The organism is Verrucomicrobiota bacterium JB022, assembly GCA_030673845.1.
Taxonomy (GTDB): domain Bacteria; phylum Verrucomicrobiota; class Verrucomicrobiia; order Opitutales; family Oceanipulchritudinaceae; genus WOUP01.
Genome location: JAUTCQ010000019.1, coordinates 57,672 through 115,342, shown reverse-complemented (window position 1 = coordinate 115,342; position 57,671 = coordinate 57,672). Strand labels below are relative to the sequence as shown.

Annotated in this window: 44 protein-coding genes (2 of these 44 cut by a window edge); 36 read left to right on the top strand and 8 right to left on the bottom strand. The window is 62.9% G+C overall.

The features are described 5' to 3' along the window. The 4 genes from Q7P63_15515 to Q7P63_15500 all read left to right on the top strand — a co-directional run. Positions 1-3,124, top strand: part of the annotated coding region (locus Q7P63_15515) for an amino acid adenylation domain-containing protein (protein ID MDP0501501.1) (this coding region is incomplete at its 5' end). The annotated region extends 9,732 nt beyond the left edge of the window; 3,124 of its 12,856 annotated nt are in view. Further along, positions 3,072-3,839 (top strand): 4'-phosphopantetheinyl transferase superfamily protein, encoded by a 768-nt coding sequence (locus Q7P63_15510; protein MDP0501500.1) that lies wholly within the window; start codon positions 3,072-3,074, stop codon positions 3,837-3,839. The genes Q7P63_15515 and Q7P63_15510, both read left to right, overlap by 53 nt. Further along, positions 3,836-4,798 (top strand): acyltransferase domain-containing protein, encoded by a 963-nt coding sequence (locus tag Q7P63_15505; protein ID MDP0501499.1) that lies wholly within the window; start codon positions 3,836-3,838, stop codon positions 4,796-4,798. The genes Q7P63_15510 and Q7P63_15505 overlap by 4 nt, the downstream gene beginning before the upstream one ends. Before the next feature lie 24 nt (positions 4,799-4,822). Then, positions 4,823-6,022, top strand: coding sequence for a diaminopimelate decarboxylase (locus Q7P63_15500; GenBank protein MDP0501498.1), 1,200 nt, complete (start codon positions 4,823-4,825; stop codon positions 6,020-6,022). Positions 6,023-6,078: 56 nt separating this feature from the next. Here the strand turns inward: Q7P63_15500 and Q7P63_15495 are convergent, their stop codons facing one another. Both Q7P63_15495 and Q7P63_15490 read right to left on the bottom strand, forming a co-directional pair. Further along, on the bottom strand, positions 6,079-6,258 hold the full coding sequence (locus Q7P63_15495; protein ID MDP0501497.1) for a hypothetical protein: 180 nt from the start codon (positions 6,256-6,258) through the stop codon (positions 6,079-6,081). Positions 6,259-6,296: 38 nt separating this feature from the next. After that, positions 6,297-6,836 (bottom strand): DUF697 domain-containing protein, encoded by a 540-nt coding sequence (locus Q7P63_15490; protein ID MDP0501496.1) that lies wholly within the window; start codon positions 6,834-6,836, stop codon positions 6,297-6,299. 248 nt (positions 6,837-7,084) lie between these two features. On the opposite strand from Q7P63_15490, the gene Q7P63_15485 reads away from it, so the two are divergent. The 7 genes from Q7P63_15485 to Q7P63_15455 are packed head-to-tail and all read left to right on the top strand — an operon-like array spanning position 7,085 to position 15,332. Further along, positions 7,085-8,236: a prohibitin family protein gene (locus tag Q7P63_15485; GenBank protein MDP0501495.1), complete on the top strand. Its 1,152-nt coding sequence runs from the start codon at positions 7,085-7,087 to the stop codon at positions 8,234-8,236. After that, the gene (locus Q7P63_15480; GenBank protein MDP0501494.1) at positions 8,233-9,429 is read left to right on the top strand and encodes a spermidine/putrescine ABC transporter substrate-binding protein; all 1,197 of its coding nucleotides are present in this window, start codon (positions 8,233-8,235) and stop codon (positions 9,427-9,429) included. Before Q7P63_15485 ends, Q7P63_15480 begins: the two co-directional genes overlap by 4 nt. Continuing rightward, a complete protein-coding gene (locus Q7P63_15475; GenBank protein ID MDP0501493.1) occupies positions 9,416-10,192 on the top strand; it encodes a methyltransferase in 777 nt (258 codons plus the stop codon). Before Q7P63_15480 ends, Q7P63_15475 begins: the two co-directional genes overlap by 14 nt. A 4-nt stretch (positions 10,193-10,196) precedes the next feature. Next, on the top strand, positions 10,197-10,883 hold the full coding sequence (locus Q7P63_15470; GenBank protein ID MDP0501492.1) for a class I SAM-dependent methyltransferase: 687 nt from the start codon (positions 10,197-10,199) through the stop codon (positions 10,881-10,883). Next, positions 10,880-13,387 carry a hypothetical protein gene (locus tag Q7P63_15465; protein ID MDP0501491.1) on the top strand — a complete coding sequence of 836 codons (2,508 nt, stop codon included), beginning with the start codon at positions 10,880-10,882 and terminating at the stop codon, positions 13,385-13,387. Before Q7P63_15470 ends, Q7P63_15465 begins: the two co-directional genes overlap by 4 nt. Next, entirely contained in the window at positions 13,384-14,676 is a 1,293-nt protein-coding gene (locus Q7P63_15460; protein ID MDP0501490.1) for a hypothetical protein, read from the top strand. The genes Q7P63_15465 and Q7P63_15460 overlap by 4 nt, the downstream gene beginning before the upstream one ends. After that, entirely contained in the window at positions 14,667-15,332 is a 666-nt protein-coding gene (locus Q7P63_15455) for a hypothetical protein (GenBank protein ID MDP0501489.1), read from the top strand. The genes Q7P63_15460 and Q7P63_15455 overlap by 10 nt, the downstream gene beginning before the upstream one ends. 6 nt (positions 15,333-15,338) lie before the next feature. Here the strand turns inward: Q7P63_15455 and Q7P63_15450 are convergent, their stop codons facing one another. From Q7P63_15450 to Q7P63_15430, 5 genes are all read right to left on the bottom strand, one after another. After that, positions 15,339-16,991: a cyclic peptide export ABC transporter gene (locus tag Q7P63_15450; GenBank protein MDP0501488.1), complete on the bottom strand. Its 1,653-nt coding sequence runs from the start codon at positions 16,989-16,991 to the stop codon at positions 15,339-15,341. A 638-nt stretch (positions 16,992-17,629) separates the two neighbouring features. Continuing rightward, a complete protein-coding gene (locus tag Q7P63_15445; GenBank protein MDP0501487.1) occupies positions 17,630-21,076 on the bottom strand; it encodes a caspase family protein in 3,447 nt (1,148 codons plus the stop codon). Between the two features lie 12 nt (positions 21,077-21,088). Further along, positions 21,089-24,439, bottom strand: a complete 3,351-nt coding sequence (locus Q7P63_15440; GenBank protein ID MDP0501486.1) for a caspase family protein — start codon at positions 24,437-24,439, stop codon at positions 21,089-21,091. Between the two features lie 6 nt (positions 24,440-24,445). Continuing rightward, positions 24,446-25,864 (bottom strand): DUF4384 domain-containing protein, encoded by a 1,419-nt coding sequence (locus tag Q7P63_15435; GenBank protein ID MDP0501485.1) that lies wholly within the window; start codon positions 25,862-25,864, stop codon positions 24,446-24,448. A 174-nt stretch (positions 25,865-26,038) separates the two neighbouring features. Beyond that, positions 26,039-26,737 (bottom strand): hypothetical protein, encoded by a 699-nt coding sequence (locus Q7P63_15430; protein ID MDP0501484.1) that lies wholly within the window; start codon positions 26,735-26,737, stop codon positions 26,039-26,041. Positions 26,738-26,907: 170 nt separating this feature from the next. Between Q7P63_15430 and Q7P63_15425 the strand changes: the two genes are divergently transcribed. The 18 genes from Q7P63_15425 (at position 26,908) to Q7P63_15340 (ending at position 47,979) form a co-directional block, all read left to right on the top strand. Further along, complete coding sequence (locus Q7P63_15425; GenBank protein ID MDP0501483.1) at positions 26,908-27,969, top strand: putative zinc-binding peptidase; 1,062 nt, start codon at positions 26,908-26,910, stop codon at positions 27,967-27,969. A 172-nt stretch (positions 27,970-28,141) separates the two neighbouring features. After that, positions 28,142-31,570 carry a transglutaminase family protein gene (locus Q7P63_15420; GenBank protein MDP0501482.1) on the top strand — a complete coding sequence of 1,143 codons (3,429 nt, stop codon included), beginning with the start codon at positions 28,142-28,144 and terminating at the stop codon, positions 31,568-31,570. 98 nt (positions 31,571-31,668) lie between these two features. Beyond that, entirely contained in the window at positions 31,669-34,212 is a 2,544-nt protein-coding gene (locus Q7P63_15415) for a circularly permuted type 2 ATP-grasp protein (protein MDP0501481.1), read from the top strand. A 3-nt stretch (positions 34,213-34,215) separates the two neighbouring features. After that, the gene (locus tag Q7P63_15410; protein ID MDP0501480.1) at positions 34,216-35,145 is read left to right on the top strand and encodes a transglutaminase family protein; all 930 of its coding nucleotides are present in this window, start codon (positions 34,216-34,218) and stop codon (positions 35,143-35,145) included. Between the two features lie 476 nt (positions 35,146-35,621). Beyond that, positions 35,622-36,458 carry a hypothetical protein gene (locus Q7P63_15405; protein ID MDP0501479.1) on the top strand — a complete coding sequence of 279 codons (837 nt, stop codon included), beginning with the start codon at positions 35,622-35,624 and terminating at the stop codon, positions 36,456-36,458. A gap of 58 nt (positions 36,459-36,516) precedes the next feature. Next, a complete protein-coding gene (gene urtA / locus Q7P63_15400; GenBank protein MDP0501478.1) occupies positions 36,517-37,761 on the top strand; it encodes an urea ABC transporter substrate-binding protein in 1,245 nt (414 codons plus the stop codon). A 76-nt stretch (positions 37,762-37,837) separates the two neighbouring features. Beyond that, complete coding sequence (gene urtB, locus Q7P63_15395; GenBank protein MDP0501477.1) at positions 37,838-39,541, top strand: urea ABC transporter permease subunit UrtB; 1,704 nt, start codon at positions 37,838-37,840, stop codon at positions 39,539-39,541. 12 nt (positions 39,542-39,553) lie between these two features. Continuing rightward, positions 39,554-40,711, top strand: a complete 1,158-nt coding sequence (gene urtC, locus Q7P63_15390) for an urea ABC transporter permease subunit UrtC (protein ID MDP0501476.1) — start codon at positions 39,554-39,556, stop codon at positions 40,709-40,711. Beyond that, a complete protein-coding gene (gene urtD, locus Q7P63_15385) occupies positions 40,711-41,532 on the top strand; it encodes an urea ABC transporter ATP-binding protein UrtD (protein MDP0501475.1) in 822 nt (273 codons plus the stop codon). The genes urtC and urtD overlap by 1 nt, the downstream gene beginning before the upstream one ends. Positions 41,533-41,539: 7 nt before the next feature. Beyond that, positions 41,540-42,295 (top strand): urea ABC transporter ATP-binding subunit UrtE, encoded by a 756-nt coding sequence (gene urtE / locus Q7P63_15380; protein MDP0501474.1) that lies wholly within the window; start codon positions 41,540-41,542, stop codon positions 42,293-42,295. Further along, on the top strand, positions 42,295-42,597 hold the full coding sequence (locus Q7P63_15375; GenBank protein MDP0501473.1) for an urease subunit gamma: 303 nt from the start codon (positions 42,295-42,297) through the stop codon (positions 42,595-42,597). Before urtE ends, Q7P63_15375 begins: the two co-directional genes overlap by 1 nt. Continuing rightward, on the top strand, positions 42,594-42,929 hold the full coding sequence (locus Q7P63_15370; GenBank protein MDP0501472.1) for an urease subunit beta: 336 nt from the start codon (positions 42,594-42,596) through the stop codon (positions 42,927-42,929). The genes Q7P63_15375 and Q7P63_15370 overlap by 4 nt, the downstream gene beginning before the upstream one ends. A gap of 8 nt (positions 42,930-42,937) precedes the next feature. Further along, entirely contained in the window at positions 42,938-44,671 is a 1,734-nt protein-coding gene (gene ureC / locus Q7P63_15365) for an urease subunit alpha (protein ID MDP0501471.1), read from the top strand. A gap of 9 nt (positions 44,672-44,680) precedes the next feature. Continuing rightward, positions 44,681-45,178, top strand: coding sequence for a hypothetical protein (locus tag Q7P63_15360; protein ID MDP0501470.1), 498 nt, complete (start codon positions 44,681-44,683; stop codon positions 45,176-45,178). After that, positions 45,171-45,887, top strand: a complete 717-nt coding sequence (locus tag Q7P63_15355; protein MDP0501469.1) for an urease accessory UreF family protein — start codon at positions 45,171-45,173, stop codon at positions 45,885-45,887. Before Q7P63_15360 ends, Q7P63_15355 begins: the two co-directional genes overlap by 8 nt. A 4-nt stretch (positions 45,888-45,891) precedes the next feature. Beyond that, positions 45,892-46,539, top strand: coding sequence for an urease accessory protein UreG (gene ureG / locus Q7P63_15350; protein ID MDP0501468.1), 648 nt, complete (start codon positions 45,892-45,894; stop codon positions 46,537-46,539). Further along, positions 46,536-47,381 (top strand): urease accessory protein UreD, encoded by an 846-nt coding sequence (locus tag Q7P63_15345; GenBank protein ID MDP0501467.1) that lies wholly within the window; start codon positions 46,536-46,538, stop codon positions 47,379-47,381. Before ureG ends, Q7P63_15345 begins: the two co-directional genes overlap by 4 nt. Positions 47,382-47,400: 19 nt before the next feature. Continuing rightward, positions 47,401-47,979 (top strand): HupE/UreJ family protein, encoded by a 579-nt coding sequence (locus Q7P63_15340; protein ID MDP0501466.1) that lies wholly within the window; start codon positions 47,401-47,403, stop codon positions 47,977-47,979. Here the strand turns inward: Q7P63_15340 and nikR are convergent. Beyond that, positions 47,976-48,434: a nickel-responsive transcriptional regulator NikR gene (gene nikR, locus Q7P63_15335; GenBank protein MDP0501465.1), complete on the bottom strand. Its 459-nt coding sequence runs from the start codon at positions 48,432-48,434 to the stop codon at positions 47,976-47,978. The two genes, Q7P63_15340 and nikR, sit on opposite strands and share 4 nt — an antisense overlap. A 293-nt stretch (positions 48,435-48,727) precedes the next feature. Here nikR and Q7P63_15330 point away from each other — a divergent pair, with 293 nt between their 5' ends. From Q7P63_15330 to atzF, 7 genes are all read left to right on the top strand, one after another. Continuing rightward, positions 48,728-49,726 (top strand): ABC transporter substrate-binding protein, encoded by a 999-nt coding sequence (locus Q7P63_15330; protein MDP0501464.1) that lies wholly within the window; start codon positions 48,728-48,730, stop codon positions 49,724-49,726. Between the two features lie 64 nt (positions 49,727-49,790). After that, positions 49,791-51,170 (top strand): ABC transporter permease, encoded by a 1,380-nt coding sequence (locus Q7P63_15325; GenBank protein MDP0501463.1) that lies wholly within the window; start codon positions 49,791-49,793, stop codon positions 51,168-51,170. Continuing rightward, on the top strand, positions 51,167-52,069 hold the full coding sequence (locus Q7P63_15320; protein ID MDP0501462.1) for an ABC transporter ATP-binding protein: 903 nt from the start codon (positions 51,167-51,169) through the stop codon (positions 52,067-52,069). Before Q7P63_15325 ends, Q7P63_15320 begins: the two co-directional genes overlap by 4 nt. Before the next feature lie 51 nt (positions 52,070-52,120). Beyond that, positions 52,121-52,864, top strand: a complete 744-nt coding sequence (locus Q7P63_15315; protein MDP0501461.1) for an urea carboxylase-associated family protein — start codon at positions 52,121-52,123, stop codon at positions 52,862-52,864. Between the two features lie 18 nt (positions 52,865-52,882). Further along, positions 52,883-53,530: an urea carboxylase-associated family protein gene (locus tag Q7P63_15310; protein MDP0501460.1), complete on the top strand. Its 648-nt coding sequence runs from the start codon at positions 52,883-52,885 to the stop codon at positions 53,528-53,530. A 20-nt stretch (positions 53,531-53,550) separates the two neighbouring features. Beyond that, on the top strand, positions 53,551-57,159 hold the full coding sequence (gene uca, locus Q7P63_15305; protein ID MDP0501459.1) for an urea carboxylase: 3,609 nt from the start codon (positions 53,551-53,553) through the stop codon (positions 57,157-57,159). 11 nt (positions 57,160-57,170) lie between these two features. Continuing rightward, positions 57,171-57,671, top strand: partial view of an allophanate hydrolase gene (atzF, locus tag Q7P63_15300; GenBank protein ID MDP0501458.1) — the beginning only. It continues 1,227 nt past the right edge of the window; the window shows 501 of its 1,728 coding nt (coding positions 1-501); it begins with the start codon at positions 57,171-57,173; its stop codon lies beyond the right edge, outside the window.

Below are 57,671 nucleotides of genomic sequence, written 5' to 3'. Positions count from 1 at the left end.
GTTCGAATTCTGCCGCCGCGAGCGCGTGACCCCCTATACGGTGTTGCTCGCAACCCTGGCGTTGCAGCTACGCCAGTGGACGGGCGAAGACGATTGCGTCATCGGCACTCCGGTAGCCAATCGCAGCCGTCCGGGTGTCGACTCGGTGGTGGGCTACTGCGTCAATACCTTGGCCATGCGCCAGGCACTGCGCGAAGACGACACCTTCCGCCGTCTGCTGGAGCGCGTAAGCCGCCGTAGTCTGGAAGCGTTCGAGCACCAGCGCCTGCCCTTCGACCGTGTGGTCGAGCTGGCCGGAGTGGAGCGGCGCACCGGGGTCAACCCGCTCTTCCAGATCATGCTCTCGCTGGAGAACAACCCGAAGAGCGCCCTGTATTTTGGTGAGGCGGAAGTCCAGCGCTTCGACTTCCCCTACCAGGATTGCAAGTTCGACCTCACGTTTGAATTCTCTCAGGTAGGCCAAACGCTGGAAGGCTGGCTCGAATACGACGCGTCTCTCTACGACCTAGAAACCGTCCAGCGCATCGCCAACGGGTTTGAAGCTCTGCTCGCCTGCCTGCTGAAAGGGCCGGATACGCCGTTGCGAGAAATCCCCGCCGTATCGGTAGCGGAGGTGCAAGCGCTGCAGCAACTGGGCTTGCCACCCGCTCCGATCCCACCGGGCAGTCCGCTTTTCCTGCAGCGCTGGGGCGACCGGGTGCAGCAAGCGCCGCATGCCGTGGCCGTGCATGAAGGCGATCGCCGTTGGACTTACGAAGAAATCGACCGCCGTTCCTCCAGCCTTGCCGCCGCGCTTGGCCGCCAGCCCGCGCCGTTTGTCGGAGTGCTGCTCGAGCGCTCGACCGAGCTGGTGGTAGCCATCCTCGCGATCTGGAAGGCCGGGCGAGCTTACCTGCCACTCAGCCGCGAGCTTCCGGCGGCTCGCCTGCAACAGATCGTGGCGGATGCGGGCCTGCAAACGGTGATCGGCGACAGCGCCGACCCCCTGCCCGAGGCCCTCGCCACCTGCACACGGGTAAAGGTGGATGCAGTGGGCACGCCGCATGGCTTCACGCCTGCGGTAGTCAAAGCCAGCGACCCGGCCTACATGATTTACACCTCCGGCAGTACTGGGCGCCCCAAGGGCGTGGTGGTGACTCACGGTAACGTGGCCGCTCTCTGCGTCGCCATGCCGATGGCCTACGAGCTGGGCGCGCGCGACCGCGTGCTGCAATTCGCCTCTCCGCTCTTTGATGTATCCGTCGAGGAGCTTTTCCCGACCCTCGCAACTGGCGGCACCGTGGTGCCGTTCCCGGCTGGCGGGCCGCTGGAAGCACGCGAATTCGAGCTTTGGCTGGCCCAGGCGCAGCCCACCGTCCTGAATCTGCCGACCGCGTTCTGGCAACACTGGGTGCGCTCCAGTGCTGCTGCGGGTTGGATGCCCGAGTCGGTGCGTCTGCTCATCGTGGGAGGCGAGGCTCCCAGCCCGGAGGTCTACGCCCTTTGGAGGCAACGCCATCCCCGGGTCCGCTGGCTCAACGGCTACGGCCCCACCGAAACGACGGTGACGACCACGGTGTTTGAGCCCGGGGCGGATGCTCCTTCCGGCGGCATGCCGATCGGGCGCCCACTGGCCCACACGCAAGCCTTGGTCATGGATCCCGGCGGAAATCTGCTGCCGCGCGGCGCCACCGGTGAGCTGTGGCTCGGCGGCCCGGCCGTCGCTCAAGGCTATTGGCAGCGCCCAGAGCTGACGGCGAACGCTTTCGTCCACCACCCGTTGACTCCAGACCGCCTTTACCGCACGGGAGACCGCGTCCGCTGGAATGCCGCCGGTCAACTGGAATTTCACGGGCGCATCGACGGTCAGGTAAAGGTGCGCGGCTTCCGCATCGAGCTGGGCGAAGTCGAAGCCTGCCTGCACCAGCATCCTGCCGTGCTCAGCGCGGCGGTAGCCGTCAAAGGGCAAGGAGAGGGCGCGTTCCTCGCCGCTTACGCCGTGTTGCGCCCCGAGGAAGAGGCAGAGCCCGAAGAACTGCGTGCCTACCTGATCGAGCGCCTGCCGCCTGCCGCCGTGCCGGCTCGCGTGCTGCTGCTGCCTGCGCTGCCGCTCAACGCCAGTGGCAAGATCGACCGCCGTGCCTTGCCTGAGCCCGTCGTCGAAGCATCCAAAGCCTCAACGCCGGAGCCTACGCCCGCCGAAACCAAAGTACTGGCAGTGTGGCGCGAAGTGTTGCATCAACCCGCACTGGGCGTCACCGACGACTTTTTCGCGAGCGGCGGCCAGTCCCTGCTTGCGGTGCGTCTGGTGGCCCGCCTCCGGGAGGCTGCCGGGCTGGAGCTGAGCGTGGGAGAGCTGATTGCACACGGCAATGTGCGCCGTCTGGTCGCAGCAAAGTCGACGACTTCTGCCTCCGTCCGCCACCGCCATCTCCATACCCTGCAATCGGAGGGTGATGGCTCGCCCCTTTACATGTTGCCCGGTGGCGACGGCGAATGTGCCAGCCTGCTTGCCCTCGCGCACGGCCTCGGTCGAGACCGTCCCTTCCATGCGTTCGAAACGCCGGGGCTGCGGGGCGAGTGTCCGCCGCACCGCACGATAGAAGCGATGGCGAGGGCTCTGCTGCGTCTGATCCCCGACCCGAAGCGCGGCTGGTGGCTCGGCGGCTGGTCGATGGGCGGTGTTGTAGCCTTCGAGATGGTGCGCCAGTGCGAGCACCTGGGCTTGCCGCTGCCGCAGGGCCTGGTGGTGCTCGACAGCTTTTTCGCCAGCGAGATCCGCCATGTCGATCCTCATTGGACGGGCGACGAGGCGAAGGTGGGCGAAAACGGCCACACGCAGCCCTTCCAGCTGTTCGAGCCCAACGAGGAGGCGCTGGTATCCTATGCCCCCACCGGCGCGATCCATGTGCCGGTTTACTTCTTTGAGCCGCAGCAAGACTTCGCAGCCTCGTTGCGTGCCGCCTCCCGTCGCCGCTGGCGCAGCCTGGCCCAAGGCAGCTTCGAGACATTCTCCGTACCCGGCAACCACTTCTCCATGCTGCAGCACGCCGTGATGGCACCGCTGGCCGAGCACTTGCGCGCAATCTTCCATGGCCAACCTTCCACTGCCTACCGTGCGTCTCCCCTCCCACTCGACGATTGACCTCGGCCTCCAGCGCGAGGGGCAAGCTGTCGCGGCGGTATGGTCGAGCGCAAGCGACGATCTGTCGACGCTCGAAGCGACGGCCGCGGATTGGCTGCACCCGGCGGAATTGGCGCGCCTGTCCGAGTTACGCTTCACGGCCCGGAGGCGCAGCTTCCTGCTCGGGCGTCGAGCCGCGCAGCAGGCCTTGCAACACCTGCTCGGGCTGCCGGAGGGCGAGCGACTGGAGATCCGTTCCGGCGTGTTTGGCTTTCCCGTCGTAGCCTCGACGGACGCTCGCCGACCGCAAGTCAGCCTATCGCACACGGGCGAAGTCGCGGTCGCGGTCGCGTTTTTTGAAGATCACCCGCTGGGCATCGACATCGAGGCGATCTCGGTCGACCGCATGGAAACGGTCCTGCGTCACGCCAGCGCCCACGAGCGGGCGTTGCTGGAGGCGCTCGACTGCGCGCCCGAAGTCGCCACCACCGTGCTCTGGACCTGTAAGGAGAGCCTCAGCAAGATCCTTCGCACCGGCCTGATGACGCCGCTGGAGGTCTACGAGCTCGACAACCTGACGGCACATGGCGAGGGATGTTGGACGGCCTCGTTTCGTAACTTCGCCCAATACCGGGCCGAGGCTGGCATCGCCGGATATGCCGTGCAGGCGCTCGCGCTTCCCCGGCGAACGATGCTTGGCAGGGCCGATGTCTTTCGCCACGTTGCCACCGCATGACTTCTCCGCGCATCACGTTCCTGCTTTCCGGGCAGGGTTCGCAGCACTTTCAAATGGGGCGCGAGCTGTATGAACGCCACCCCGTGTTCAACTACTGGATGCGCGAGGGCGATCGCCTGCTGCGAGAGCGCGAAGGGTACGGCTTTCTGGAGACGCTCTACGATGCGGGCCGTAAAAAGAGCGACCCCTTCGACGACCTGGCGCTGACCAGCCCGGCCCTCTACACGACCGAGTATGCGCTGGCCCAGACGCTGGCGCATCACGGCATCGTGCCGCAGCGGCTGATCGGCTTTAGCCTGGGCGAATTTGCGGCCCTGGCGATTGCACGCGCGGTGACTTTCGAGCAGGGTCTGCGGGCCGTATCTCACCAGCCCGCGCTCTTTGCCGACTGTCCGCCGGGGCGCATGATCGGTATTCTGGCCGGTGCCGACTCGGTCGCCGCCAGCATCACGGCACCCTACGAGGTGGTGGCAGTCAACGGCCCACAGCACTGCGTGATCGCGACCGCAGTCGAGCATGTTCCGGAAGTCGTTCGCGGCCTTGAAGGTGCCCGGTTGTTACACCAGGTGCTGCCGGTGCCGCTGGCCTTTCACTCCCGCTGGATCGACCCGGCGCGCCGGGCTTTCGCCGAGCGCTTTGCCGGTCTGCAGATCGCGCTCCCGCAGGTAGAAGTCTGGGGCGGGCGCAACGTAGCCTGGCAGGAAGGGGAGGGCGCCGCCCAACTCTGGGATGCCGTCCGCGCACCGATGGACTTGCCTGCCGCAGTCGCGCGCGCCGAAGCCGCCGGCCCTTCACTCTTTATCGACATCGGCCCCTCCGGCACGATGGCAGGCCTCGTGCGCAAGCTGCTGAACCCTTCCAGCCTCTCGCAGGCACACCCGATTTTCAGCCCCTTTGGCAACGAAGAGAAGGCGCTCCAACGTCTGCTGCAGTTGATCCATACCGCAAGCCCAGTCTGACGCTCAATGTCGCAACATGCATCCATGGCAGAGCTTTTTTGGTGGCAGCGGCGAGACCTTGCCTTTGGTCACGAAGGCCTGGCTTTGGCCGGCCAACCCCTCGCCGAACTGGCCGAGCAGGAGGGCACGCCGCTTTACGTTTATTCCCTCGCGCGCATCCGCGAAAAGGTGCGGCAGCTCCAGCAGGCGCTGAGCACGGTCGACGCCGCCCGCCGGCTCTACTATGCCATGAAAAGCAACCGTCATCCGTCGATCCTTCGCCTGCTGGCCGAAGAGACGACGGTGGGCATCGATGCTTGCTCGCCGGGCGAAGTGCGCCGCGCGCTGGAGTGCGGATTTGTGCCCGAGCGGATCTCCTTCACCGGCTATGCTGTGTCGCGCTCCGACTGGCGGCAGCTACTCGCTTATCCCGGTCTGCGGATCAACTGCGACGGGTTGAGTGCGCTGCGCGAGGTGGGCCGGCAGGCACCGGGGCGACGGTTGGGCCTGCGGCTCGACCCGGCCCTCGGGGTGGGTTATCGCGGCAATCGGCTGGTCGAATACAGTGGCACGGCCCCGGCCAAGTTTGGGATCCGCGCCGACGATTTACCGAAAGCGCGGGAGATTGCCGAAGAGCACGGACTGGTCGTCGAAGGGCTGCACTGCCACGCCGGTTGCGGCTACCTCGGTCCTCAACTGGAGCAGTGGAGCACCGTGCTCGCCTGCGTCGCGAGCTGTGCGGCAGCATTCCCCGCGCTGCGTTACGTCAATCTGGGCGGCGGGCTGGGCACCCCGCGCCAACAGGGCGACGAAAGGCTCGATCTTGCCGTATGGGCCGAGGTGGTGCAGCGACATTTCGGCGGGCGGGGGCTGGAAATCTGCTTCGAGCCGGGCGACTTCCTCGTGAAAGACGCCGGGGTGCTGATCCTCGAAGTGGCGAGCATTGACCACAAGGCCGGCGTTACCTTTGTGGGGCTCAACGGCGGCTTCAACCTCCACCCCGAGCCCGCTTATTACGACCTGCCGCTGCCTGCCGTGCCCGTGGCACCTCGGGAGGGCGCATGGCGGGCGGTGACGCTGACCGGCAATATCAACGAAGCCCTCGACGTGTGGGCGCGCGACCTGCCCATGCCTCCGCTGGAGATTGGCGACCGCGTGGCCCTGCTGCATGCAGGGGGTTACGGGGCCGCGATGAGCTCACAACACTGCTTGCGGGGCGAGTTCAGCGAATACGTTTTGCCATAAAAAAGCTCCCGTCGCCATGAGGCCAGGGGAGCCGGAAAAAGTATTTGCCGCAGAAACTAGGCCGCTTGAGCCGGGCGGGTGTCTTGCGCGAGCAAAACGATGAGCCCGATGAACGGCGTGAGGATCAACGACACGAAAAAGTTACCCCAGAAGCCGAACTTCTTCTCCTTGCCCAAGTAAGCGAGCACGAGGCAGAAGATGACGTAGGGAGCGATGCTGACGAGTGAAGCGGTCATGATCTTGTAAGCTTTTTAGGGTGACGGACAGAAATGGCTTAGGCGACGGCTTGCTTGCCGCGCTCGTAGAACTTGTTGAAGGTGCTCTTGGCCTTCGAGAGGTCGATATTGAGCAGGTTGCCGCCGTTGGCGAAGTGCTCGGCGAAAACGCGACCAACGCCGTAGGTGATGCCAGCTGCGGCGGCAGGACCGGCCGTTAGCGAAAGCAGTTGCCCCACGCCGGGGATCACCTTGAAGCCGCTGGCAAGGAAGCGTTGCAGCAACGGGAAGATGCCGAGCGCACCCACCACGGAGCCGAGGGCGATTTCAGCCGTCTTTTCGTTGTGATCCACACCGTAGGCCTTGCACAGCTCCACCAGCATTTTCACCTGCACGCCAGAGATCACGGCGAGGTCGACGAGGGGGAGGGGAATCACGCCGCCGCCAGCCGCAAAGGCTGTGTAACGGTTGATGATCGCTTCGGCGTGGACATCGGGCGAAACCTTGACGGCGGGCGCGGTTTCGACGGCGTCCGGCGCGGACGCTTCGGGAGCGCTTTGGGTGGGCTCTTCAGCGGAGGAACGACTCTTTTCGGCCATGGTACAGAAATGGGCGTGGTGAAAAACGACAGTGGTGGAGACGTTGCGAGAAACGCTCCATAAAAATCTGCGCAAGTGGCCCATTTTGCAACAGGTAATTCCTTTTCGAAGCAACTATTTCATGTTCGTTACACCAGCGCCATGAGGGATCTTCGAATCACGAATGAAAGGGGCCCCTCGGCTCTTGACGCCGCCCCAACTACCACCACTATCGGTGAAGCCTCTGCTGATACTCTCACCTGTTGCCAATGAACCTGCAAAAAATCCGGGCGAACCTGCGCCAGAACTGGAAGGAGATGGGCCCGAAGATCAAGGTAACGCTGTCCATCTTCCTGTTCGTCTTCGTCTTTCTCGTCATCATTTTTTCCGACCGCATCTTCATCAATATCTACCCGGGTGAGGCCGGGGTCTTGTGGCGCCGGTTCGACGGGGTGAAGCATCAGGCAGGCACCGACATGCAGCAGGTCTACGGCGAAGGGTTTCATATCATTTGGCCGTGGGACAAGATGTACGTCTACAACGTGCGCATCCAGCAGGTGATCCACCACTTCGTCGCGCTCAGTAATGACGGCCTGGCCATCGATTTTGACCTCTCGATCCGTTATCGGCCAAGGGTGGAAGAGCTGCCTTTGCTGCACCGCGAGATCGGCCCGAATTACGTCGAAAAAATTGTACAGCCCGAGGTCCAGTCCGAAGTGCGTTCCATCGTAGGCAAGTTTACGCCCGACGAGATCTACACTTCGCAAGGCTTTATCATCGAGACCATCCTGCAAGGCACCTTGCTTGCGCTCTACGACCGCTATGTGGTTCTGGACGACTTGCTGATCAAGGAAGTCCGCCTGCCCGAGCGCGTGCGCGAAGCGATCGAAAACAAGCTGCGGGCCGAGCAGATGGCACTGGAATGGGACTACCGCATCGTCCGCGAGATCAAGGAAGCCCAGCGCAAGGAAATCGAAGGGGTCGGGGTCCAGCGCTTCCAGGAAGAAGCTATGTCCGACGTCGCCCGCTTCAACGACTACCTGCGCTATCGGGGGATCGACGCGACGGTGCAGCTTGCCACCTCCAACAATGCCAAGGTGGTGGTGGTCGGCAACCGCGACGGTCTCCCCTTGATCCTGAACATGGCCGACAGTGGGCAACTAAACCCGGCCAAGCCCACCGACCAGTATTCGGCGCCTCCCAGCGTGTCCGAGACCGATCTTTCGCAAGACGACCCGGAGCAGACCCGTATCAACCGCGAAAAGCAACCGACGGAGCAGGCGATGCCCAAGGTCGCCGTGCCGGCCGCGCCCAGCTTCGATGAAGCCGAGACGCTTTACCCGCGCGTGATGCGCAATGCGGAAAACCCACTCGCGCCCATGCCCGAGCAACAGGATTCGAAGCGAGACCCCTCCAAATGAATCGGCCCGCCCACGCGTTTGCCTGGCTCGGCTGGCGGGGTATCTGGGCGTGCTTTGCCTTGATCCTCTTCGGCTGCGGCCCGGTCTACTCACCCGAAGAGCTGAACCGCGCCGGCCAGTGGACCCACCTGAAGCTGGAAAAGCGGACCTTCCCGCCCGGCACGGTGGTGCGTGCGCTCGTCTGGGGCCGCTACTTCGACGAAGAGGTGATCCAGCGCTTCGAAGACTTCTACCAGATCGACGTGCAGCTCGATACCGTTATGACTAACGACGAGATGCTGAAAATCCTGGAAGAGAAGCCCGGCTATTACGACCTCGCGATGCCGACCGGCTACATGGTCGAGACGATGCGCGCCCGGCGACTTTTGACGACGCTGAACCCCGACCTGCTTCCCAATGCCGTCGGGATCCCGCCCACCTGGCGCGAGTTGCCCTTCGACCCCCGCGCCCAGCTCAGCCTCCCTTACTATTATGGTGCACTCGGCTTCGGCTTCGACATCGCCTATGTCGACGGCCTGCCCACCAGCGCCAGTATCGTGCTCAGCGAAAAGAATGCACGCCTGTTCGAAGGCATGGCCGCCTTGCCCGACGACGCCCGTTTTGCCTTGGGCGCGACTTTGGTTTACCTCGGTTATTCAGCCAACTCCACGAATCGCGACGAGATTCGCGAGGCGGCAGACCTGCTGAAAGAGTTCCGTCGCCAAGGCAATATCTTCGAGAGCGACTACATCGTAGACACCATGCTGGAAGGCAAAGCTTCCCTCGCCCTTATGTGGAGCGGAGACGCCACCCTCGCCGCCAGCCAGATGAGCAACATCCGCTTCCTCTTGCCCGATGAGCAGGTCATTACCTTTTTTGACTGCTTTGTGATCCCGGCTACGTCGCAGCAACCCGAGCTGGCGCACTTCTTTCTCAACTATCTGCTGGAGCCCACCGTCGCGGGCCAGATGAGCAACTACTCGCACTACATGGTGACGAACCTCGCGGCGCGGCCTTACGTCAAGCGCACCATCCTCAACGGCCCGGCAGCGCTCATGCCGCCTCCGCAGCGCACGGTCATGATCGAGTCGGTGGGAGAAATGGAAGCGTTTTATGAAGAGGTCTTCGCCGAAGTGAAGGCCGTGGAGCCTGTCTCCCGCCCGGCATCTTATCCGCCTTACCTGCCTCGAGCCTTGAAGTATGGAAGGAACTGACGACCTGCGGACGCTGTTGCACGGTTTGAAAGGCGAAGTGCTGCTCGCGCTTGCGGCCGAGGGCTCTGCCGAACGCTTTGCCCGCATGTTGGCCGAATTCCGCGCCGGGACTCCTGCCGCCTACCTGGCGGGCTTTTTCTACTTCATGGGCGAGTTCTTCACGATCGACGCACGCGCCTATATCACCGACGGCGAGGCCGAGCACCTGGTGCGGGCCGTCATCGCCGAAGCCCAGGCCTTTACCGCCGACACGGGGCGCGCTCCTCGCATCCTTGAAATCGGCACTGGCGCCGGCACGCTGGCCCTGACGGTAAAAAAGGCCTTGCCGGGGAGCATCGTCTACGGCTCCGACGTCGACCCCGATGCGCTCGATGTGGCGGTCGAAAACGCCAACCTGCAACGCTGCGAACTGAAGCTGCTCGAAGGCAGTCTGCTCGACCCTTGGCCTGAAGCCGAGCCGCCCGACATCGTCTTTGCCGACCCGCCCTGGGGCACCCGCGAAGACCTTTACGACGACGAGCGCGACGCCGCCTTCTACGACCGGATGCCCGAGCTCTCCGCTTACCCGGCGGAGGGCCGCACGGCGTTGCACGAGGCCATCGTGGCCGACTACGCCGCGCGGGGCTGGACCTGCCGCCTGCTGATGAACTTTGGTGTCATCGACGTCGAGACGGTCAAAAAAGTGGTCGCTCCGCTGCAGGCGTCCCTGATTCATCCGATACCCGGTATAACGGTAGCGATCTGCCGTGGCCCTCGATCCTGATCCCATGCAGCGCCTGAACGAGCAGAACAAAGCGGCCTGGAATGGCCTCTACGCCGCTCGGCCCGAGCTTGTCTGGGGGCGAGATCCGCTGCCCTTTCTCGCCAACTGGCACGAGCGTTTTCTGCCCTTTGCCGGCCGCACCGGAGAGATTCTCGACGCGGCGACCGGGGAAGGGCGCAACCTGCCATTCGCGCTGAGCCTTGGCGCGCCCGTCTGCGCCAGCGATGCCTCTGCGGCTGCACTGGCCAAGATCCCGCCCACGGTACGAGAACAGGTCCATACCGTGCAGGCCGATCTTGGTGAGCTGCCGTTCGAGGACGGACGCTTCAGCCTCATATTGCTGCTCGATACGCTGGAGACGCTGCCGGCACCCCATGAGGTCTTGCGCGAACTGCGCCGTGTGCTGCGCCCCGATGGTGCTCTGTTCGTTAACCTGCCCGACCCGGGAGAGAGCATTGCCGGCGTAGAGATGGAGGACCTGCCGGAGGGTAAAGGCTTGCTCTATCAACACCGTTACTATTTTCGTTTCTTCTCCTCCCCGGAAGCGCGCACCCTGTTGGGAGAATGTGGTTTAACCGTGCTGGCGGAAGGGGAAGAGCGCTGGCAGGAGGCGCCGCACCCCGGTTTCCGTGATGCCCCCCATTCGCACTTCAGCCACGTCTTTCTTTGCCGGCCCGCTGGCTCGTCATGACTTTGAGCAACGCGCAGGGTGGGGTGGCGACGCGGCTCTGGCTCTTCGGCCTGCTGGCGGGCCTGCTTTCGTTTGGATTTGCACTGGGGCTCAGCGCGAGCGACGGCCTCTTCCTCTCGCAACTCGGTGCGGACAAGCTCCCGCTGATCTACCTGCTCACGCCCTTTCTCATGGCGGGCTACATCTCGCTCTTTTCGTGGATTCAGGTCCGCGTCTCGATCGAGGGCACGATGAAGATCGTCGGCGGTATCCTCGTGGTGGGCGGTTGCCTCGGCGCGCTCGCCATTTGGCTCGAAAGCCGGGGCGTCATCGGCGAATGGCTCTACTACGTGCTCAAGCTCTACGTCGCGGTCTGGTGGATTGGCCTCTACACGCTCATCTGGAACTTCGTGGAAGCCTACTTCGAGGTGTCGGAGGGCAAGCGGCACTTCGGCGTCATCGCAGCGGCCAGCGCGGGGGGCACCATCCTGGGCGGGGCGACGGCATCGTTTTTCGCCGGTCAACTGCCGGTGTGGGGCTTCTTTCTCGGCTGGGCAGTGGCGGGCGCAGCTACCTGGCCTGTGATCCGGCAGATCGAGCGCCGTTGCCAGAACCTCGATGCCCTGCGCGAAGAAGACCGCGAGGATGAGCCGAGCCTCGTAGCCGTGCTGCGCGAGACTTTTGCCAACCTCCGTCGCTCGCCCTACGCCCTGTGGGTGGCGCTGCTCTACTTTTCGCTGCCGCTGCTCAACACCCTTTCCGAATATCTCGCCTACGAGCAGTTGGAGAGTCTCGCGACGGAATCCGGTCTCGTTTCTCTCTTTGGGCGCCTTTACGCTATCGCTTTCGGGGTCAACCTCGTCATTTCCCTCTTTCTGTTCCGGCCCCTCGTGCAGCGCTTCGGCACGCGCGGTCTCGTGCTGGTCCAGCCTGCCGCCTATTTCTTCGTCTTTGTCTGGTTCTCGGTCGATTACGGGCTGCCGGTCGCCTTTGCCGGCTTTTACGCCTACCAGACGCTGCTCGTCTCGATCGACAACAACAACGCCAACATCCTCTTTGCCGCACTGCCCCTGCGCAGTAAGCGCCAGATCCGCACCTTCATCGAAGGGCTGGGTGAGCCGGTGGCGATTGCCGTGGTGGGGGCCGTCCTCTTCTTCTGGGGCGAGCTGTCGTTGCACGTGTGGATTTACACCGGCTTGGGGCTGACGCTGTGGCTCTTTTTCGTGGCAACTCGGGTGCGCGGGCTCTATCAGAGCGGAGTCGCCGCCAACCTGCGCGCGTCGCAGCTCGACTTCTCGGCCGTGGTCGGGCAGGGGCAGCAAAAGCTCGGAGTGGCGGACCCCGTCGCGCTGGCCGGCGGTGCCATGCCGGTGAAGCTCGACGAAGAGGCGCTGCGCCCGCTGGCCCGTCGCTTCCTCGCTGGCAACACCAGCGCGGCGGAGGAGCAAACGCTACTCGCCAATACCATGCCCGGCATGCGCACGCTGGCTCTGGAGGTGGCGCACCACTTCGCTCATTTCACACTCCGCCGCCGAACGGTGGGCCTCGAAGTGATCCGCCGGGCGGAGGAACCAGGCGCGTTGCCGGTCCTGTTCCGCCAGACCCGCTACCTCCCACGCGAGACTGATCTGCAGGTGAGGACTCTGGCGCGGGAAATGGGCACGGTCGCCACGCCCATCCTGCTGGCAGCCTACCGCGACATCGCGCAACCTCGCCCGGTACGCTCTGCCGCGCTGCATGCGCTGGAAGAGACCGCTTTTTCTCAAATTGAGCAGGCTTGGCCGGAGGTGGTCGACGGCGCGCTCGCGCGCAGCACTGCCGGGCTCGCTTTTGCCCGCTCGTTCCTGCCGGGAGACGCCTGGCCCGAACAGCTCCTGCGCCGCGCCGCCGTAGAGAACTGGCGCCGCGCCACCGAGTGGTCGCTCGAAAACCTCGCCGCTGTGGGGCTGACGCCGCCTTATGCCGCGCTGTATCACGGCTTGAATGCCGAGGACTCAAAGACCCGGGCCGACGCCTTCGAGAGCGTGCTGGAGGGGCTGGATCGCCAGACCGCCAATCGCCTGAAGCCCTTGCTCGAAGCTTACTTGCAGCCCGACCGCTCGACCCAACAAGAACCGGTGCCGACGCCGCCCTTGCAAGAGCTGGTGGCGTCGAACAACGATCCGCAACTTGTGCGCTGGGCTCGACTGGTTTTGCATCAGCGCGGAGAAGCCACCCTCCTGCCCGAGGAAGTGGCGCAGGATGCCGCTGACCTGCACGCGGTTGACGGCACACACCCACCAAGCACCGGGCGGATTCTCGTTGCCTTGCTGCGCACGCCCATCTGGCAGGCGCTGACGCTCGACGAGCTTACCTTTGCCCGCAGCCTGGCCACTTGGAATGCCAGTAACGAGGACAGCACCGCCTTGACCGTAAACGTCCGCGCCGGGTGGACCTTGCAGTGGTCGCCTGAAGCCATGCGGGCGCTGGCAGAGATCTTTCCTGCCTTTGCGCTGGCCTGCACACGAGAAAGGAGCCTGCCGTGAGGCACATCCCGATCCGCCTCCAGCTCTTCCTGGGCGCAGGCTGCATGTTGATTTCGCTGGGTGCCGCCGGGGCCTTGGCCAAGCTGGTGTATCACCATGTGCACGGCACCATCGAGTCGTCTTTTGCCGAGCGCCTCCTGATTGCCGGCAGTATTACCGAAGCCGCTCTGGACCCCCAGTTGCATCAGGCCGTGACGGTAGAGGTAACGCAAAAAGGTGAAATCGCCCCTGAGAGCCCGCTAGCAGTCGACTACAGCCATGCCGTGAAGCTCTTTCGCGAGTTGCAGAGCCGCATGGATGCTACCTACCTCTACACCTTCGAGCTGCGGGAAGGGGAAGAGATCGTTTATCTGTTCGACGGGTCGGTGGGCGAGAATTTCAGCCCCGCAGGCACCGTCGACGAACTGCCCGAAGGTATGCGGGCTCTCCTGCGAGAGGGTCTGCCCGACCCCGTGATGGCGCAAGCCCGGGAGTGGGAGCAGTGGGGGCTGATCAAAACGGCTTTTTTCCCTTTCCCCCAAGAGACTGCACCGGAGGGATTTGCCTTTGTGGGCGCCGACATGACGATGGACCGTATCGAGCAGGAGGCGAGCGCTGCCGCCGTTGCCTCGCTGGCCGGGGCTAGCTTGAGCATCCTGGGTGCCGTGCTGCTCTCGCTGTTTGTGGCCCGTTGGCTGACCGCGCCGTTGCAGCCACTGCGGAGCTTCGCGCTCGGCATTGCCGGAGGCCAACTGGAAATGGCTCCGCCTGTACTGCGCATTCGCGAATTTCGCGCCCTCGCGCAACGTGTCGACGCCATTCGGGAGCGACTGCAGGCCTTGCGTCGCGATCAGCAGCTGACCGTGGACCCAGCACCGCAGCCTGCCGCGGTTCTTTTGCCCACGGAGGAAAGCCCGCCACCCGCCATGCCGCCGTCGACAGGCGCTACGGGCCGCTTGTACCATGCTCTCCGCTCCCAAGCCCCATGGTGTCGGCTGACCGAGCGCCAGCGGCTGATCTTGTTGGGGCTGGCCGAGGAAACGGCACTGGAGGCCGGGGCGATCCTCTTGCGAGAGGGCCTTTTGCCGCGCGCCGTCTTTCTCGTGTTGGACGATCAAGGTCGCCTGAGCGCGCTGGGCTGGCAGGAAGCAACGCTCAATCGCCCGTCGAAAACCGACACCAGGCTGCTGGCTTCAGCCCTCGAAACATTCCAGATCCGGCGGAGCGACTGGCAACTTTATGTGGCCTTGGCGGGCGGTCTGATTGCCGACCTGGCTTTGCGCAGGGAGGAGGCGACGCCATGCGACTGAGGCGCTACATCTCATTTGCGCTCGTGCCCGTGCTGGGCCTGTTTGCGCTCTCGCTGGTGGTGACGCTGCTGTTGTTCGAGCGCCCGCAAGCGGCAGCAAACCGCGCGGCGGCGGTCGAGACGGCAGCCGAAGGCATCGAGGTGGTGCTGGCCCAGGGCGCGGCAGTAGAGCGCTTCCCGCGTGTCTACCAAAACCTCCATGATACGGTGCCCGAGCTGTATGTGGCCTTTGACTCGGCGACGCAGGCTCGGTTGGGTGCTTTGCCGGAAGCACTGGCATTGCCGGCCAACCTCGCTGCGGGCTCACAGGTCGTGGGCGATTGGCAACTGGAAGTGCGCGACCTGCCGGGCGGGCGTCTGTATGTGGCCGGTCCGGCTCCGGCAACGGTTTATCGTGAGGCTGCCTTCTGGCTGCGCACCTTGGGATGGGCCAGCGCGTTCGTTCTAACCGGATTCATCGTGGCTTGGGCACTTGAGCGCCTGATCGTGCGCGAATTACGCAAGGCGGAGGCGGGACTGGAAGGGCAGAATCTCACGGAAGTCCACCTCGTCGAATTTCAGGAGCTGGGCGAAAGCCTCGGCACGCTGGCAAAGGTGGTGGAGGCCGAAGAGCGGGTGGCCGCGCGGGCCGACGCCGAACGCCAGTGGCGTGCATAGCGCCAACTAGCCCTGCCGCTCCGGAACCTGCTCGCTCGCGATGTTACCGTATTCCATCGTGATGATGCGGTCGGCCACTCCGAAGTAACGGTCGTCATGCGAGATCACCACGATGGTTTTGCCGGAGGCACGCAGCTCGGGCAGGATCTTTTTGTAAAAGCGGTCGCGGAAAGGCGGGTCTTGGTCGGCCGCCCATTCGTCGAAGAGGTAAATCGGGCGATCTTCCGCCACGGCAGCCGCCAGTGCCACGCGTTTGCGCTGGCCGGTCGAGAGGTCGATGGTGGTAAAGGAATCGCCCACGACCGTCGTTTTGTCGGCAATCTCCAGCTCCGCCAACACGTCGCGCACATGCTGCCGGGCCGTTTCGTCGAGCCCATATAGGCGACGGAAGAGGTGGAAATCGGACAGTACGGCAGCAAAGTGCGAGCGGTAGTGCGGCAGGTCTTCGCGGCGGACCAGCTTGCTGTCGAGGTAGATGTGGCCAGCGTTGGGGTGGCGCAAACCTGCCAGCACGCTCAGGAGGGTCGTCTTTCCCGAGCCGTTGCCGCCCACGAGGAAGAGGATTTCGCCCTGCTTCAGCGTCAGGTTAAGCGGGCCGACGGAAAAGCTCGACTGCTCGGCGGCCTGATTGCCGTAGTGGTAATAGACGTCCCGCAGCTCGATCTGGTTCCACGTTTTGGAGGCGGGCTTGGGCTTTTGCTGGGCCATGCTCTCGTCCATCTTGCTGTCGAGCAGCTCCTCTATGTGCTGCAGCTCTCGGATGGCGACGTTGGCGTGCGCGAGGGGTACCATCGAGGCGATAATTTCCGCGATCGGCCCGGTCAGAAACAGCGTGGCAGAAATAATCTGCATCAGCACAATGGGCGACGTGCCGGAAACCTTCGGCACGATAAATACGACGGAGGCGATCAGCACGAGGAAGAACGCCTGCGCGGCAATGATCACGTTGGCGTATGCCCGTTGTGCGCGGTTATTGGCCTCCAGCACTTGCTCGGTGGTTTGCCGCATGTCGTCCTGGATGAGGCCGTCCGCCTTCCGCCGGTCCAGCTTGACTTCCTTGAAGCCGGAAAGCAGCTGGCTGAGCTGATCGACAAAGATATTCTCCGTCTGGCGCGCACGCACCAGTTCGCTCTGGGCGGCACCGCGGATCGAGCCGAACACGTAGTAGCCGAACACGCTGACCGCTGTGATGATGATGACGCTCGGCAACGAAATGAAGGCCAGGTAGACGATGGTGCAGCCGACCATGAGCAGCGAGGCGCAGGCGGAGGTAACGGCCACGGAGGCTTCGGAAAGCTTGGCCGTGTCGGTGCCGCAGGCGTTGTAGATGCGGGAACGGCCCACCTGCTCGAAGTTCTCCAGCTCGGTGTGGTGCAGCTTGTCGATGATGCGGAGGCGGATCTGCTGCGAAAGCTTCTCCGCGCTGGCCGCCACACGATACATAAAAAAGCGTTTGGCCGCCACAAATACGACGAGCGCGAAGAGGAAGAGAAACAGCATCTTCGTCGTCGACCACTCGAAGAACAGGGCGACAGCCGCCTCATTCACGATCATCATCACCGCCGCCTGGGCGATGCCAGCCGCCGTCGCCATCGACAGGCTCAAAGTCGTCAGAGCAGGCGACTCCTTACGGAGATACTTGAAATAGGTGAGATCCATGAGACAGCGCCACGTTTTATTGGGTAAACAGCCCGAATTGGCAAGCGAAAGCTGGAGCCGCCAGTCAAGACAAGAACGCCCTCAAGATCAGAGACTTCTGTAGGGAGAAACAGATGCGTATCCTCCTGAAATCGCTCGCCCCCAATCGGCTGAAAACGATCTCTGTAAAACGCAACCTTCTAAGCTTTCTGCTTCAATTCAAGGCTTGCCTCACGGTAACCGCAGAAATCCAACGATTCGCCTGCTCGAAGACGCTCTTTTCTTGATCTAACCATCCCGATTCTGCGGAAAAGTCTACTTCTACTTGCATTACTCCACTCTGGAAGGAGAGCAGCTTTATTCCGTCGTCCGTCGTTACGAACTCGATCCCCAAGGCGGTGGCTTGGCGACCAGCAGACTGAGATCACGAACTACCGGGCCAAAGGAACTTACCTGCATGGCTACTTCGGCCCTCATGGCGTCTACGCGCTGGCCAAAAATGACGGACGCGCCCATCGCCTTCGTAGAAGCCCCCTTGAGGGCCGATCCGCTCGTATCGGCCCTCGACAGTAAAGCGCGACGCCTGGTTTACGTAACGGAAGACGCCGGTGCCGAAGAGCCGCCACACCTGCTTTCCGAGACTGGCATTTTCGATAACTTTAACGCACCACGGCCAGCGGGAAGTCTTGCCCGTAGCCGTAGGTGACGGGGTATTGCGGCTCGCCTTTTTTCTCGGCCGTAACCTCCGGCACCTGCGCTTCCAGATACGCCTTCAATTCGTTGACCGACACCAGTCGGTCGCCCGAGTCGGCGGCACCGTCGAGCGCCTGGAGCAGGGTATAGGTAAAGGCACCGTGCCCCAGCTCATCAAACTCGGCGGCAAACTGTTCGCTGCCGGTTGCGGTGAGCCAGTGCGTGCCCGTGCTGCGCGCCAGTTGGGCAATGGCCTTTTCCTCGACCGCCCCCCGCTGGGCCACCGTTTTGAGCGCACCGGCAGACTGGCAGGCGTCGAGGATGAAAAGCTGCTTCTGCGCGGCAATATCGCGCGAAAACTCCAGCAGGCTATCGCTCGACACCCCGAGCTGTCGCAGCAAGCGGTCTTCGCCGTAGAGCTGTGTGATCTCGTAGGGCGCGAGGTAAAACTTCGGCTCGGTCTCGTCCGACATCACGCCGTGGCCAGCGTAGTAGAAGATGAAAACGTCGCCCGGGTTGGCCTCGCTGCGGATCGTCTCCAGCGTCGTGAGGATGTTTTCGCGCGTAGCCTCGGCATCGTAGAGCGTATAGACATTCGTCTGGCTGAAGACCGCTTCGCTTCTGCGCAAGGCCGCCGCGACGGCCTCGGCGTCGGCGCGGGCGTAGTTGAGGTTGTAAGCCGGGTTGCGGTAGGCGTTGATGCCGACCACCATCAGGTGTAGCGACAATCCTCCCTGCGACTCCGGTGCGGCAGCTTCGGAGTAGACGATCAGCTCGTCGGGCATGGACTCGGTGCCTTGCTCGTTGATCGCCACTGCGCGGAAACGGTTTTTACCCGGAGTGAGCGCAAAAGTATGCGTAGCCGATTTGGTGAAGGTCTCGCTTATAGGCGCATCCTCATCGTCTTCGACAAACAGGCCGCGCGTGCCACCCGTCACCAGCTTGCCGTTGTGGTAGAGGCGTAAGTCAGCAATAGGCGAGCCTTCGCAAGTTGCCTCCAACTGGAGCGTCACCTCTGGCGTCGGCAGTTCAAAGGTCTCGTATTCGTCTTCCACGCTGAGGCCCCGGGTCGCAGGCCCGGCCACGCTCAAGGTCAACTTGGGCGCGTAACGCAAGTCGGAGACGGGGATCGTGGGGCGCGGCGTCAGCCCCTTGACCAGCGAGCCGAGCAGGCGTGGGCGGTAAAACTCCTCGAAGTAGGCGGCAAGCGGCGTAATCTGCTCCCCCTGCCGAAACATCAACTGATCGTGCAGCGAGTTTTCGGAGCTGAAAAGCCCGGTGGCCGGGTGCCTCACCAGCCATTTTTGCGGCGACTCGAAAAGCTGGATCTCTGCGATCACGGCCTGCTCCTTTAAGTCGATCAGCCGTAGCAATTCCTCGGTCGCCGAATCCGCGATCAGAAAGCGATCGGAGCCAATGAAGCTTATCTTGCGGGGCGTCGCCGGGAGCGTAACGGTGCTGACTTGCTTGCCGTCCGCCAGGCTGGTTACTTTGAGCTGAAAAGCACTGGCATTGCCGTAATGGCCACCGCGCCCCACCGCCAAAGTGCCCGCCGCATTATAGGCGAGGAACTGGCCCACATCCATGCGCCGTGCTGGCTCGCCGGTGGAGGTAAACAGACAGTTTGCGGCTCCCACGGCGTTGTTTCCGTTCACGTAGAGCTGGGAACCATCGGGGCTGAAGCGCAAATGGTCGAAATAGGCCCACTCGCTCGTCTCCGTCTTGCTCCAGCGCAGCTCTCCGGTCGCGACCGTCCGGCACTCCAGCACGTCAACGGCTCTGCCTTCGCGGATGGTCTGGTAAGCGTAAGCGAAAATCTCCCCATCGGGAGAAAGCGCGACGATCTGCTCCCGCTTCAGGCTGAAGTTGGTCGTCACCGCCAAAGGAGCCCGGGCGAGCCGCTGCCCGTTTTCGAGATCAAACACCGTGACCTCTGTCTCGTGGTGTAATGCGATGCGACGTCCGTCACGTGAGAGCGAGAAAAAGCGCGTCTTCGGGGCCATCGCCTGAGCGAGCGTATCGACCTCCAGCTTGCCGGCCTCTGTGGTCGGGGTGGCCAAGGTCGCCCTCCACGCGCCGACCAGCTTCCACTCGCGCGCAGCCGGATCGTAATAAGCCTGGGCCGGTCCGATCCGCGTGTCGGGCTCAGCTAAGGGCTCGCTCGTGATGCCCGCCTCGGTGAAGCTGACGCGACGAAAGGCATTGCCCCGGCGCACCACCAGTTCGAACTCGTCCGGGCGGGTGTAAAAAGCCTCCGGAGTATAGGTCGGCTCGGTCCACTGCCCACGGAATACCTCCGCCTGCGGGTCGAACAGCTCCAGATACGTGGCGCTGACGTCACGGGTGCCTGGGATGACGCTCGACTGCGCCAGCAGCGGACGTGCCCCACCGTTGGGTTGACGGTATTGCAGGGCCGCATTTGTCCATCGGTCCGGCAGGTGCACCGCTTGGGTCAGTTGCCCGCCTTTCAGATCGTAAGTCCAGAATGTATCTCCAGCCGTCAGGACGAGAGGGTCGTCTGGATGCGTTGGGAGCAGCGTCTGCACGCCGTAGCGGTAGGGCACGGCAAAAAGCGGCGCCGGCGTCAACGTCGCCAGATCGAGCGTGCCGAAACGATTCTGCTCGCCCTCCACCGCACGGGTCAGCAACCGCCCATCCGGCAGCAGGCCTTGCACGGCAGTCGAACCGGGTAGATTCTGGATCACCTTGCCCGTCGCCAGCTCAAAGACGATCGCGGGATCCTGTGATTGCGGAAAAGTAACGGTTCCGATTTTTCCTGCGGCATCGACCGAAAGGCTCTTGCCTTCGCTGCTCGCAAAGGGCTGGTCGAAGGTGATCACCTGGGTATGCGTTTCTTGGCCGGTGGCGATATCCAGCCGGCCCAAGGTGAGGCTCCGGCGGTCGGAGTCATAACTCGTCCAGTACAATGTCTGAGTGGCCGCAACAAAGCGGTAGCCAAAGGGCCGGAACCGGCGAAACTGCGCGCTGGGCTTGGAAAAATCGAGGTCGTCGAAGACGAAGACGTTTTGCGTGGTGCAGACCAATACCTGCCGCGGCTTGTCCGTAAACCAGGCGGCGACGATGTCCTGCGCATAGCGGGGGTGCGTGCCGGCGGTCGGCTGCTCGTAAGTGGCGATAGGTGCGCGGTGGGCGACATCCCAGATCTTCAGCGTGCGCTCGTCGGTGCTCAGCAGATAGCGACCGTCTGCCGATTGATCCAGTGCGCGAATCGCGTGACGATGCAGCGATGGCGTCAGCAAGACTGGAGGCGGAGGTGGTTCGGCCTCTGTTGCGGGCGTCAGCGAAGGATCCAGAGAGGGATCCTGGATAAACTGCTCATACTGCGCGTTCAGGGATGCCGTGCAGAGGCTGGCCCCCAGCACAAGACGCATGAGTCGGTCGAGGTTTCGCATGAGGCGCGGCGATTAGGGGAGAAGGGCAACGGGGAAATCCTGACCATAGCCGTAGCTGGCCGGGTATTGCGGCGCTCCCTTGTAGCGCTGAGTGACTTCCGGCAGCTCGGCTTCGAGGTAGGCCTTCAGCTCGTTGACCGTGACGCGGCGATCCCCCGCATCGGCTTCGCCGCCCAGTCCCTGGATCAGGGTGTGCGTGAACGCGCCGTGCCCGAGGTCGGCAAATTCGGTCGCAAACTGCGAGGCCGAGGAGGCTGCGATCCAGTGCGTGCCCGTCGCCCTCGCAAGCTGGGCCAGTGCTTTCTCCTGCGAAGCGCCACGCTGGGCAAAGGCCTGCAGGGCACCGCCCGAGTTACAGGCGTCGAGGATGAAGAGCTGCTTTTGCGCCCGGATGGAGGCCGAAAGCTGCTGGAGCTGATGGGCGGCGATACCGTTCTCCGTCAGGCTTTGGCTTTCGCCGTAGATGCGCGTGACGTCGTGCGGGATCAGGTAAAACTGCTGGTTGGCCTGAGACATCACGCCGTGGCCCGCAAAGTAGAAAATGAATACGTCTTGCGGTTGCGCCGCCGCCTTGACGCGCTCGAACGCGGCCAGGATACCGTCGTGTGTCGCCTCGGCGTCGCTGAGTTGGTGCGTCTCGATCTGTTCGAACAGGTCGCGGTTGGCCGACTCCAACAGCGTGCGGATACCTTGGGCGTCGGCCACGGCAAAGTTGAGGTTGTATTCGCGGTTGCGGTATTCATTGACGCCCACCACGAGCAGGTGGAGGTGCGGAGCGCGACGCTCGGCCAGTTTTTGCTCCAGCAGGGCCTGGGGCGGGTTGAGCACCAGCGTTTCGGAGGTCGCACTGACGCCCGCTTCGTCGATCGCCGTCACGTAAAAGCGGTTTTCCTCCAACAGCAGCTCTACTTCGATGCGGCCTTTGCTGGCGGCGAACTCAGACCGGCTCAAGCTCTGCACCAGCTTGTCGTTTTGGTAGACGCGCAGCTCGGTCAGCGGATGCTGTCGGGCCTCGACGTTGACAAACAGCCGGTGTTGCAAGGCCGAAACCCAGCGCGAATTGAAGTCCGTAATCCGCGGCGGCTGGATGTAGGCGGGCAAAGGCTCGTCTTCGCCCACCGCGTCGGCGCCCAAGGCCGTGACGAGCAAATCGGGTTGGTAGGCACGCTCAAACAGGCTCTTGAGCGGGGTCGGGCGAGTGCCGCGCAAGAGGTAACCCGTATCGCGGATGGCGGCCGAGGCATCGAAGTAGCCAGCCGGGCTCTCCGCCAGATAGGAGCCCGACGGACCGTAGAACTGCATCTGCAGGGCCACACGCAGCCCGGTGCTTTCGGGCTCGACGAACACCAGCGCCCCGGTGTCCAGCACCGCCACGATGTGACGTCCATCTCCGTAACGGTGCAGTTGGGAGATCTTGCTCTCCAGCTCCTGCTGCCGAGCTGTAGGGGTTGCAGTTGAAAGATCGATTTCCACCAAGGTGCTCCCCCTCGCCAGATAGACCTTCAATTTTGCGGAATCGAAAAAGAACGGGCCTGATTCACCTTCGGCAGGCTTCAGCCCCGCGATGGGGGTCGTAACGATCTCACCACTTTCGGTCGAGACGGTTGCCAGCTCACCCGCCTGCAAGTCGATCAAGCGCACCTCTGCGGCGGGGTAGTCGATCAGTTGGTAATGAGGGTGGGGCAGCGCGACCGAGAGCAGTGGCTGCGGATAATCTTCCGTCGTGGGGAAAGGCAGCAGCTCCAGCGTCGCCGTGCGCTGCTCCACGTCGTAATCGTCCCAAGTCACCGACCAGATGAGGCGCGCAAGCCCTTGTTCATCGGCCGCAAACAGATATTCCGGCATCGTTCCATCGACGACGCCTCCCAGGCTGTGAATGATCGGCGCTTCACCCAAGCGATGCAGGGTGGTGTCGCGGTTGTTGAGGGCGATGATCCACTGGCCCGAGGGCGAAATGACCGGCGGGCTGACATAAATCGGATCGGTGGTGATTTGAGGAGGCGATTCATAGACCAGCGACTGCGAGCTGGGGAAATCGCTTGCTGACAACTGCTCCAAAGGCGGGTCGAACAGCCCGTGAAAGAGGACTTGCTCGCCATCTGCCGTGAACTGCGCTTCCCATGCCGCCGGGCCGCGGGCTTGATGTTTCAGGCCGGATGAGGTCGTGCGAAACAGGTGCACACCTTCTTCCTCGTCGAACGCAAAAAACTCTGGGCGGGTAGGGTGAAAGGCGAAGTTCTCAAAGCCATAGGGCGCACTCCCGCCAGCGTCGTAGCTAGCAACGGTCTTGCCTTGCGGGTCGAGCCGTAGCAGCCGGTAAGGCTCGCCGTATCGGCTGTATTCGCCGACCACGTCGCCGCGGATGGTGGTAGCATAAAAATACGACTCCGGCAGCTCGGCCCGCTCACGCTCGGGCCAGGCATCACGATCGGGGATCGCCACGTTGCGCAAGGTTTTCAGCGTGCCGCTTTCCAGATAGTCGCGGTATAACTGAGTGGCACCGTTTTCCTGCGCTTCGCGGTAGGCGATCACCTGCCCTGGCTCGTGCAGGTGGAACTCCACGCCTGGCACCTTCAGCTCGCGCACGATCTTGCCGCTGTAGGGGTCGATCAACGTGTAGGCGTAGTCGGGGTTGGCGCTCCACTCCAGCACTTCGCGGCGGTCGTTGGTCCAGCGCAACGAACTATCGAGCAAGCGCTGGGTATCCCCCTCCGCCAGCGTCGAAAGCACCTTGGTATTTCCCGTCTGCAGGTCCAGCTCGACAAAGCGCTGCACGCCCCAACTCCGGGAGTCCCACTGGTTCGTCGGCTCATCTGCGTCGCGTAGCACCAGCACCATGCGGTCGGGCTGGCGAGCGGGCAGCGTCTGGACGTGCTCGATCCAGCGCATTTTGGCGGGCTCTAGCACGGCCAGTTGCTGGGGGTCGCCCTTGCCGCTGGCGTCGACGGCATGCAAGACCAGGCGCTCGGTTTCCCATTGGCCCGGCTCACTGCTCATCGTCACGATTCGTTGACCATCATCGCTCAGGAAGAGGCCAGAGATGGTCGGGATCGTGGCAATATGCTTCACTTCCCCTGTTTCCAGCTCCAGCGCAAACAGACCCTTGTCGCTTTCGGTAAAATACAGCCGTTTGCCATCGGCCGAAAACAGTTGGGCGGAAGCATCGGGGCTGGAGATGACATAGCTCGGCCGCAAGGTCTGGCTGTCGTGCAAGGTAAAGCCGGTGTCGTTGGAGGCGACCACGTATCGTTGGTCTGGGTCGGCACGCAGGAGGTCGAGCGAGGAGGCCAGCCAGCTGGCATCGACGCCGGAAACTGACAGACCGATCAGCGAGAGGGAGGCGAGACGGGAAAGCGAAAGCATGAGAGACTAATCGTGTTGAATTTCGACCATCAGCGGGACGACGCTGCCGCGGGTCTTCTGGGTAACGGTGAAGCCGATCTGGTCGGGGTCGAACTGGATATATTGCTCGGGCACGATGCGTGAACCGAGTGCCTGGGCCACCTTGAGCGAGAGGGTGCCCGAATTGGCTTCCATCGCCGCCTTGAGCGCTTCGACGTCGAGCGGCTCTTCCGAGTAGAGCATTAGCAGATAGTCGGTGCCGGGCTGCCGGTCCATCCGCACCACTTTGCGCTCGGAGGGGAAGGCAATCGTGCTATTCGGCCCGATATGCGGCGACATGTTGTCCTGAAACGGCAGGATGGTCGTAATCTCGCCCGTCAGATCGGTTGCGAAGGCATAGAGGTAGCAGTCGGTATTGGTGGTGATGTAAAAACGGAAGCGCGTGCCCGAAGCATAGGAGCGCGCCATGCGGTAGCCGACGTAGCGCGTCTGGTTGCTGCGATCTTCCGGCGGCACCACCTTGATGGCCGCCATGGGCGTGCCGTCGCGCTCTTCAAACGCAACCTTGCCCTGCAGCAGCGGAGGCAGCTCGGGCGTCTTGCCATCGGGCCCCGGCCTCGGGGTAGGGCGGGCAGGGCGCTTGCCGTAGGCCTGCAACGCCATGATGCAGTTGCGGTTGAAATCTTCGTAAGGGATCCAGACGAAGCCTTTGTCACCCCAGCGCGTGCCCCAGCTATTCATGACCCGCATCGAGCCGCCTGCGCGGGCATCGTCGTAGCCCACCACCACCATGGCGTGGAGCCCGTGTTGTCCTGTGGGGCCTCGGTCGCTCTCCTGCTCTTTCCACACCGCGCCAGACTGGTAAAAGCTCTGGTGCACCTTGAAGCCGATTACGACCGGGCTGCCCTCCGAGAGCGACTTCTTGACCGACAGGGTTTTGATCGGATCGGTATCGGCCAGGTCGGTGCCGTAGAGGATTTGATAATCGAGAATCGGGTAGGCGGTCGCTTCCAGCATCGCGTCTGTCCCAATGGCCGAACCGCAGAGGTAGGGCACGGTAGCCAGGGTTGGGATGCCCACCGAGCGCAGCAGCTCCAGTGCCGCCACCGGGCTAGAGCCCTGCATGCAGTCCAGATCGCTCTCGTCCTTGATCTTCTCGTAGACGAACGTCGGCGAGAATATATGGCGATCTAGCTGGGCGCGCGACGTCTGTTGTTGCTCGATCCCGTAAAGGATCGTGCGCAAGTGGTAGCCTACCGCAAACGCCGTGCAGGTGGAGTAGCGGCCTTGGTCTCCGGGGGTCGGACAATACTTCTCCAGGTTCGCCGCAACCGGCAGGTTGGCGTAAGTATCTGCCGTCACCGGCGCTTTGTAAGGCACCGCCCGGTAGGCCTGAACGTCGAAGATCAGGCCCGTGCCCTTTTGGGGCTCGTCTTGCGCCGACAAGGTTAAACCAAGGCCTAGCCCGACGGCGGCCAACAAAAACAGAGACTTACAGGGAGACATGATACGAGTGAGATTGCCTACGAACGAGATAAGCACAATTCACCGCATCGAACAGCGCAAAGTAACCCCCGAGCCTAACTTCACGAATTTCTTAAGCTTGCGCGAGGCTAACGATCATGGGGTCGCCTGATTCGGGGCCTGCAAAGTCGTGCGTTCCAGATCTTCAGGTGAGAGGATCGGTTTGCCGATTTTTTCCTGATAGCCCTTCGCCTTGCGGGCCGAATCCAGATTCACCTCGGGGTAGATTTCCTGAGCATGCGCGAGATCCTCTTCAAACGCGTCTTCCACGATGAAATACCCACTGTCGAGGACGACAGTACCCAGCATATTCTCGGCGTAGGTATGCTTGGCATTGAAGCGGCCGATATAAGTGACTTCTCCGGGCTTGACTTCGAACGGCATCGAAAACTCCAGCGAACGGTGCGTTATGCTGGTGTTGTAATACTGCTCGTAGAAGCCATATTCATACAGCTCATATTCTCCGGCCGGTAGCGCCAGCAGATAAACGTGGCCCAGCCCATCGGGAAAGTCGTTTTTGCTCTTGTACATGCCCCCAGGGCTGAAGCGCAGCGTGCCTTCGTGCTTACCTCCCACTGGGCGGTAATGCAGGGAATAGGCGGAAAATGTCTTCGCGGTTATCCCCAGCATTCCTTCCGGTCGCTTTTCCTCCACCGTCAGCACCGCAAGCACATAGCCGTGGGTTGCGCCCAGTTGGGTAGCTTTTCCCCGCTGCACCGCATTGGGATTTTGATGCGGGTTGCAACTCGTGAGACAGGCCAGGATAATGATGGGCAGGATAAACAGCAGCTTCATGACCTTCAAAGCAGTGACTAGGGTAAATTCGTTAGTCAAGCGCGGAGCAGGGCAGGGTACACGTCACCTGCAGGGCCAAATCATCGCTCTGCCATTGTGCGGCAGGGGGATTTGGGCGATAGGTAGCCGAGTGCCGCTGCGGCGGTGCTGGTGCAACGTTGTCTCTCTTTATGAAGCTCTTTTTTTGTCAGCAGTGCGGCAATGCCGTGTATTTCGAGAATACGTCGTGCGTGCGTTGTGGTGCGCACCTGGGTTTTGTGCCGGAGATCGCCAAGCTGGTAAACTTTGAGGTGGCCAGCGAAACCTCGTGGCGACGAATGGGCGACCGCCGCGAATTTCGCCCCTGTGCCAATCGCGACCACCATTTGAGCTGCAACTGGATGGTGCCGGCGGAGAGCGAAAGCGAATTCTGCCTCTCATGCAGCCTCAGCCGCACAATCCCCAACCTCGACGACGAGCGGCGGATCGAGCTGTGGGTAGACATCGAGCGGGCCAAGCGCCGGCTGATCTACTCGCTGCTGCGCTTTGGGCTGATCGGCGAAAACGGGCACCCGCTTCCCCAGCCGCAGTTCGACCTGCTCTCGCCCGAAGTGCAAAAAGACCCGGTGATGACGGGGCACGCCAACGGGCTGATCACTCTGAACATCGAGGAGGCCGACCCCGCCCACCGCGAAAAGGTACGCTCGGAGCTGGACGAGCCGTATCGCACGCTCTTGGGGCACTTTCGGCATGAGTCGGCCCACTTTTATTGGGAAGCGTTTTTCGGCGCAGGGCAGGGGGTCGAGGAATTTCGCCGTGTCTTTGGCGATGAGCGGGAAGATTACCAGAAGGCTCTTGAGGCCCACTATGCCCAAGGTCCGCAGCCGGGCTGGGAGCAGCAGTTTGTAACCGCCTACGCCGCTTCCCACCCCTGGGAAGACTGGGCCGAGACCTGGGCCCACTACTTCCACATCGTGGATCTGCTGGAGACCGCCTTGCACTTTGGGATCAACCTGCGCCCAGACTTGCGCGGCCAACTGGAAGCCGATGCCAGCGCGGCCAGCTTCGACCCGTATACGGCAGACGACTTCCCCACCATCGTGGATCGCTGGTTGCCCATCACGCTGGCACTGAATAGCCTGAACCGCAGCATTGGCCAGCCCGACGCCTATCCCTTCGTCCTGTCCTCCGCCGTGACGGAAAAGCTGGCCTATATCCACCGCCTGGTGCGGGAGCGAGGCGTGGTATCCTGAGACCGATGCAGGAAAGCGAAGCGGTGGTATAAGCTGTTCTTGCCTCAGGCCCCAACGGGTTATATGACTTCGTGCAACAAAGGAAGAGATCCCCGTATTTTGGGACTGGTTCCTGCTGCAGCCGTTTCGATTCTCCCCAACTAGGGGTAACCCGTTATTTCCCGAAGTATCCATGGCCATTCACGCCAGTCTGTACCACTGCACCCATTACAAGTATGAACGCCCGGTGACGCTTTACCCGCAGGTCATCCGCCTGCGCCCGGCACCTCACTGCCGCACGCCGATCGTCAGCTACTCGCTGAAGGCGTCGCCGGAGGGCTACTTCATCAACTGGCAGCAAGACCCGCACGGCAACTACCTGGCCCGGATCGTCTACCCCGAGAAAATCACCGAGTTCAAGGTGGAGGTCGACGTGGTGGCCGAGATGACGGTGGTCAACCCCTTCGATTTCTTCCTGGAAGACTACGCCGAGCAGTTTCCCTTCGCCTACAAGAGCAACGCCTTGCGCGATCTCGAGCCCTTCATGGATACCAGCGAATCGGAGGGCCCGCTGTTCGAGGAATATTTTAAACAGTTCGTGGGCATTGAGAAACAGACGGTCCACTTTCTGGTCGATTTAAACCAGCGGATCCAGCAAGACATCGGTTACATCGTCCGGATGGAGCCGGGGGTCCAGACACCGGAGGAAACGCTGCAAAAACGTACCGGCTCCTGTCGCGACAGTGCATGGCTGCTCGTGCACGTCCTGCGCCGCCTCGGCTTGGCCGCCCGCTTCGCCAGCGGTTACCTGATCCAGCTCACACCCGATATCAAGAGTATCGACGGCCCGTCTGGAACGGAGAACGATTTTACCGACTTGCACGCCTGGGCGGAAGTGTTCCTGCCCGGCGCCGGTTGGGTGGGGCTCGACCCGACCAGCGGCTTGCTCGCCGGCGAAGGCCACATCCCGCTGGCCTGCTCACCACATCCCATCGGCGCAGCCCCCATCACCGGCGGCGTGGAGCCCAACAAGACCGAGTTTGACTTTGCGATGGAGGTCAAGCGGGTGCGCGAAGCCCCGCGGGTCACATACCCTTACGACGATGCCGCCTGGCAACGCCTCAACGCTTTGGGCAACGAGGTCGACCGGCGGCTGCAGGCGGGCGACGTCCGCCTGACGATGGGAGGCGAGCCCACCTTCGTCTCAATCGACGATCCAGACGGCCCGGAATGGAACGTGGCCGCAGTAGGGCCGGGCAAGCGTCGCCTGAGCGAGGTGCTGCTGCGCAAGATGCGGGCGACCTACGGCAAAGGCGGCTTTACCCACTACGGCCAAGGTAAATGGTATCCGGGCGAATCCCTGCCGCGCTGGGCACTCACCTGCTACTGGCGCCGCGACGGCGAATCCATCTGGGGCGACCCGCGCTGGCTCGCGTCCATCGACCAGGACTACGGCTTCAAGGCCGCCGATGCGGAGCGTTTTTCCCGTGAGCTGTGCGCCACGATGGGCATCACGGCCGAGTATGTAGAAGCGGCCTACGAAGACATCTGGTATTACCTCTGGAAAGAGCAGAAGCTGCCGGTCAACGTCGACCCGCTGGAGTCGAAATTATCCGACCCCGAAGAGCGCGCTCGCCTGGGCCGCGTCTTCGAATCCGGGCTCGACAACCCGCGCGGCTATATCCTGCCGCTGCAACAGATGTGGCAGGCTCGGGCCAGCGGCCTGCGTTGGCGCACCGGCCCTTGGTGCTCGCGCCAGCAAAACATCTACCTGCTGCCCGGCGATTCGCCCATCGGCCTGCGCCTGCCGATCGATGGACTGCCGTGGGTCAGTGCGGCCAATTACCCTTACATCATCCATCCCGACCCCACTTCGCCAGTTGCTCCGCTGCCGCCGCACCAAGCCTTTCTGCGGCAGTTCGAAGAGCGTGCGCGGGCGCTGCTCCAGTCGTCGCGACGCGGCGAATCGACTGGCGAATTCGGCCCCCGGAGCCAACCCGGCTCCAGCATCGGCGGACCGGAAGACACGCTGGCCCAACCGGAGGCCGGTGGTCGTGGCCGCGTGCGCTCCAAGCGAACTGCCATGCCGCAGCAGGAGGCCTCGGAGGCCGTCCGCACAGCCCTGTGCATCGAAGCCCGCAACGGCCAGCTCTTTGTCTTCTTCCCGCCCGTTTCGAGCACCGACGCCTATCTGGAGCTGCTCTCGGCGGTAGAAGCGACAGCAGCCCGGCTGGAAATGCCCGTCTTTATCGAAGGCGAGCGCCCGCCGCCCGACCCGCGCCTCGAATCCTTCAGCATCACGCCCGACCCGGGGGTAATCGAAGTCAACATCCACCCGTCGCAGTCGTGGAGCGAACTGGTCTCGCGCACCGAAACGCTGTACCAGCTAGCCCGCGAATCGCGCTTGGGCACGGAGAAGTTCATGCTCGACGGCCGCCACTGCGGCACCGGCGGGGGCAATCACATCGTGCTTGGGGCCGCTACGCCCCTGGAAAGCCCGTTCCTGCGCCGCCCGGATCTGCTCCGCAGCATGCTGGCTTATTGGCACCAGCACCCATCGCTTTCCTACATGTTCTCGGGGCTCTTCGTGGGGCCGACGAGCCAGAGCCCGCGCGTAGACGAGGCCCGCAACGACTCGCTCTACGAGCTGGAGCTTGCTTTCCGCGAAGTCGACAAGATCGGCGAAGCCCCGCCGTCGTGGCTGGTCGACCGTATCTTCCGCAACCTGCTGATCGACGTTACGGGCAATACCCACCGAGCCGAATTCTGCATCGACAAGCTCTACAACCCCGACCGTTCGAGCGGTCGCCTAGGTTTGCTGGAGCTGCGCAGCTTCGAGATGCCGCCTCATGCCCGTATGAGCCTGGCACAGCAGCTTTTATTGCGCGCGCTGGTCGCGTGGTTCTGGGAGCGCCCCTACAACCCGCAGCGTCTCTCGCGCTGGGGCACGCAGCTGCATGACCGCTGGATGCTGCCGCACTTTGTGTGGGAAGACTTCAAGGAAGTCCTTACCGATCTGGGCCGCGCGGGCCTGCCGTTCGAGCAACTGTGGTTCCAGTCGCACCGTGAGTTCCGCTTCCCCGGCTACGGCCACATCACCTTTGGCGAAACCGAGCTCGAGCTGCGCCAGGCCCTGGAGCCGTGGCACGTGATGGGCGAAGAAGGCTTTGCGGGCGGCACCGTGCGCTTCGTCGATTCGTCGGTCGAACGCCTGCAGGTGCGCGTGACCCACTTCAATGCCGACCGCTACATCGTGGCCTGCAACGGTCGCAAATGCCCGCTGGTGCCGACCAAGGTCGAGGGCGAATTCGTGGCTGGCGTCCGCTACCGTGCCTGGCAGCCGCCGTCTGGCCTGCACCCCACTCAGCCGGTCGACACTCCGCTGGTCTTCGACATCATCGACACCTGGTCCCAACGGTCGATGGCTGGCTGCACCTACCACGTCGGTCACCCGGGCGGGCGTAACTACGATCACTTCCCGATCAACAGCTATGAGGCCGAAGGGCGCCGCCGCGCACGCTTCGAGCCGATCGGCCATACGCCGGGTCAACTCAACCGCCTGCCGGAAGACGAGATCAACCCCGACTTCCCGTTGACGCTCGACCTCCGCCGCAACCGCTAGATCCGCCGACATGCTTGCCCTGAACCGCGTCCGATACGATGGCGCGGTTTGGGTTTGCCGTCTGTAATTTCGGACCTAGAAGATCCGATATATCCTCTATGACCCCTCCTAATCGTGATTCCGGCATCATGGCTCCGCCAGCCGGGCTCAGTTCCGTTTTTGGCAGCTACCACAAACCCTCCGGCCACTACGATGAATTGCTGGATGCGAAGGGCGATGTCCGCGCCAACTGGAAAATAGCGGCGGCGGAGGTCGAAGCGCTCGGAGTCGAAGGATTTCGCCAGCGCGCCGACCAGGTGCGCCGCATCGTGCAGGAAAACGGGGTCACTTACAGCGGTTACAGCGACGACGGCGCCGCCCGCCCATGGGTAATGGATCCGCTACCGATGATTCTGAGTTATCAGGAGTGGCGGGAACTTGACCATGGCCTGCGGCAGCGCGTGACGCTTCTCAACCGCATCCTGGAAGATGTGTATGGAGAGCAGCACTTGCTCAAAGACCGCGTCTTGCCGCCTTCGCTGATTCTGGGCAATCCCCACTTTCTGCGGCCGCTCCACGGCTTTCGTCCGCCGGGCGGGACCTTCGTGCACCTGTATGCCGCCGACCTCGCGCGCTCGCCCGACGGGCGCTGGTGGGTGCTTTCGGACCGCCTCGATACGCCCTCGGGCATTGGCTACGCACTGGAAAACCGGTTTGTGACCCAACGCGCTTTGTCGGACATTTTCCGTGCGGTCGACCCGTTGCGCCTGCGCCCGTTTTTCCAGAGCATGCTCGAATCGTTCGAGCTGCTCGTGCAACGGCGCACCGAGCACCCGATGATCGTGCTGCTTTCTCCGGGGCCGGGGCACGAAGCCTATTTCGAACACGCCTTCTTTGCTCGCAATCTCGGCTATCCGCTGGTGGAGGGTGCCGACCTCACCACCCGCGACCAAAAGGTGTTTCTCAAGACGGTGGGCGGCCTCAAGCAGGTCGACGTGATCATCCGCTCCGTGCAGTCACCCTTGGCCGACCCTCTGGAGCTGGATTCGGAAAGCCTGCTGGGGGTGCCGGGGCTGGTCCAAGCTGCTCGCGCGGGCAACGTGGCAATCGCCAACAGCCTGGGCAGCGGCATTGCGGAATCTCCGGCATTGGCGGCGTTCCTGCCCCAGCTCTGTACGCACCTGCTGGGCGAAAGCCTGAGTCTGCCGTCCGCGCGCACTTGGTGGTGCGGCGATGAGCCGTCGCTGGCCTATGTGATGGAACACCTCGACCAGCTCGTCATCAAGCCGGTGATTCGTCGAAAGGTCGGCGAGGCCCAATATGGAGGCAACCTCGACGTAGTCGCGTTGGACAAGCTGCGCCGCCAGATACTGGCCAAGCCGGGCGACTTCTGCGCGCAGGAAATGGTAGCGCGGGCGACGGTGCCGGCCTTGAACCCGCTGGGAGAAACGGTGCCGCGCCACTTCCTCATGCGGGTCTTCCTGGTCGCGACGGAGCATGGCTACGAGATGATGCCCGGGGGGCTGAGTCGGCTCACCGGCGTGTCCGACCACCACAGCCTGGCTATCGCGGAAGGTGGCACCAGCAAAGACACCTGGGTGCTCTCGCATCCGGAGCTGCCGACGCGCGACCACCCTCTGCCGCACACCGGCCCCGTGCGTATCCGCCGCTCGACTGCCGAGCTGACCAGTCGCGATGCGGACAACCTTTTCTGGCTGGGCCGCTATCTGGAGCGGGGTGACTTTCTGGCGCGCCTCTTGCGCTTGATCTTCAACGAACTGCGCGAGAGTACCGGGCAAACCGCCAACACGGCCTTGTTGCCCTTCGTCCGCACCGTCTTGAGCGATGAGCTGGATGAGCCGGAAATCGACTGGCTGGAGCTGGAGCGTCGCGTGACGGACCTCGTCTGGAGCCAGCAGGCGCCGGGCAACCTCAGTTCTTGCTTGCTGAGCCTCGGGCGCGCGTCCTTTGCCATCCGCGAGCGGCTATCGCTCGATGCCACCGCCCTGATTTCCCAGCTAGAGCGTTTTGCGGCTCCGCGGCGCTCCAGCAGTGCCAGCTCTCGCCTCGACCCGGCCGAGCGGCTGAACGACATCCTGATGGTTCTCGCCGGCCTGGCGGGGACCATTTCCGAAAACATGACGCGCGCGCTCGACTGGCACTTCCTTGAAATGGGACGCCGCCTGGAGCGTTCGCAAAATGTGATCGAGCTGCTGCAGCAGGTCTTTTCCAAGCCCGGGCCGTATTCCGAACCGCTCTTGGCCAACCTGCTCGTGGCGGCCGACAGCCGCTACACCTACGCCAGCCGCTACCTCACGAATCTCCAGCCGGAGGCCGTGGTCGACTTGATCCTGCTCGACCCAAGCAACCCGCGTTCGGTGGCGTTTCAGGCCCAAGCGGTCACGCAGCACCTTGAGCACTTGCCGGTCCTCGAAACCGAAGAGCCGCAGACCGAGCGCCGACGGCTGGCCCGCCGCGTCGCGGCCGAGCTGGACCTCGCCAACGTGCGCGAACTCTTGCAACCGGCCCGCCTGACCGGAATCCCGCGTCTCCACCGCATGCTGAGGACGCTCAGTGAACAGCTGCTCGACCTTGCGGACGGTCTGGCGCAGCACTATTTTGCTCACGCGGACGGTAACGACCTGTCCTCACGGCTCGATTAACGCATGGCCCTTTATCGCATACGCCATACGACCACCTATGAATACGGCGGCGCTGTGACCTCGTCGCACCAGGTGGCGCGAGTCGAGCCGCTGCAAGGGTGGGGGCAGGTGCTCCATCGCTTCGACTTCCGCGTGAGCCCGGAGCCGCGCGACCTCATCCGGCGTCTGGATTATTTCCAGAATCCGGTCCGGTTCTTCAGCGTGTTCGAGCCGCACCCGCGGTTGGAGGTGGAGGCCGTCAGCCTTGTTTCGGTCCAGCGCCGCACGCCCGTGATGTCGAAGCTGACCCCGACTTGCGGAGAAGTCCGGGCGGAGATGCGGGCCCCCAGCAGCGCTGATGCACTCGCGGCGGCCGACTTTACCTACGAATCTCCCCGCATCCCGCTGTTAAAGGATGCGCGGGACTTTGCCCAGAGCACGCTGGCGGACGACCGCCCGGTGCTGGAGGCTACGCTGGCTTTGGCGCAAAAGATCTTCCGCACCTTCAAGTTCATGCCGGGCGTCACCAACGCCTACTCGCCGATCAGCGATTTCATCAAAGCGCGCAAGGGCGTGTGTCAGGACTTCGCGCACTTCATGATCGCCTGCCTGCGGGCCTGCGGCTTGCCGGCGGCCTACGTCAGCGGCTACATTCGCACCATCCCGCCGCCGGGCAAGGAGCGCCTGGTAGGGGCCGACGCCTCACACGCCTGGGTGTCGATCTATGTGCCGCAACTGGGCTGGGTGGATGTCGACCCGACCAACAACGTAGCGGTGAAGGAAGACCATATCGTGGTCGCCCGGGGGCGTGATTATGCAGACGTGTCGCTCTTGCGCGGCACCATTCTTGGCGGCGGCCCGCAACTGATCCGCGTCGCCGTGACGGTGGAGCCGCTCGAAGACACGCCGGCCGCCGAAGCACGATCCGTTGCCGGTGGCCGCGCTCGGCGGTAGAAACACTGTTCCGAAAGGGTGCATCAGGGTATGCTGAACGTCAGCACGAGCAACGTGCGCTAAAGGCTGCACCACATTACCTGCCTTTCAAAGGGTGGCGCGGATGCGTGCCACCCTTTTTGTATCTTTCTTCTCAAAGAGGGCTCCTCAGGACGTTATGTTTTTATCTTCTAAAACTGAGAGTGTGATAAAAATCGACCATATCTTCATACGATCCTCTTGTAAAAATCGTTCATAGCGCTGCTTAATATGATCATAAGCGTTGGGATTCGTATGAAAATACCGCATGAACTGATTCTTATATCATATTGAAATTAATGCAGTTAAGAATCATTAGCGTTAGCTCTACAGTAGGAAATTGAGTGAGAATTTTCACACATTTGTCACTGATGCCATTAGGAATGCCACCGGTGGCATATGCGGTGCTCAAAGGGTAGGCGTAAGTGCTCAAGCTTACCTTAATCAGACCCAAACCCATGATTCGACCCTACTTCACTCGTACGTGCGGCGCCCTTTTGCTTCTCGGCGCGGCTGCACTGCCTGCTTCTGTCTCGGCGCAAGCCACCGTTTCCGGCTCGCTGTCGTTCGATTACAATACTCACTTCATCTCCTATGGTGCCGACGTGTGGGGCACCGGGGACGACCTCGACGAGCCGACCTTCAACCCGTCCGTGGGCGTGACCCTAGACTTCGGCAACGGTTTTGGTGTCTACACCGGCGCTTGGATGGACGTTAACAATAAGGCCCCCAGCGACATCGGCGGCACCCTGCAAGAACTCGACGTCTGGGTGGGTGGCTACGCTACCTTCGGCATCGTCACCCTCGACGCGGCTGTGCAACAGTGGATCTACGGCGGGGATGTGGAAGAAATCTTCGACTTCGCCGTTAGTCTCGATACGACCGACATGATCGGCTTCAACCTCTCGCCCACGGTGAAGATGCACCACCGTTTCGAGGGCAATGGCGACCAGATCACCGGCACGATCCTCGACTTCAGCGTCGGCTACGACCTCGAGATCAACGAATCGTTCTCGCTGAGCTTCCCGGTCGCCGTGGGTTGGGTGCTCGATGAAGGCTATTACACCGCCACCGACGATTCGACCGACCCCGCCACCACCATCGAGGGCGACTCCGGCATCGGCTACTATATGGCCGGCATCGGCTTCAGCTATGCGCTTCCCTTTGGCGAAGCTGCCGGCTCCTGGGACCTCCATGGCGGGGTGAACTACTACTACACACCGGACGACGTGATCCCGGGCAACCCGGAAGAAGGGTTCGTCACGGCCAGCCTCGGGGTCGGCCTCAGCTGGTAATTCAACTCTACTCAACGGAACCCCTCACTCTATGATCAAGTTTTCTCATCTCTCTCGCATGGGCCGCTCAGCGCTGGCGCTGGGCGCGTCCCTCCTGGGCTTGACCTCACTCGCCCAGGCCCAGGAAACAGTCAAGGTTGGCGTGCTGCATTCGCTTAGCGGCACGATGGCGATCAGCGAAACGTCCCTCCGCGACGTGTTGCTGTTCGCATTCGACGAAATCAACGCTCAAGGCGGCGTGCTCGGGAAGAAGATCGAGCCCGTCGTCGTCGATGGGGCTTCGGACTGGCCGCTCTTTGCCGAAAAGGCCAAGCAGCTGCTGGTGCAAGACGATGTCGCGGTGGTCTTCGGATGCTGGACCTCCGTCAGCCGCAAGTCCGTCCTGCCCGTCTTCGAGCAGGAAAAGGGGCTGCTCTTCTACCCCGTGCAGTATGAGGGCGAAGAAATGTCGCCCAACATCTTCTATACGGCCGAAGCGGTGAACCAGCAGGCAATTCCGGCGGTCGACTTCCTCCTCGAAGAAGGGCGCAAGAAGTTCTACCTGATCGGCACCGACTACGTTTACCCGCAAACCACCAACCTCGTGCTGCTCGAATACCTGCGCAGCAAGGGCGTGGAAGTGGAAAACATCGGTGGCGGCCTCCGTCGCGACGGCAGCGGTAACGTGATCTCGGCCGGCACCTACACGCCGTTCGGTCACACCGACTACCAGCAGATCGTGGCCGACATTAAGAAGTTTGCCGCCTCGGGTGACGCCTGCGTGATCAACACGATCAACGGCGATTCCAATGTGGCGTTCTTCAAGGAATTCGCCGCCTCCGGCCTCACCGCCGACGACTGCCCCGTGGTTTCGTTCTCCCTCTCCGAAGACGAGTTCCGCTCCCTCCCGGCAGCCGATCTCGCGGGTCACCTCGGCTCCTGGACCTATTTCATGAGCCTCGACACGCCGGAGAACAAGAAGTTCGTCGCCAACTTCCAAAAGTGGCTCAAGACCGCCAAGGTCGAAGGCCTGGAGCGCGACAACCGCGTGACCTGCTCCCCGATGGTGCTTTCCTACAACGGTGTCTACCTCTGGAAGGCCGCCGTGGAAAAGGCTGGCACGTTCGACGTGGAGAAGGTCGTAGCCGAGCTCGAGAAGGGCATCTCCTTCGACGGCCCGGGCGGTGAAGTCACCACCCAGAAGAATCACCACCTCACGAAGGACGTCTACATCGGCGAAACGCTGCCCAACGGCCAGTTCCGCGTGATCGAATCCTACGAAGATGTGGTCGGCGAGCCCTTCCTCAAGGGCACGTTCCAATAGTTGCCGCTCCCGGCGCATTTACTGGGCGGACGGCGTTAACCCGCCGTCCGCCTTTCCCCTTTTTTCGACGATCGCCATGCATCCTCCCACTCTCTCGCATATCTGTCGCCTCCTGCTCTTGCCGCTGCTCTTTTGCCTGCCTTCCCTCCTCACGGCGCAAGACGAAGAGGAGGCCGTGCCCTCCCGCACGCTCTTCATGGAAGCGCTGACGGCTGAGCCCGACCGCGCCAACGAAATCCTGCAAGAGCTGGCCGCGCGCGGTGCCACCGAAGTCCGCCCGCTGCTGGAAGCATGGCGCGCCGGTGGTGTCTACGCCTATCAGGGTGAGCCCGACACGCAGCCCGTCTACGTGACGCTTGAAACGACGGCCGAGCAGGAACCTACCGGAAAAACCTATCTGCGCAGTGCCGCGACCGGCGACTTCATCGAAAACGCCGAAGGCGATGCGATCGTGGTGGAGAAAAGCAGCCTTGAGCCCATGTTCCCTTCGCGCCGCCTGCGCCGCAACCTGCTGCAAGTGGTCGATGTGATCGCCCTCGGCTCACCGCAGGCCCATGAGCGCGCATCAGCCGCCATCGCGCTTGGTCTCAAAGGTGAGAGCGACTACCTCAAGGCCCTCGAAGAGCGCCGCGCGGTCGAGGAAAACGGCGCGGTACAGGAAGCGCTAGACGAGGGCATTGCGCTCTCGCAACTCGCCCTGGCCGAACGCGAGATCAAGCTGCAGGCGGTTCAGCGACTCGATGAGCTGAATTCTATCCCGGCGCTTGACCGTATCCGCGCGCTGCAACGAGAAGCCACCGCCGAAGGCTCCGACTGGAGCGCGGACGATATCGCGGTGCTCAACAAAGCCATTGCCAGCATCGAAGGCTACCTCAAGTGGGTCGACTTTTTTGGCACCGCCTTCCGCGGCCTTTCCGCCGGTGCCGTCTTGCTCGTCGTCGCCCTCGGCCTCGCCATCACCTTCGGCCTGATGGGCGTCATCAACATGGCCCACGGGGAGATGATCGCGCTCGGCGCTTACACCGTCTATTTCGTCCAGATCGGCATCATCGCTGTCTTCGGCCCGACGGGTAAGGAGTGGTATTTCCTCGCCGCTATTCCGACCGCTTTTGTGGTGAGCGCCTTTGCTGGCCTGCTGCTGGAGCGGGGCGTCATCCAGTTTCTCTACAAGCGCCCGCTGGAAAGCCTGCTGGCGACCTGGGGCGTGTCCTGGATCCTCCAGCAGTCGTTCAAGCTGATCTTCGGCGCACAAAACAAGAACGTCGAAAGCCCCACCTGGCTCTTGGGCAACATGACGTTCTTCGACATCAGCTTCGGCTACAACCGCCTATTCATTATCCTCTTTGCCATCCTGATCCTGGTCGGCACCTGGCTCCTGCTCACAAAGACGCCCCTCGGTCTGTGCATCCGCGCGGTGATGCAAAACCCGCAGATGGCCGCCAGCATGGGCATCAGCACCTCGCGCACTCGCATGGCCACCTTTGCCTTCGGTTCGGGCCTGGCAGGCCTCGCCGGCGCGTTCCTTTCGCAGATTGGCAGTGTCGGCTCCGGCCTGGGGCAGACGTACATCGTCGACAGCTTCATGGTCGTCGTGGCCGGCGGGGTGGGGAACCTGCTCGGCACGCTCTACACCGCGCTCGGCATCGGCGTGGTCGACAACACGCTGCAGCCCTTCCTCGGGCCTGTCATGGGCAAGATTTGTGTCCTCTTCGCCATCATCCTCTTCCTGCAATGGAAGCCAGGCGGCCTTTTCCCGGCCCGCTCCCGTGCTCTCGATTAAAGCTTTGCCGCCATGTCACTTTCACAACCCATCACTCGAGACAAGAACCTCTGGGCCATCGGCATCTTCGTGCTGATCGGTGCCGTCGCGCTGCCGCTGCTCAACTCAGCCGGTGTCGTCGCCGACTTCCAGCTCAACACCTGGGGCAAGTATCTCTGCTACGCCACGCTGGCGGTGAGCGTGAACCTGCTTTGGGGTTATACGGGCCTGCTCAGCCTCGGCCAGGCCCTCTTTTTCGCCCTCGGGGGCTACGCCTTCGGCATGTATCTCATGCTCATGATCGGCGAAGACCCCAATTACCACACGCGCCTGCCGGACTTCATGGACTTCATGGGGATGCAGGAGCTGCCGTGGCACTGGAAGCCCTTTGAAAACGCTGGCTTTGCCGTCCTGGCCGTGATCCTCGTGCCCGCGATTGTGGCGCTGATCTTCGGCTTCCTGGCCTTCCGGGCGCGCATCAAGGGCGTCTACTTCTCCATCATCACGCAGACACTGACTTACGCCGCCGCACTGCTCTTCTTCCGCAACGAATTCACCTTCGGCGGTAACAACGGCTTTACGGACTTCAAGGAGATGTTCGGCCTGAGCCTCTACACCTCAGGCACCCAGCGCGGGCTGTTCATCGCCAGCGCACTCTACCTGGCGGCGTGTCTATTCTTCAACTGGTGGCTCACGCGCACGAAGTTCGGCAAGATCCAGCAGGCGATCCGCGACAGCGAAAACCGCGTGCGTTTTTCCGGCTACGACACGCTGAACTACAAGATGCTGATCTTTACCGCTGCCGCCGTGATCGGCGGGGTGGGCGGCGCGCTCTACGTGCCGCAGGTCGGCATCATCAACCCGAACGAGATGATGCCCGCCAAATCGCTCGAAGCAGTCGTCTGGGTGGCTGTGGGAGGTCGCGGACGCCTCTGGGGCCCCGTCATCGGCGCGATTCTGGTCAACGCGATCAAGAGCTGGGCGACGGTGCAGTTCCCGAACTACTGGCTGATCATGCTGGGCGCGCTGTTCCTCTTCGTCGTGCTCTTCATGCCGGCCGGTATCGCGGGCATCCCCTCGCAGTTCAAGCACTGGCGCAAGAAGATGGCCTCGCGTCGCGAGATGCCAGCCGAGCCCGTAAAGGCAGCCGAACCGGTCGCTGAAGTCGAAACCGCCAAAAGCTCCACCTGATGAAAAATTTGCACCCTTCCCAGCCGCGACCCGAGCCTCAACGCCCGCGCGAGTGGATCCTGACAATTGAAAACCTGAACAAGGCCTTCGACGGCTTTCAGGTGATCCGCGACCTAAACCTCTATCTCGACAAGGGCGAGCTGCGGACGATCATCGGCCCCAACGGTGCAGGCAAAAGTACTCTGCTCGACATGATCACGGGTCGCACGGTGCCTGATTCGGGGACGATCGAGTTCGGGCCTGATCACCGCTACAACCTTACGCGACTGCCCGAACACAAGATCAACCGGCTCGGCATCGCCCGCAAGTTCCAGTCGCCCAGCGTCTACCGCGAGCAGAGCGTCTACGACAACCTGCTGCTCTCCCTGCCGCGCGCCCACGGCGTGTTCGAAGCACTCTTTTACCGCGAGAGCAAGGAAGACAGCGAGCGCATCCATGAGGTGCTCAAGACGATCCGCCTCGAAGATCGCAAGCACGAGCTGGCGGGCAGTCTTTCCCACGGCCAAAAGCAGTGGCTGGAGATCGGCATGCTGCTCGCGCAAGACCCGAAGCTGCTCCTCGTCGACGAACCTGCCGCCGGCATGACCGACGAAGAGACTGAGCGCACCGGCGAGCTGCTGCTCTCACTGGAGGGCAAGCACAGCATCATCGTGATCGAGCACGACATGGATTTTGTGCGCCAGATCGCCCGCAAGGTCACCGTGCTGCACCAAGGCTCCGTGCTCTGCGAAGGGCCGGTCGACAAGGTGCAGAGCGACCCAAAAGTGATCGAAGTCTATTTGGGCCGCAAAGCCGGTCGCCCCGAACCCGTCGCCAACTAAGCCTGCCATGACTGCCACGATACTTCCCGAACCCGCCGTTACCACCGACACCGCTCCGCGCGAAACCGTCCTTACGGTCAAGGGCCTTTGCGCCAGCTACGACCACTCACGGATCCTGCGCAGCGTAGACCTTCAGGTTAACCGGGGCGAGATCCTCTGCCTGATGGGCCGCAACGGCGTCGGCAAAACGACGACCCTCAAGTCCATCATGGGGCTGATCGACACCGATGAAGGCGAGATCAGCCTGCAAGGCAAAAACCTGAAGGGCCTGCCGCCGGAAAAGCGCGCGCGCCTCGGCATCGGCTTTGTGCCCCAAGGGCGCGACATCTTTTCCAGCCTCACCGTTCGCGAAAACCTGCAGGTATCGGTCGTCGTTTACGGGCGCAAGGCCAAGGAGCAGATGGACCGTGTGCTGACACTCTTCCCGGTGCTCAAGGAAATGCTGCACCGCAAGGGTGGAGTGCTTTCCGGCGGCCAGCAGCAGCAGCTCGCCATCGCCCGCGCCCTGCTTACCGACCCGAAGCTGCTCATCCTCGACGAGCCGACGGAGGGTATTCAGCCGAACATTATCGACTTGATCGAAGACACCCTAAAGCTGTTGCGCAAGGAGGGGAAGATGGGCATCCTGCTGGTCGAACAGAGCCTCGACTTTGCCCAGGCGGTCGGCGATCGTTTTTCGATCATGACCCGGGGCAGCGTCGTGGCCAGTGGCGCCATGAGCGACCTCAGCCAGGAGCACATCGAACAACATTTGACCGTCTAATGCACCTTACCCCGCGCGAAAGAGAAAAGCTGCTGATCGTAGTCGCGGCCGACCTGGCCCGCCGCCGCCAGCAGCGAGGCCTGAAGCTCAACTACCCCGAAGCCGCCGCTATCCTCACTTACGAGCTGTTGGAGGGCATCCGCGACGGCAAGAGCATCTCCGAGTTGATGGACTACGGCCGCACCATCCTGAAGCGCGACGACGTGATGGAAGGCGTGCCCGAAATGCTCTCCGAAGTGCAAGTCGAAGGCACCTTCCCCGACGGCACCAAACTCGTCACTGTGCACTACCCGATCGCATGAAACCCGGAGAAATCATTACCCCCGCCGGCGCTCCGCCGCTCGAAGCCAACGTTGGCCTGCCCACGATCCAGGTTGTCGTGACCAATGTGGGCGACCGCCCGATCCAGGTCGGCAGCCACTTCCACTTTGCGGAGGTCAATACGAGCCTCGAATTCGACCGCGAAGCCGCCACCGGCTACCGCCTCAACATCCCTGCGGGCACCGCCGTCCGTTTCGAGCCGGGCGATGAGCGCGAGGTGGAACTGGTCGCACTGGCCGGTCGCCGCGAAGTCCACGGGCTCAATGGCCGCATCAACGGCAAGCTGCCGCCCCTCCCGAAACCCCAAGCCTGAGAGCCCCGATGCCTTTACACCTTTCACGTCAACAGTATGCCGAAATGTTCGGCCCGACCGTGGGCGACCGCGTGCGCCTGGCCGATACGGAGCTTTTTGTCGAAGTCGAGCGCGACCTGATCGCGGAAAACGGCGGCTACGGCAACGAAGTCAAGTTCGGCGGCGGCAAGGTCATCCGCGACGGCATGGGCCAGTCGCCGACGCACCTCGCGCACGACTGCCTTGACCTCGTGCTGACCAACGCCTTGCTGCTCGATCCGATCCACGGCATCGTGAAGTGCGACATCGGGATCAAGGATGGCCGTATCGCCGCCATCGGGCACGCGGGCAACCCCCTGATTCAGGACGGCATCACGCCGGGCATGATCGTGGGGGCGTCCACCGAAGTCATCGCTGCAGAAGGCAGCATCGTCACGGCGGGCGGCATCGACTCGCACATCCACTATATCTGTCCGCAGCAAATTGACGAAGCCCTTGCCAGCGGCGTCACCACCATGATGGGCGGCGGCACGGGCCCCGCCACGGGCACCAACGCCACCACCTGCACGCCCGGCGCTTGGAACATCCACCGCATGCTGCAGGCGGCAGACGCCTTCCCGATGAATCTCGGGTTCATGGGCAAGGGCAACAGCTCTAACGGTAACGCCTTGCGCGAGCAAATCGTGGCTGGCGCGATGGGCCTGAAGCTGCACGAAGACTGGGGCACCACACCGGTGGCCATCGACACCTGCCTCTCTGTCGCGGACGAGATGGACGTGCAGGTCGCCATCCATACCGACACGCTCAACGAGAGCGGCTTTGTCGAAACGACGCTGGAAGCTTTCAAGGGCCGCGTAATCCATACCTTCCACAGCGAAGGTGCAGGCGGTGGGCACGCGCCGGACATCCTCAAGGTCTGCGGCGCGCCCAACGTGTTGCCGTCGTCGACCAATCCTACGCGCCCCTTTACCGTCAATACGATCGACGAGCACCTCGACATGCTCATGGTCTGTCACCACCTCGATTCGAGCATCCCGGAAGATGTGGCCTTTGCCGAAAGCCGCATCCGCCCGCAGACGATTGCCGCCGAGGACATCCTGCACGACCGGGGCGCCATCTCGATCATGTCGAGCGACAGCCAGGCCATGGGACGGGTGGGGGAAGTCGTCATCCGTACTTGGCAAACGGCGGACAAGATGAAGCGCCAGTTTGGCCCGATGACGGATGAGGCACACCCTGCTGCCGATAACTTTCGCGTGCTGCGCTACCTCGCCAAATACACGATCAACCCGGCCATTGCCTGCGGCTTTGCGCACGAGGTGGGTTCGGTCGAAGTCGGCAAGCTGGCCGACCTGGTGCTCTTCAAACCCGCGTTCTTCGGCGTAAAGCCTGAGCTGGTGCTGAAGGGCGGCATGATCGCGCTCGCCAACATGGGCGACCCGAACGCCTCGATCCCGACGCCGCAGCCGACCTTCTACCGCCCGATGTTCGGCTCCTTTGGCGGCGCGCGCACGGCCACCAGCGTCACGTTTGTCAGCCAGGCCGCGCTCGACGCCAAGGTGCCGGAGCAGCTGGGCCTGCGCAAACGTTGTGTGGCGGTCAAAAGCTGTCGCGAGCTGTCGAAAAAAGACATGGTGCTCAACGACTACCTGCCGGATATCTCGGTCGACCCGGAGACCTACGAGGTGCGGGCCGATGGCGAGCTGCTGACTTGTGAGCCCGCAACGGTTTTACCGATGGCGCAACGCTACTTCCTCTTCTAGGCTGGCGGCATGAATCTGGTAAAAGCAGCACTTCCCGCCTCCGCCGCTAGCGGGGTTACCCAATGGACTGATCTCGTGGCCGACCGTCGCGACCTCGCCCGCCGTCGCTGGCGCGCAAAGGCCGCCGACGGCACCGACTTCGGCTTCGACCTCACGCAACCGCTCTCGCACGGCGACTGCATCCACGTCGCAGGCGACAAAGGCTACCGCATCGAGCAGGCACCGGAAACGGTAGTGGTGATCCCGTATTGCTCGCCCGAAGAGGCCGGTCGCATCGGCTGGATGATCGGCAACCTGCACTTTCTGGCCGAATTCGCCCCCGATGGCATGGTCGTAGAGGATGACCTTGCGATCATGCAGCTGATCGAGCGCGAGGGCATCGAGTTCCGTCGCGACGAGCGCCGTTACGCGCCACCGATCACCGGGATGGGGCACCATCATCACCACGATCACGAGCACGAGGAGCACGGCCACCATCATCATCACCACCCGCACGGACATGGTTGAAGACCGGTTCCCGCGTCAGCCAACGCGCGACCCGCTCGACTGGCTGCCCTTCCTGCTGCAGACGACCGACCCGACTTTCCCGACGGGCGGCTATGCGCACAGCTATGGGCTCGAAGGCGCGGTCGAGCTGGGTTTGGTGCACGACGTGGCGACGCTCGAAACCTTTCTCCAAGACGAGGTGCTGGCCGCGCTGGAAGGGCTCGAGCTGCCATTTCTCCGTTTCGCCTACGAGGCGCAAGACGTAGACGAATTCCTGGCGCTGGATGCCCTTTACGACGCCTCGGTGCTGCCCGCCGAAGCGCGGCAAGCCAGTCGCCAGCTTGGGCAGCGTCGTCTGGCCATTTTAGCGCGTATCTACGACGACAAACGGCTGCAAAGCCTGCAGGCGCAGGTCCAGAGCCAACAGACGCCCGGGCATCAGGTAATCGTCAACGGCCTGCAGGCGCAGGTTGGGGGTATGCCGCTGTCGGCAGCCCTGACGGCGCACGCCTATCAGACCCTCACCACCGTGCTCCAGGCCTCGATGAAGCTGATCCGCATCGGGCAGGAAGGCTGTCAAAAGCTGCTCACCCCGCTCTTGCAAGAGCTGCCGCAGGTGGTCGAGACTTCGTGCCAGATCGACCGCGACGACGCCGGAGTGACCGTGCCCACGCTCGACCTCGCCTCTTGCCGCCACGCCACCGCCTTTTCCCGACTCTTCATTTCCTGATCGTATGATTCAAGCGAACCCCGAAGCATCCCAACCGCGCCCCGTCCGCATCGGCGTCGGCGGCCCCGTCGGCTCCGGCAAGACGATGTTGCTGCTGCGCCTCTGCCAGGCCCTACGCGAAAAGTATGACGTGGCGGTGGTCACGAACGACATTTACACCAAGGAAGACGCCGAATTTCTCGTGCGTCAGGAGGCGCTGCCGGCCGACCGCGTGGTCGGGGTCGAGACGGGCGGCTGCCCGCACACGGCCGTACGCGACGACACGAGCATGAACGACGCGGCAATTGCCGACCTCTGCCAACGCTTCCCCCAGCTGCAGGTAATCCTCGTGGAAAGCGGTGGAGACAACCTCTCGGCCACCTTCTCACCGGAGTTGGTCGACGCCTTCATTTACGTGATCGACGTGGCCGAGGGCGACAAGATCCCGCGCAAGGGCGGGCCGGCCATCCGCTTCTCCGACCTGCTCATCATCAACAAGATCGAACTCGCGCCCTATGTGGGTGCCGATCTTGGCGTGATGGACCGCGACGCCAAGGCCCAGCGCGGCCAGCGCCCGTTTATCTTTTGCGACCTGAAGAGTCAGAAGGGCCTGCCAGAGGTTCTGGCGTGGCTTGAGGAACAATGCTTCTTTCCGCTCCACCAGTCCGTGTGACGCCTGAGCCTCCCTCGCGAGGCCGGACGCTGCAGGGCGGCCTCTGGGCCGAAGTCGCGCCGCACGAAGGCGTGGCCCGGCTGCAGCGTTGTCGACACGCCGCCCCTGCGCACGTCAGCAAACCGAGCTGGCAGGGCGGACACCTTTTGCTGCAGGTCAATTGCCCTTCGACCGGCCTCTTTGGCGGCGATAGCCTGACGCTAGACGTGAAGGTGCGCGAGGGTGCCGCCATGACGCTGACGTCGCAGGCGGCAATGCGCATCCACCCGATGCATGCGCACGACCAGGCGGAAGCGATTAACCGTTTCGACGTATGCGGCGCGGATTCGTGGTTGGAATACTGGCCGGAGGCGACCGTGCTACAGGCCGAAGCGAATTTTCAACAACATACGCAACTCGATTGCCGCGACGGCGGCGAAGCGCTCGTGCTGGACGTGGTCTGGCCGGGGCGACTGCGACGAGGGGAGGCCTTCCGCTTCGGGCGCTACCATACGCAGCTCGATGTGCAACTGGACGAGTCCCTGGCCCTGCGCGAACGTGGTCGCTTCGACCGGGGCAGCCGGGCACGGGCCGCATGGCAGCGCGCGCTGACACCCGCCGTGCAGTGCACCGTCGTATTGGTCACCCGCCGCGATGTCTCGAAATGTGCGGAAGCTCTGCACGCCTGGGATCTGCCGCCCGAATGCCTGCTTGGGGCCACGGCGCTACCCGCGGGAGGGCTTGCGGTGCGCGTCCTCAGTCGTAACCTCCGAGAGTTGCCTCGCCTGCTGCAGCGCCTGCGCTCTTTTGCTTATGAAACCGCCGAACGGCCGGAGCCATCCCTCCGGCGCCTGCTCGCTTAACCACTTCCCTGACACCACCATGACCCTCCGTAATACGCTCTCTCGTTCCAGCCTTGCCGTGGCAGCCCTCACGCTGCCCGTGATCGCCTACGCTCACCCCGGCCACTCCCACGGTCTGCACGGCTTCGAAGCCGGTTTCATGCACCCCGTAATGGGGCTCGACCACCTGCTCGGGCTGCTCGCGCTTGGCCTCGTCTCGGCCCGTTTCCGGGGAGCACAGGCCGCAACCTATGGCGGGGTGATCGCGGCTTCGCTGGCGGTGGGCCTGCTGGTGGGGCGCCTCGTAGGCGGTTTCAGCGGTCTGGAGTATGCCTTGAGCGCCAGCCTCGCGCTCGTGGCGGTGCCGCTGCTCTGGCAACGTGCAGGCAATCTGGCCGCTGCTTCGGCAATCGCGGCAGTCGTGGCCGGCGTCCATGCGATGGCCCATGGTATCGAGTTGCACGGCACAGTGGCGCTGCTCGGCTTTGTGCTCAGCAGCGTGGCAATCGTGGCCGCCGGGCATGGCGTCGGGCGTGTGCTGGCTCGCCAGCCCTTGGCTCAAGCCGTCTTTGGCTGCATCGTAGCCGCTTTCGGTGTCTGGTCGCTGCTCGGGGCTTAGCCCTGCTGGCGGCGCGCGTGGATGGGCGGCAGCAGCTTGGAAGTAACCGTCAAGTTAACCGAGCTGACGCCGCGCGTCCCGACCAATTCGTCCACAATCTCCTGCAGGCGGTAAATCGGGCCCTGGACGGTCCAGACTTCCATCACGTGCGCGTTCTCCAGCAGCACATGTTGTGAGCTGATGACCTCGTCCACGTGCTCGCGCTGGATCTTGACCAGCTTTTGCATCAGGCCGCGACGGGCTTCGTCGTAGACGAGTGTGATCATGCCCGCCATCACCTCCGAGGGGTCGTCCTGGTAATAGCTCAACAACCCCGTCTGAATCATGTCGGCGATAGCTTGCGAGCGGTTATGGAACCCGCGGCGCTCCATCATTTCGTCGAGTGACTGCAGGAGGGAATTGGGCAGCGATATGCTGATGCGGCTGACGTTCTGGGCAAGGGATTCTTGGGACATCTCTTCCGTAGAGTCGCGCAAAACGCGCAAACTGGCAAGTCCCAGACATGCGCTTTTGCGTTCGCAAGTCTACTGTGCGCGGCTGCTTGGAAAGCGACATCCGGTGCACAATGTTATGCAATCTCGGAGCAAGGGCAGGGGGTGGCATAGGTCCTGCAAGTATTAAAAAACGTCCAAAACGTAATATTTTGAACAGCCACCCATCAGCTCGATTGTGCAAAAATGCACAGTTGGGCAGATTTGGTCCAGTTCAAAACGTTTGGGCGCTTCATACCAACCTCCCCCGTCCTGAGATGAATACCACTTCCTCCATTTCCCGATGGTTCCGCCGAGCCGGCCTGGCCTGCGCCGCTCTGTTTCTCTGCACGCTGCTTTCCGCCAAGGACGCGCTGAAAATCGCCTATAGTGATTGGCCGGGCTGGGTCGCCTGGGAAATTGGCATCAAGAAGGGCTGGTTCCAGGAAGAGGGCGTCGATGTCCAGTTCCTCTGGTTCGACTACGTGGCCTCGATGGACGCCTATGTGGCGGGCCAGGTGGACGCCGTTTGCATGACCAATGGCGACGCTCTCGTAACGGGCGCGACCGGCAAGCCCTCCGTGGGGATTATCCTGAACGACTTTTCCAATGGCAACGACATGATCGTGGCCGCCCCCGGCATCAAGTCCGTCAAAGACCTCAAGGGCAAGAAGATCGGCCTGGAAGAAGGCTTCGTGGAGCACTTGCTTTTCCTCACCGCGCTGAAGAAGCACGGCCTGAACCCCTCCGACGTGACGATCGTCAACACGCCCACCAACGAGACGCCGCAAGTGCTCGCCTCGGGCGCGGTGGACGCCGTTGCCGCGTGGCAGCCCAACTCGGGCCAGGCGCTGAAGACGGTAGCCGGCTCGACGCCCGTCTTCACCTCGGCCGATGCCCCGGGCATCATTTACGACCTGCTCTACGTTTCGCCCGAGAGCCTGGAGTCGCGCCGCGCGGACTGGGTGAAGGTCGCCAAGGTGTGGTACCGCATCGTGGACTACCTCAAGGACGAGCAGAACTTCGACGAAGCGCTCGAAATCCTCGCCAGTCGCGTTTCGGTGAAGCCGCAGGAATACGAGCCCTTCTTCGAAGGCACCTACATCCTCTCCTACGAGGAATCGCTGGAGCGATGGAAGGACGCCTCTGGCCTCGGCTCCGTCTATGGCTCGACGAAGGTCGTCGACGCCTTCAATCGCACGGTGGGCGTCTACGAGCAAAGCCAGGATGTTTCCAAGTATCTCGACCCGAGCCTTACGAAAGAGCTCAAGCAGTAGCGACTACGCCCGGGCCGCAGCTTGATCGCGCGCTGCGGCCCCTTGCTTCCCAACCTACCGACCGGTGAAATCCGCTTCCCGAAAAAATCTCGATACCGTCTCGTGGCTCGCCATCCGCAAGCCGTTGAACGGCCAGCGGCGTCTATTGCTCACAATTTGCTCGTTTGTGCTGCCGCTGGCTCTGTGGTGCTTCGTCAGCTATCTGCCTTTCATCTGGCACCCGGATGTGCGCCTTACGATTGCAGCCGACCGCGAGGGCGTCACGACCGTCTACACCGCGGGAGATCATGTCAGCCGTGAGTATTTTGACGAATACGCCAATGCCGTCCGCGCCGAAAACGCCAGCGCACAGAGCGGCGAGGGTGGGGCACGCAGTGGCTTTGCCGCCCGGCGCAACAACGTCAAGATCCTGCGCGCGCTCGCGCCCTTGGCGGTCGACCACGGTTGGCTGACGGAAGAGCAGTTAACTGACGACGAAGCCGTGGCAGGCATCTGGCAGGGCATCGCCGATGGGCGTCTGGTGACCGATTCCCCGGCTCTCACGCCAGAAAACCGCGAGATTGTGCGGCAAAACTGGCAAACGCTTCAGGCCTACTGGGCGCAGGATGCCGAGCACCGCATGCCCTCCGACCCGCTTTTGAAGCTCATCCCGCAAGGCCGGCTCAGCAATCCCGTATACCTCCCGGAACCGCATCAAGTGCTGATCGCGGGTTGGAAGGACTGGACGGCAGAACCGGAGGAGGGTCGCCCTTCGCTGCCGGAACGCTACAAGCACTCGCTCTACATCGTCTTCTCCGGCTTTCTGCTGGCGGCACTGGTGGGCGTGCCGATTGGCATTCTCAGCGGCACCTTCGACTTTTGCGCCCGCTTGTTCGAGCCGTTTATCGACTTCTTCCGCTACATGCCGGCCCCTGCTTTCAGCACGCTGCTGGTGGCGATCTTTATGGCCCACGATGCGCCCAAGATCGCGCTCGTTTTTGTCGGTACCTTCTTCCAGCTCGTGCTCGTGGTCGCCAACACCACGCGCCAGCTCGACTACTCGCTCCTGGAGGCCGCGCAAACCCTCGGGGCCAAACGCTGGGACTTGCTGCGCAGGGTCATCCTACCCGGCATCACACCCGACCTCTACAACGACTTGCGCATCCTGCTCGGCTGGGCCTGGACGTGGCTCGTCATCGCCGAGCTCATCGGGGTCAAAAGTGGACTCACGGAGGTGATCGAAACCCAGGGCCGCTGGCGCAACTTCGACAGCGTCTTCCCGATCATCATCCTGATCGGCCTGACCGGCTTCTTTACCGACCAGATTCTTTCCGCCCTGCGCCCGGTTCTCTTCCCTTGGACGCCCGACGCGATTACCCGCAAGCGCGGCCCCATCGTGCGCTTCTTCAGCTGGCTGCTCGACCGCGACGTCTACGTTTCACCCCGCACCTCTTCCGAAGCATGAGCGACCATCTCGACCTTCCCGACTACCGCGAACAAAGCCCGGAAGTGGCCGCCCGTTTTGCCGCGCTCAAGCAGCGACCGGTCAAGCTGGAGGTGCGCGGCCTGCACAAGCGCTACCACTCCGCCGAGGGTGAACGCAGCGTGCTGCAAGACATCAGCTTCAACGTCCACCGGCGCGAATTCATTTCGATCATCGGCCCCTCGGGCTGCGGCAAATCCACCCTCATCCGCATCCTCGCCGGGCTGGAGACGATCTCCGGCGGCGAAGTCCTGCTCGAAGGCAAGGCCGTGACCGGTCCGAGTCGCGAACGAGGCATGGTCTTCCAGGGCTACACGCTCTTCCCGTGGCTTACGGTGAAAAAGAACGTGATGTTTGGCCTCGAAGTCAGCGGTCGCTCCGGGCCAAGCATCGAAAGCGAGGCGATGGACTGGATCAACCTCGTCGGCCTCTCGCGCTTTGCCAACGCCTACCCGAGCCAGCTCTCCGGTGGCATGAAGCAGCGCGTGGCGATCGCCCGGGCGCTCGCGAACCAGCCGCAAATCCTCTTTATGGACGAGCCTTTCGGCGCTCTCGATGCCCAGACGCGCTGCCAGATGCAGGCCTACCTGCTTCAGATCTGGAAGAACGTCGACGTCACGATCCTGTTCGTCACGCACGATCTGGAAGAGGCGATCTACCTCTCCGACCGCATCCTCGTGCTCAAGGCCAATCCGGGCGAGATCCAGGAGTTCATCGAGGTGCCGGTGCCGCGTCCGCGCGATGTCGAGCAGTTTATCAGCCCGACTTTCCTGGCGACCAAGAACCGGCTGGAGCACCTGATCCACCCGACCCAATACGCCGGGCAGACTCCGACCCTGCCCATCACCAAGCTGACTGCAGCGGGCGACGAAGTAGAATAGGCTCGCTTTTTTGGCCTCAATCGTATTACGAATTTAAAAAATAATCATACCATGACTCAACTTCCCCCCATTCCTGAAGGAGACCTGCTACACCGGGAGACGATCCGCGGTGGCGGCATGTGGTCCAAAGTGATCGGGCGCGGCAAGACCCTGCGTCTGACCGACCTCGAAGGCGGCGCCAATGTCGGCCTCCTGCTCTACAATGCGCTGGAGCGGCACGAGCGCTACAACATGCCCGATACGCTGAAGGGGCAGCACATCTTTTACCTCACCGCGCCTTATTGCCTCCACTCCGACATGGGCCGCCTGTTGTGCTCGATCACGGGCGACTCCTCCGGCTGGCACGACACCGTCTGCGGCTGCTCCGACGCTAAGCTGGTCCGCCAGAAGTATGGCGAGAAGACCTATGAGGAGGCCCGCAACGACTTTCACCGCAATGGGCGCGAGTGCTTCCTGATCGAGCTGGCCAAGTGGGGCCTCAGCGAAAAGGACCTCGTGCCCAATCTGAACCTCTTCAGCAAAGTGATCTCAGACGAAGAAGGGGCGCTCAGCTTTGATCCTACCCACGCCAAAGCCGGGGCCGCCATCGACCTGCGTTGCGAGCTGGACGTGCTCGTGGTGTTCAACACCTGTCAGCATCCGCTCGATCCCAACCCGCAGTATGCCCCCAAGCCCGTGCAGCTCGAAGTCTTCCGCAACGCCCCGGTGGTCGAAGACGACCCCTGCCGCCTCTCGCGCCCCGAAAACGGTCGCGCCTTCCAGAACACCGAGGTCTACAACCGCCTGCGCTTCTAGCCCACACCCACGACCGCCATGTTGACCGAAAGCACTTACGAACCGGCCCAGGCCGTTTATCGTCACACCATTCTTGCGGGTGATCGCTGGATGCACGTCGTGCGTCAGGGCCAGATTTTCCGCATCCACGACCTCGAAGGCAATCAGGCCGCCGACACCCTGATCTACGATGCGCATCACCCGGACGACCGCTACAGCGCCAGCGACACGATCCAGCGGCAGGGCAAGCTCTATCTGACCACCGGCAGCGTGCTCTACTCGAATCTCGGCCATGCCCTGATGACCATTGTGGCCGACACCTGCGGTCGGCACGATACGCTGGGCGGCGCCTGCTCGCGCGAGAGCAATACCATGCGCTACGCCCTTGATAAGGAGCACATGCACGCCTGCCGCGACAGCTTTATCCGCGGGGTGCAGGAATGCTGCGAGCACCACCTCGATAAGCGCGACATCACCTGCAATATCAACTTCTTCATGAACGTGCCGGTGACGCCCGATGGTCGGTTGACCTTCGCCGATGGTATCTCGGCTCCGGGCCGCTACGTGGAGCTACGGGCCGAGCGCGATGTCTACGTGCTCATCTCCAACTGCCCGCAGCTCAACAACCCCTGCAACGCCTACAACCCGACGCCCGTCGAAGTCCTGATCTGGGACGGCGACCGTTAAACGCCCTGCCTGCTGCCCGTATGTTCAACAAGGTTCTCATTGCCAACCGGGGCGAAATCGCCTGCCGCATCATCCGCACCCTGCGCCAGCTCGGCGTCCGCTCCGTCGCGATCTATTCCGATGCCGACGCCTACGCGGCCCACGTGAGCCTGGCGGATGAGGCAGTGCGCGTCGGCCCGGCCCCCGTCGCCGAAAGCTACCTCAACGTCGTCGCGATCCTCGAAGCCGCCCGCCAGACCGGAGCCCAGGCGATCCACCCCGGCTACGGGCTGCTGAGCGAGAATGCTGCCTTTGCCGAGGCGTGCGAAGCGGCAGGCGTGGCCTTCATCGGCCCGACGCCCGAGCAGATGCGGCGCTTTGGCCTCAAACATACCGCGCGTGAAGTCGCGCAAGAGGCCGAGGTGCCGCTGGTGCCGGGCACGGGCGTGCTGGCCGACGTGCAGGACGCGCTCGTGCAGGCGGGCGAGATCGGCTACCCCGTGATGCTCAAGAGCAGCGCAGGCGGTGGTGGGATCGGTATGCGCCTTTGCCGCGACGCGAAAGAGCTGGAACTGGCCTACGCCGCCGTCGAACGTCTGTCGCGCAACAACTTCAACGATGCCGCGCTCTTCCTCGAAAAGTATCTGGAGCGCGCCCGCCACATCGAGGTGCAGATCTTTGGCGACGGGCAGGGCAGGGTGGTGACGCTCGGCGAACGCGATTGCTCCGTGCAGCGCCGAAACCAGAAGGTAATCGAAGAGACCCCCGCGCTCGGGATCACGGAAAGCCTGCGCACGGCCTTGGCCGAAGCCGCCCGTCGTCTAGGCGAAAGCATCGGCTACCGCTCGGCGGGCACGGTGGAGTTTATCTACGACGTAGGTTCGCAACAATTCTACTTTCTGGAGGTCAATACGCGCCTGCAGGTCGAGCATGGGGTGACGGAGTTGGTGACGGGCGTCGATCTCGTCGAATGGATGGTCCGCCTCGCCGCCGGTGGCTGGGAAGTCCCCGCTCAGAATTCGATCCGCCCCCAAGGCCATGCGATTCAGACCCGCATCTACGCCGAAGACCCACTGAAGAACTTCCAGCCCAGCACGGGTGAGTTGACCGAAGCCGTGTTCCCCGAATGGACCCGCGTTGACCGTTGGGTCGAGCGCGGCACGGAGGTGAGCCCTTATTACGACCCGATGCTGGCCAAGGTGCTCGTGTTGGCAGGCGACCGCGCCCAAGCTATCACGCGCATGCAACAGGCGCTGGCAGAGACGCGCCTTTCGGGGGTGGAGACGAATCTTGAATTTACTCGCCAGATCTTCGCCCAGCTCGTGTTTCAAGAGGGTAAGGTGCACACGCGCTTTCTCGAAGGCTTTACCTACGTCAGCCGCACGGTGGACGTGTTGGCACCCGGCACTTTCACCACGGTGCAGGACTATCCCGGCCGTGTAGGCTATTGGGATGTGGGCGTGCCGCCATCCGGCCCGATGGACAGCCTGGCGTTCCGCCTTGGCAACCGCATCCTTGGTAACGACAAGGACGCCGCCGGGCTCGAGATCACGCTGACAGGCCCAACCTTGAAGTTCCAGGGCGCGACCACGATTTGCCTCACCGGGGCCGAAATCGAAGCCACGCTCGACGGCGAGCCCGTGCCGCATTGGCAAGCCGTGCCGGTATCGGCCGGTGCCACGCTCGCGCTCGGCAAAGTGAAAGGCACCGGCTGCCGGGCTTACCTCGCCTTGGCGGGCGGGCTGGATGTGCCGGCTTACCTCGGCAGCAAGGCCACCTTCACGCTGGGCAAGTTTGGGGGGCACAATGGTCGCACGCTGCAAGCCGGGGACGTGCTCCACCTCAGCGAGCAGGAGCAGACCGAAGCCGAAACGCTGCCTGCAGCTCTACAGCCTCGCTACGGCGACACTTGGCAGGTGCGCGTGCTCTACGGCCCGCACGGCGCGCCGGACTTCTTTACCGAAGGCGACATCGCGATGTTCTTCGGCACCGATTGGGAGGTGCATTACAACTCGGCCCGCACGGGCGTGCGCCTGATCGGCCCCAAGCCGAAGTGGGCCCGCACCGACGGCGGCGAGGCGGGTCTGCACCCGTCGAACATCCACGACAACGCCTACGCGATCGGCGCCATCGATTTCACCGGCGACATGCCGATCATCCTCGGCCCGGATGGCCCCAGCCTGGGCGGCTTTGTCTGCCCGGCCACAATTATTGCCGCCGACCTCTGGAAAATCGGCCAGTTCCGCCCGGGTGACAAGGTGCGCTTCGTGCAGGTGAGCCATACCGAGGCCGACCGCCTGCTGGAGGCGCAGGAGCGCATGCTCGTGACGCTACAGGCTCCGGCGGCCAAGGCGACCGACAATACAGCCGGCGATCCGGCGATTATCACGCGCTTGGAGCCCACCGCCGACCGTCGTCTGGCCGTGACGTATCGCCGCTCGGGGGACCACGCGGTGTTGGTCGAATACGGCGAAATGGTGCTCGACCTCAACCTGCGCTTCCGGGTCCACGCGCTGATGCAGGCGCTGCAAGATCAGCCCTTGCCCGGCCTGCTGGAGATGACGCCGGGCATCCGCTCGCTGCAGGTGCGCTATAACCCCCTGCAGCTTAAACTCTCGGCGCTCATGGACCACCTGCTGGCGCTCGAAGCGGGTCTGCCTTCGGTCACGGAGATGACGCTGCCAACACGCATCGTGCACCTCCCGCTGTCCTGGGACGACGAGCAGACGCAGCTCGCGATCCGCAAGTACGACCAGATCGTGCGCAAAAACGCGCCCTGGGCGCCCAGCAATATCGAGTTTATCCGCCGCATCAACGGTCTCGATTCGATCGAAGAGGTGAAGGACATCGTCTTTAACGCCAGCTATCTTGTGCTCGGCTTGGGCGACGTCTACCTCGGGGCGCCGGTGGCCACCCCCATCGACCCGCGCCACCGCCTTGTAACGACCAAATACAATCCGGCCCGCACATGGACGCCGGAAAACGCGGTCGGCATCGGCGGTGCCTACATGTGCATCTATGGGATGGAGGGCCCGGGCGGGTATCAATTTGTTGGCCGCACCGTGCAAGTGTGGAACCGCCAGCGCAGCACGCCACTGTTTGCCTCCGGCCAGCCGTGGCTGCTGCGCTTCTTCGACCAGATCCGCTTCTACCCAGTGAGCCACGACGAGCTGATGCAAATGCGTGCTGACTTCCCCCATGGACGCTTTACGCCGAAGGTCGAGGAAACGACGTTCGATCTCGGCGATTACCAACGCTTCCTGCGCGACAACGCCGAAGGCATCCGCACCTTCAAGCAGCACCAGCAGGCTTCGTTCGAGGCCGAACGTGATCGCTGGGTGCGCGACGGGCAGGCGACTTTTGAGGCCGAAGACGGCTTCACCGATGGCTTGCTCGACGACGCCGAAGCGTTGCCCGAAGGCTGCGAGCTGCTTACGGCCCAAGTCACCGGCAACGTCTGGAAGATCGCCGTGCAGCCCGGCCAGCGTATTGCCGCCGGCGACCCGCTCGTCGTGCTCGAATCCATGAAAATGGAGGTGGGCTGCCCCGCGACGCAGGATTGCGAGGTGGTGGAAGTCCGCTGCCACGAAGGCACTGCGGTTCAGACCGGCCAGGCCCTCGCCGTCATCCGCCCGCTTGCCACTGCCTAGAAAAACGCATCATGGCCCTTTCCCTCGACCTCAAGACTCTGCGCGCGGCCTATGTGCAAGGCCGCCTCACGCCCCGCCAACTTGTCGCGCAGCTCGACCAGCGCTGGCAACAGGTGGACGATCCCGCGATCTACCTGCACCGTCTCTGCGCCGAAGAGCTGGAGCCTTACCTGCAGCGTTTGGAGCAGCAGTCGCCAGTCGATTTGCCCCTCTACGGCATCCCGTTTGCGATCAAGGACAATATCGACCTCGCAGGCGTGCCAACCACCGCCTCGTGCGCAGACTACCGTTACGTGCCGGAGGAATCGGCGCATGTGGTGCAGCGCCTGATCGACCTGGGCGCGCTCCCGCTGGGCAAGACCAACCTCGACCAGTTCGCGACGGGCCTCGTCGGCGTGCGCTCGCCCTTCGGCGTGCCACGCAATGCCTATTCGGCGGAGCATATCCCCGGCGGCTCCAGCTCGGGCTCGGCGGCAGCCGTCGCACAAGGCCTGGCGAGCTTTTCGCTAGGG

What these genes read in the sequence shown, in the direction of transcription:
- ureC (MDP0501471.1), top strand. Translation starts at nt 42,938, where the DNA reads ATGCCTTTACACCTTTCACGTCAACAGTATGCCGAAATGTTCGGCCCG.
- Q7P63_15320 (MDP0501462.1), top strand. Translation starts at nt 51,167, where the DNA reads ATGAGCGACCATCTCGACCTTCCCGACTACCGCGAACAAAGCCCGGAA.
- urtD (MDP0501475.1), top strand. Translation starts at nt 40,711, where the DNA reads ATGAAAAATTTGCACCCTTCCCAGCCGCGACCCGAGCCTCAACGCCCG.
- Q7P63_15430 (MDP0501484.1), bottom strand. Translation starts at nt 26,737, where the DNA reads ATGAAGCTGCTGTTTATCCTGCCCATCATTATCCTGGCCTGTCTCACG.
- Q7P63_15370 (MDP0501472.1), top strand. Translation starts at nt 42,594, where the DNA reads ATGAAACCCGGAGAAATCATTACCCCCGCCGGCGCTCCGCCGCTCGAA.
- uca (MDP0501459.1), top strand. Translation starts at nt 53,551, where the DNA reads ATGTTCAACAAGGTTCTCATTGCCAACCGGGGCGAAATCGCCTGCCGC.
- Q7P63_15490 (MDP0501496.1), bottom strand. Translation starts at nt 6,836, where the DNA reads ATGGCCGAAAAGAGTCGTTCCTCCGCTGAAGAGCCCACCCAAAGCGCT.
- Q7P63_15360 (MDP0501470.1), top strand. Translation starts at nt 44,681, where the DNA reads ATGAATCTGGTAAAAGCAGCACTTCCCGCCTCCGCCGCTAGCGGGGTT.
- Q7P63_15485 (MDP0501495.1), top strand. Translation starts at nt 7,085, where the DNA reads ATGAACCTGCAAAAAATCCGGGCGAACCTGCGCCAGAACTGGAAGGAG.
- Q7P63_15340 (MDP0501466.1), top strand. Translation starts at nt 47,401, where the DNA reads ATGACCCTCCGTAATACGCTCTCTCGTTCCAGCCTTGCCGTGGCAGCC.
- Q7P63_15440 (MDP0501486.1), bottom strand. Translation starts at nt 24,439, where the DNA reads ATGCTTTCGCTTTCCCGTCTCGCCTCCCTCTCGCTGATCGGTCTGTCA.
- Q7P63_15355 (MDP0501469.1), top strand. Translation starts at nt 45,171, where the DNA reads ATGGTTGAAGACCGGTTCCCGCGTCAGCCAACGCGCGACCCGCTCGAC.
- urtB (MDP0501477.1), top strand. Translation starts at nt 37,838, where the DNA reads ATGCATCCTCCCACTCTCTCGCATATCTGTCGCCTCCTGCTCTTGCCG.
- Q7P63_15475 (MDP0501493.1), top strand. Translation starts at nt 9,416, where the DNA reads ATGGAAGGAACTGACGACCTGCGGACGCTGTTGCACGGTTTGAAAGGC.
- Q7P63_15410 (MDP0501480.1), top strand. Translation starts at nt 34,216, where the DNA reads ATGGCCCTTTATCGCATACGCCATACGACCACCTATGAATACGGCGGC.
- Q7P63_15495 (MDP0501497.1), bottom strand. Translation starts at nt 6,258, where the DNA reads ATGACCGCTTCACTCGTCAGCATCGCTCCCTACGTCATCTTCTGCCTC.
- urtE (MDP0501474.1), top strand. Translation starts at nt 41,540, where the DNA reads ATGACTGCCACGATACTTCCCGAACCCGCCGTTACCACCGACACCGCT.
- Q7P63_15310 (MDP0501460.1), top strand. Translation starts at nt 52,883, where the DNA reads ATGTTGACCGAAAGCACTTACGAACCGGCCCAGGCCGTTTATCGTCAC.
- Q7P63_15425 (MDP0501483.1), top strand. Translation starts at nt 26,908, where the DNA reads ATGAAGCTCTTTTTTTGTCAGCAGTGCGGCAATGCCGTGTATTTCGAG.
- Q7P63_15500 (MDP0501498.1), top strand. Translation starts at nt 4,823, where the DNA reads ATGGCAGAGCTTTTTTGGTGGCAGCGGCGAGACCTTGCCTTTGGTCAC.
- Q7P63_15465 (MDP0501491.1), top strand. Translation starts at nt 10,880, where the DNA reads ATGACTTTGAGCAACGCGCAGGGTGGGGTGGCGACGCGGCTCTGGCTC.
- Q7P63_15445 (MDP0501487.1), bottom strand. Translation starts at nt 21,076, where the DNA reads ATGCGAAACCTCGACCGACTCATGCGTCTTGTGCTGGGGGCCAGCCTC.
- Q7P63_15330 (MDP0501464.1), top strand. Translation starts at nt 48,728, where the DNA reads ATGAATACCACTTCCTCCATTTCCCGATGGTTCCGCCGAGCCGGCCTG.
- Q7P63_15415 (MDP0501481.1), top strand. Translation starts at nt 31,669, where the DNA reads ATGACCCCTCCTAATCGTGATTCCGGCATCATGGCTCCGCCAGCCGGG.
- Q7P63_15420 (MDP0501482.1), top strand. Translation starts at nt 28,142, where the DNA reads ATGGCCATTCACGCCAGTCTGTACCACTGCACCCATTACAAGTATGAA.
- Q7P63_15450 (MDP0501488.1), bottom strand. Translation starts at nt 16,991, where the DNA reads ATGGATCTCACCTATTTCAAGTATCTCCGTAAGGAGTCGCCTGCTCTG.
- Q7P63_15315 (MDP0501461.1), top strand. Translation starts at nt 52,121, where the DNA reads ATGACTCAACTTCCCCCCATTCCTGAAGGAGACCTGCTACACCGGGAG.
- Q7P63_15510 (MDP0501500.1), top strand. Translation starts at nt 3,072, where the DNA reads ATGGCCAACCTTCCACTGCCTACCGTGCGTCTCCCCTCCCACTCGACG.
- urtA (MDP0501478.1), top strand. Translation starts at nt 36,517, where the DNA reads ATGGGCCGCTCAGCGCTGGCGCTGGGCGCGTCCCTCCTGGGCTTGACC.
- Q7P63_15455 (MDP0501489.1), top strand. Translation starts at nt 14,667, where the DNA reads ATGCGACTGAGGCGCTACATCTCATTTGCGCTCGTGCCCGTGCTGGGC.
- ureG (MDP0501468.1), top strand. Translation starts at nt 45,892, where the DNA reads ATGATTCAAGCGAACCCCGAAGCATCCCAACCGCGCCCCGTCCGCATC.
- Q7P63_15480 (MDP0501494.1), top strand. Translation starts at nt 8,233, where the DNA reads ATGAATCGGCCCGCCCACGCGTTTGCCTGGCTCGGCTGGCGGGGTATC.
- Q7P63_15405 (MDP0501479.1), top strand. Translation starts at nt 35,622, where the DNA reads ATGATTCGACCCTACTTCACTCGTACGTGCGGCGCCCTTTTGCTTCTC.
- Q7P63_15375 (MDP0501473.1), top strand. Translation starts at nt 42,295, where the DNA reads ATGCACCTTACCCCGCGCGAAAGAGAAAAGCTGCTGATCGTAGTCGCG.
- nikR (MDP0501465.1), bottom strand. Translation starts at nt 48,434, where the DNA reads ATGTCCCAAGAATCCCTTGCCCAGAACGTCAGCCGCATCAGCATATCG.
- Q7P63_15505 (MDP0501499.1), top strand. Translation starts at nt 3,836, where the DNA reads ATGACTTCTCCGCGCATCACGTTCCTGCTTTCCGGGCAGGGTTCGCAG.
- urtC (MDP0501476.1), top strand. Translation starts at nt 39,554, where the DNA reads ATGTCACTTTCACAACCCATCACTCGAGACAAGAACCTCTGGGCCATC.
- Q7P63_15470 (MDP0501492.1), top strand. Translation starts at nt 10,197, where the DNA reads ATGCAGCGCCTGAACGAGCAGAACAAAGCGGCCTGGAATGGCCTCTAC.